The organism is Inquilinus sp. CAU 1745, assembly GCF_039839375.1.
GTDB lineage: Bacteria > Pseudomonadota > Alphaproteobacteria > DSM-16000 > Inquilinaceae > JBDOQU01.
In genome coordinates this window covers 56780-113297 of the sequence record NZ_JBDOQU010000018.1, presented here as the reverse complement: position 1 = coordinate 113297, position 56518 = coordinate 56780, and the positions used below count along the sequence as shown (strand labels likewise).

The window sequence follows — 56518 nt, the reverse complement described above, 5'->3', positions numbered from 1 at the left end:
CGGTCGCCATCCTGCGGACCCATATGGCGACCGCCGCCCGGACGATCGCCGATTTCTTCAGGGAGCGGGAGCCGCGCCCCTAGCTCCCGGCGGGACGGCCCGGGCCGGAGAAGCGGCCGCCGGCGCGGTGGATGTCCATATAGGTCGGCAGGATGACCTCCACGGCCGCCGGCCGGTCGATCCCCAGATCGGCCAGCGTCGCCGCGTCCGGCGCGACGACGTTGTCGGTCTTGAGCTGCGCGAGCTGGTCGCTGGTCAGGAGCGGCCGGGGCAGGCGGCCCAGGATGGCCGCCTGGATTTTGGCGACGCCCCAGGGCACGGGGACCAGAAGCCGGCGGCGGTTGACTTCTCTCAGCATGAGCTGGAGCAGTTCTTTGAAGCTGTAGACGCTCGGCCCGCCCAGTTCATAGATCCGGCCCTTCGTCTCCGGCTTGTCCAGGGCGGCCACCACCGCTTCGGCCACGTCGCCGACAAAGACCGGCTGGAACCGCGTCCGGCCGCCGCCGATCAGCGGCAGCACGGGAGAGTAGCGGGCCAGCCTGGCGAACAGGTTGAAGAAGCTGTCCTCCGGTCCGAAGACGATCGACGGCCGCAGGATCGTGGCGTCCGGGAACGCCTCCAGCACCGCCTTCTCGCCCGCGGCCTTGGTCCGCGCATAAAGGGAGGGCGAGCTTTCCGAGGCGCCGATCGCGGAAATCTGGATCACCCGCGACACGCCCGCCTCAGCCGCCGCGCGGGCGATCCGCGCCGCGCCCTCGCGATGGGTGGCGGCGAAGGACTGGCGGCCCCGCTCATAGAGGATGCCGACGAGGTTGACGACAATGTCCGACCCCTCGACCGCCGCCCTGACGGAGGCGTCGTCGCGGATGTTGGCGAACACCGGCACAACCTGCCCGACCGATCCGGCGGTCCTGAGGAAGGCGGCCTCGTCGGGGTGGCGGGTGGCGACGCGGACGCGCCAGCCGCGCCGGGCCAGATCCCGCACCACATACCGGCCGATGAACCCCGATCCGCCGAAAACCGTCACCACCTTATAGTCGGACGCCCGCTGGGCCATCGCTCCGCTCCGAAAAAACCTGATCGCCTTCGCCGCCCGTGTTTATAAGCCCCCGCCGGCCTTGTCCACCGAAGGGTTGGAGCCGCGTCGAGATCGCTGTTGACATGGCCTGCGGCCCATCCTAGTAAAGCGGCCCGCGCTGCCCAGGTGGCGGAATTGGTAGACGCGCAGGTTTCAGGTACCTGTGGCCGAAAGGTCGTGGAAGTTCGAGTCTTCTCCTGGGCACCAACAGCGAAGGGCTTCGTTCCGGCGAAGCCCGCTTCAGACGCCAGAACCCGCCCCCGACCGGAGCGGGTTTTCGTGTTTCTGGCTCTGGCCAAAGACCTGGACCACACAGCATCCGAGGACGAACCGATCATGACGGCGGAACCCATCCTTCATCAGGGCGACCTTCCCAAAGGACTCGATCTGGGCCCTGTCGTCGCCGTCGATACGGAGACGATGGGCCTGAACCCGATCCGCGACCGGCTGTGCCTCGTCCAGCTTTCGACGGGCGACGGGACGGTCCATCTGGTCCAGTTCGCAGAAAGGGACTACGAGGCGCCAAACCTCTTCGCGTTGCTGAACGATCCGGACGTGCTGAAGCTGTTCCATTTCGCGCGGTTCGACATCGCCGCGCTGGCCTCCTATCTGGGCGTGATCTGCACGCCGGTCTATTGCACCAAGATCGCGTCGAAGCTGGTGCGCACCTTCACCGACCGGCACGGGTTGAAGGATCTGACCCGCGACCTTCTGGGCGTGGAGATCTCCAAGCAGCAACAGTCGAGCGACTGGGGCGCGGCGACGTTGACCCCGGAGCAACTGCGCTACGCCGCCGGCGACGTCCTCCACCTCCACCGCATCAAGGCCGCGCTGGACGAGATGCTGGAGCGCGAGGAACGGACCGAACTGGCGCAGGCCTGCTTCGATTTTCTGCCCACCCGCGCGCTGCTGGACCTTGAAGGTTGGCCGGACATGGACATCTTCGCCCATTAGGGGAATTCATCTTCCGCCGGTTTGACCGCCACCCGTCCGCGCGGCCATACTTCCGCTTCCTTCGAAGGAAGCATCATGCGGGCGACAATTCATTGAGTTGCTGGCAAAGCCCATGACCGCCAAGGCTGAGATCGACATCGCGCCCTCCGCTTCCCAGGCCCGCTCCGCCGGCCGCCGCGTCCTGGAGATAGAGGCGCGGGCGCTGCTGGATTGCGCGGAGGGCCTGGACGGCCGCTTCGACGCCGCGATCGACCTGCTGGCCGAAAACCAGGGCCGGGTCATCGTCACCGGCATGGGCAAGAGCGGCCATGTCGCCCGCAAGATCGCCGCCACCCTCGCTTCCACCGGCACGCCGGCCTTCTTCGTCCATCCGGGGGAGGCGAGCCATGGCGATCTGGGCATGATCGCGCGCGACGATTTGCTGATCGCCCTGTCCAACAGCGGCGGCACGGCGGAGCTGGCGGATATGCTGGCCTACGCCAAGCGCTTCCGCGTGCCGGTCGTCGGCATGACCGCGAAGGCGGAATCCGCGCTGGCGGAGGCGTCGGACGTGCTGCTGCTTCTGCCCGCCGCGCCGGAAGCCTGCCCGATGGGGCTGGCGCCCACCACCTCGACCACCATGATGCTGGCGCTGGGCGACGCGCTGGCCGTCGCCTTGCTGGAGCGGCGGGGCTTCTCCGCCGATGATTTCAGGATATTCCATCCCGGCGGGTCGCTCGGCCGCCGGCTGCTGAAGGTCGCAGAGATCATGCATGGCGGCGACGCCATTCCGCTGGCGACCGCCGACCGGGCGATGTCGGAGGTGCTGATCGTCATGACGGCCAAGAGCTTCGGCTGCGTCGGGATCGTCGATGCGGACGGCCGGCTGGCCGGCATCATCACCGACGGCGATCTGCGCCGCCACATGGCCGGCGACCTTCTGGCCCGCCGCGCGGAGGATGTCATGACCCCCGCGCCCCGCACCATCCGCCCGACCGCGATGGTGGAGGAGGCGCTGGCGGTCATGAATCTGGACGACCGGCCGGTCACCAGCCTCTTCGTCGTCGACGGCGAGCGCCGGCCGATCGGCGTCATCCATGTCCATGACGTGCTCCGCGCGGGGGTGACGTGACCGCCGATCCGACCGGGGCGGCCAGCCCTCCGGACCCGCCGGCGACGCCCGAGAGGCGGCGCTTCCGCTTCTCTCCGCAACAGAGCGAGCGCCGGCTGAACCGCCGCTACACGCGGCTGGTCGCCTGGGCCAAGATTGTATTGCCCACGGCCGCGCTGGGGCTGATCGCGCTGGTTATCCTGTGGCCGACCCTGCGGGACGAGATCGCGCCGCTTGCCGTCGAGGTGCAGCGGAACGAGGACGGCACCGTCCAGATGACCAACCCCCGCTATTTCGGAACCACCTCCAACGACCTCCCCTTCAGCGTCAGCGGCGTTTCCGCGGTGCAGAGCGGCGCGGAGGGCGGGGTGGTGGTGCTGGAGGCCCCGGAAGGGGAGATCACCATGGAAGACGGCATGTGGTATGCGCTGAATGCCGATACCGGCACGCTGGACCGCGAGGACGGCTTCCTGGAACTGCGCGGGGACGTTAATCTCTTCCGCGACGACGGGTTCGAAATGTTCACCGAGGCGGCGAACATAAACCTGGGGACCAATGACGCCTGGGGCGACCGTCCCGTGCGGGTCCAGGGGCCGACGGCGAATCTGACCGCCGAAGGGTTCCGCATCACCGATGGCGGCGATACGGTGATCTTCACCGGCGAATCGACGCTGGTGCTGCGCCCGTCGGCGGAATACGGAGAAGAATGACCGTGCCCGACTTGCCTAGGACCATTTTCTGGATCGCGCTCGCCGCGACCCTGGGGCTTGGCCAAGCCGCCCTTGCGCAGGATGCGGCGGAAGGCCAGGGGGCGGAGGAATCGCAGGGGCTGGGCGCGCAGCTTGGCGGCGACGACGAACCCATCGCCATCGACGCCTCGGAAAGCCTGGAATGGCTGAGCGAGGAGCAGCTCTATGTCGCGCGCGGCGACGCCAGGATGCGCCAGGGCGACACGGAGATCCAAGCCGACGTGCTGACCGCCGCCTATCGCGAACTGCCCGGCGGCGGGACGGAGATCTATCGCGCGACCGCGGAAGGCAACGTCGTCATCACCACGCCGACGGAGACCGTCACGGGCGACCACGGGGTCTATGAGCTGGACGAGGACACGTTCGTCCTGACCGGCGACAATCTGAGACTGGAGACCCCGACGGAGACGATCACCGCCCGCGACAGCCTAGAATACCGGCAGGCCGACCAGCTTGCCATCGCACGGGGCGACGCCGTCGCCATCCGGCCCAACGAATCGGGCGGCCAGGACAGGATCGAGGCGGACGTGCTGACGGCCGAGTTCGTGGAAGGCGAGGATGGCAGCCTAGTCATCGATGTCGTCAACGCTGAAGGCAACGTCGTCATCACGACGGCGACCGATGTCGCGCGGGGGTCCGAGGGCGTCTATGACGTGACGGAGCAGATCGCGACGCTCTCCGGCGATGTCAGGCTGACGCGGGGCGACAACCAGTTGAACGGCGAGCGCGCCGAGGTCGATCTGGAGACGGGCGTCAGCCGCCTTCTCGCCGGGTCGGACGGCCGGGTGCGCGGCCTGCTGGTGCCTTCGGACGGCAACGGCGAGGGCGCGGGCGAGGGTCAGGAAGCGCAATGAACCGCTTGGACGACGTCCCCGCCGGAACCGACGCGGAGGCCAGCGGCCCTCGGCTGGTGGCCGAGAATGAAGGGCTGGTCGCCAACAATATCGGCAAGCAATACAAGAAGCGCCCGGTCCTGCGCGACGTGTCGATGCGCCTCCAGCGCGCCGAGGCGGTGGGGCTGCTGGGGCCGAACGGCGCCGGCAAGACCACCTCCTTCTACATCATCACCGGGCTGATCGCGCCGGACTACGGCACGATCACCCTGGACGGGGCGGACCTGACCGACCTGCCGATGTACCGCCGGGCCCGGCTGGGCATCGGCTACCTGCCTCAGGAGGCCTCGATCTTCCGGGGACTGACGGTGGAGGAGAACATCCGCGCCGTGCTGGAGGTGACGGAATCCGATCGCGACGTCCGCGACGCCACGCTGGAGGATCTGCTGGCGGAATTCTCCATCTCCCACCTTCGCCGCGCGCCCGCGCTCGCCCTCTCGGGCGGGGAACGGCGGCGGGTGGAGATCGCCCGCGCGCTGGCCAGTCATCCTCACTTCATGCTGCTGGACGAACCGCTGGCCGGCATCGACCCGATCGCGGTCGGGGACATCCGCGACCTGGTCAGCCACCTGCGGGACCGAGGCATCGGCGTCCTCATCACCGATCACAATGTGCGGGAAACGTTGGAGATCGTGGATCGGGCCTATATCTTGCATAATGGCACGGTCCTGATGGAGGGCACGCCCGAGGAGATCGTCGCGCACCAGGACGTGCGTCGTGTTTACCTGGGTGAAAGATTCAGCCTTTAGAAGTTCTTGACCATGGCGCTGACCCAACGGCTCGATCTCAGGCAATCGCAGACGCTGGTCATGACGCCGCAGTTGCAGCAGGCGATCAAGCTGCTGCAGCTGTCCAATCTGGAACTTTCCGACTATGTCGACCAGGAGCTGGAGCGCAATCCGCTGCTGGAAAGGGATGACGGCGACAGCCACGATCCCGATCCCCGTGAGACCTACGAGGATGCGCCGGAGACGGAACTTTCCACCGACCGGGTCGGCGCGGACCGACTGACCGGCTCCGATACGATGGCCGGTTCGGACGGTCCGCTGGACACCGACTACGAGAATGTCTGGACCAGCGCCGGGACGGCGGACGCCGCCGCCGAGGCGGGGCCCGACGCGGGCGTTCCCTGGACCGGAAAGGGCGGCGGGTTCGACGATGGCGACTATGATTTCCAGCAGACCCTGTCGGAGCGGCCGAACCTCCGGGACCATCTGCTGGCCCAGGCGCGGGAGGAACTGCCTGCGCCGGCAGACCGGCTGATCGCCGCCCACCTGATCGACCTGATCGACGAGACGGGCTATCTGCGCGCGGAGTTGGACGCCGTCGCGGAGCAACTCGGCTGTTCCTTCGGGAAGGTCGAAACGGTGCTGGCGGCGCTCCAGAAGCTCGATCCGCCGGGCGTCGCCGCCCGCTCCCTGCCGGAATGCCTCGCCCTTCAACTCGCGGAGAAGAACCGGCTGGACCCCGCCATGGCAGCGCTGCTCGACAATCTCGATATGCTGGCGGCGCGAGACTATGCAGCGCTGATCCGCCTGTGCGGCGTCGACCGCGAGGATCTCGCCGACATGATCGCGGAGATCCGCGCGCTCGACCCAAAGCCGGGGCAGGCGTTCGACGGGGAAGTCGCCCAGATCGTCACGCCGGACATCCTGATGCGCCCGAAGGCGGACGGCGGCTGGGTGGTGGAACTGAACGCCGACAACCTGCCCAGGGTACTGATCAACCAGCGATATTATTCGGAGATCGCGGCCGGCGCGCGGACCAAGGCCGACAAGGACTATCTCACCGATTGCTTCGCCTCGGCCAACTGGCTGGTGAAGTCGCTGCACCAGCGTGCGACCACCATCCTGAAGGTGGCGACGGAGATCGTCTCCCAGCAGGGGCTGTTCTTCGCCCGGGGCGTCCAGTACCTGAAGCCGCTGATCCTGCGCGACATAGCAGATGCGATCGGGATGCATGAAAGCACCGTCAGCCGGGTGACCACGAACAAGTTCATCGCCACGCCACGCGGCCTGTTCGAACTAAAATATTTCTTCACCTCCTCCATTCAGGGCGCCAACGGCGCGGACGCCCATTCGGCGGAGGCGGTGCGTTTCCGGATCAAGAGCCTGATCGACGCGGAGACGGCCGGAACCGTGCTGTCGGACGACCGGATCGTGGAGCTGCTGCATGGCGACGGGATCGATATCGCGCGCCGCACCGTCGCCAAATATCGCGAGGGGATGAAAATCCCCTCCTCCGTCCAGCGACGGCGCGAAAAGGGCATTCGCCTCTAGCTTCGGAGGCGGGAAAGGGCCATCTTCTAGGGAGCGGTCGACAAGGCCGCGTGAACCGAGGGAGGGTTGCTTGACTTCACGACCACCCACACCTATGGTCCCGGCCCTCTGAAAGCGGCCCGCCACGGGCGGACGTTCCGCCCGACTTCGACTACAGCGTTGACAGTTCCGGAAATCTGGCTATGCAGCTCTCCGTCAAAGGTAAGCAACTTGACGTGGGCGACGCCCTGAGAACCCACATCGCCGAGAGCCTCAACACCACCGCAGCGAAGTATTTCGGCAACCCCCTGGACGCCAGCGTCGTGCTGTCGCGGGAGGCCCATTTCTTCCGCGCGGACGTGTCCGTCCATGTCGGCCGCAATATCCTGATGCAGAGCAACGCCGAGGGCGGGGACGCCTATCAGGCGTTCGATCAGGCCGCGGAGAAGATCGGCAAGCGGCTGCGCCGCTACAAGCGCCGGCTCAAGGACCACCACAAGCCCAATGGGGCCTCGGCCCCGGAAGACGCCCTGTCGGCCCGCAGCTATGTGCTGGAGGCCGGCGGCGAGGGTGAAATGGACGGCGATGAATCGTCCCAACCCGTCGTCGTCGCAGAGATGACGACCCCCATCGAAACCCTGACGGTAAGCGACGCCGTCATGCGCCTCGACCTCGGCGACCTGCCGGCGCTGATGTTCCGCAATGTCAGCCATGGCGGCCTGAACATGATCTACCGCCGGCCGGACGGGAATGTCGGCTGGGTCGACCCGCGCGGCACCAAGGAGACCAGCGCCTGACGGGCGCCGATCCCACCCATGATAGAATTCCTGAATTCCCCTTGCGTGATCGCCCCTCTGAAGGCGACCAGCAAGAAGCAGGCTCTGCAAGAGCTGGCGCGCCAGGCCGCCGAACTGACCGGCGAGCATGAACGCGCCATCTTCGACGTGCTGCTGGAGCGTGAGCGGCTGGGCACCACCGGCGTCGGGCGCGGCATCGCGATCCCGCACGGCAAGCTGCCGGGCCTCGACCGCGTCTACGGCATCTTCGCCCGGCTGGAGCGGCCGATCGATTTCGACGCGATAGACGACCAGCCGGTCGACCTCATCTTCCTGCTGCTGGCCCCGGAGAATGCGGGGGCGGACCATCTGAAGGCGCTGGCCCGCGTCAGCCGCCTGCTGCGGGATGAGAGACTCTGCGAAAAGCTGCGCGGCTGTGAATCCCCCGACGCCATGCTGGCGCTGGTCAGCGATCGCGAAGCCGTCAACGCGGCCTGATCCCGAACCTCACTCAGCAACGAAAAAGCCCGGCAACCTTTCGGCTGCCGGGCTTTTCCTTGCGTCTGCGATGGCCGGGCCCATCAATGGGCGCTGACCGGCTCCAGATCGTTCTGCCGGACGACGGCGAAGGCGATCTCGCGGTCGGGCAGCACCGTCAGGGGCGTGCCGTCGGCCGCGTGGATGGCGAATGTGATGCCGCCCTCATCGTCGGGGATCGGCTTCACATAGGCGATCTCATGGACGCCGTAGCCGGCGAAATCGACTGCGGACATGGTGCGCGACAGGCGCACATTCTGGGTATTCTGCTGTTCGGTCATGGCTTCGACCCTCCTGGCGGGTTCGGGCGATGAGAAGGGGCGGATCAGGCCGCGCCCTTGTTGGAGTCGGTGGCGATGTCGATGGAAGGCGGCCGCGCGGATTGTGCAGGCGTCTTGATCGCGATCGTCTTCACCTTCGACACGGGCTCGGGCCGGCGGAGATCGATGGAGAGAAGCCCGTTGTCCAGGGACGCGCCCGCGACCTCTATCCCGTCCGCCAGCACGAAGGAACGCTGGAACTGACGGGCCGCGATGCCGCGGTGGATATATACCCGATCCTTCTCGTCGACCTGCTTGCCGCGCACGACAAGCTGGTTGTTCTCAAGGAAGACGGTCAATTCGTCGGTGCGGAAGCCGGCAACCGCCAGCGTGATCCTGAGACCGTCTTCGCTGGTCTGCTCGATATTGTACGGCGGATATCCGTCGGCGGATGCCTTCGCGACGCGATCGACCGTGCGCTCGAACTGTTCGAACCCCAGAAGCAGGGGGCTGTTGAAAAGCGATAACCGGGTCAAGTTTCCAGTCTCCTCCAATGAGCGAGATATCGGCCGGAACCGATGGTGGCCCGGATGACCGGCGCCGTGACGCGGCCCGCCTGGGCGCCGCGTCATCACATATGTGGGCGGCATCGCACCGCTAATCAAGAAACTCGGTCGCATCCCCTTTCGTGCCACAAGACCCGTTAAATCTTCCTTGGGATGTTGGCTGCTAGGCGATCGGTCATGACTCCGATCGCCCTTTCCGTCATCGATGACGACATCCGCACCCGCTATGCCCGCAACATGGGCAAGTTCGCCAGCTTCTTCCTCAACTGGATCAAGTTCGACGAGAATTCCGCACGGCTGTTCGCCGCCGTCGGCGGCAATGGAGAGAACTACCTGCAGTTCCGGCTCCGCCAGCATGACGTGATCGAGGCGATGGTGGTGATGGACACCGCGCGCGCCTACTGGCGCGAACAGAACCAGCCGGAGCGCATCCACGGCTTCCTCAACCATGAGGATTCCGAGGGCAACGGCATCTGGCACTATCTCGCCGACACGCTGCGCCGGAACGAGGGGCGGGAGACGCTTCGCATGGCGACGACGCTGCTCAAGCTCGATGTCAGCTTCGCCCGGCTGAACCGCAACGGCATCAGCCCGCTGGGCAAGATGCTTCTGCCGACGCCCAAATGGCAGTCGCTGAACGCGCTGATCGCGACCAAGCACCTGTCCATGGCCGACATCGAACGGGCCGTCGCCGAACAGGCGAAGGAGAAGCCGATCCTGGCCCATTTCATGACCACGATCTTCGCCAGCGACTTGGGCGACAATCGCGGGCTCCTGTCCCAGCACATGCTGAAGCAATCCGTCGCCGCCCAGACCGACGCGGATTTGCGGGCCGCTACCTGCCGGCTCTTCTTCGACTATGTCGACGCCAGCGACGGCACGACCGCCTTCTTCAAGCTGATCGCCGCGACCAATCACGGCATGTTCGACGATCTGCTGCGCCTCCTCCTCCAGAACACGGAGGAGACGCTGACCGCCATGGCCCCGCCGGACGTGGCGACGAAGAAGGCCTACCGCCAGATGATCCTCTGCCGCCGGCTGCTGCTGCGCGACAAGAAGGGCGAAGGCATCCTCTTCAAGGCTCTGGCGGCCGGCAAGCACGCCCATATGCGCAAGCTGACCTCGCTGCTGCTCAACGACGATCTTGTGGTCCGGAAGCTGGTGCGGGGCGAACCCGTACGGCAGCCGCTGACGGTGGAGAAATCCTCTCCCGCGCCCTCGAACCCGCTCCTCTCCCTGCTGCTCCAGCGCGCGGGCGACGGCGACACAGTCTTCCACCGCGCCCTCGCCTCGGGCGACCAGTCGGCTCTGGAGGGCTTCTTCTACAACATGCCGTCGAACGACGTGTTCGCCATCATGACGGCCCTGCCGAACCGCGCCGGCCTGACCCTGGCCGACCTATGCGCGCCAGAGAAGGCGAAGGCGAAGCTGGTCCGCGCCGGCCAGGCCGGCCGCATCGACGCCGCCGGCGCGAAAGCAGCGTTGCGCGCGGCGCTGGCCGTCCCTCCCGAAACAGCCACCTTCGTCATCCGAAAGATCGCGGAGATCGAGGCCCTGGCCGCCGACACCGCCCACGCCACCGCCACCCCCCTCCCGCCCAGCTTCGACCTGGCGAAGGCGGCGATGGTGTGAGCGTCAGCCGACGAGACGGAGCCGCTCCGGCTCGACCCTGAAACGCAAACCTTCGCGCCGCTCCAGCTCGCGGAGGACGGTGGAAAGGTTCATAAGCTGCGGATTGCCGCGAGGACCAAACATTCTCATCAGATTCTTGGGGTCGATCTTCACCGCCTGCCCCAGATTTTCGAATCCGACCGTCGCATTGATGTAATCGCGAATCAGGACCTTGCCGACATCGGCCTCCCCGGCGATGAACGCTTCCACGGCTTCTCCCAGCAGGGCCGCGCGGAACTCCGGATCGCGCTCCGCGCGCGCTTTCACCGTTTCCTTGAAATTCCGGGAAAGGGGCATAAGGCCTACTCCTTGATCTTCTTCCGCCGTTTGTAGTCGGCCCAACGCGCCTGGGCCGTAGCGATATTCGCCTGCTGCCGCACCTTCGATCCGCCACCCAGCAGGATGATCATCCTACGCCATCGAATCCTGCATAGATCCGGAGTCCTGGCCCCCAATCTATCCGCCACTCCAGAACCCCTTTCCCCACCGGCTTGAGGTTCGACCGGTTCCCGGCCTCCAGCCGCGCCACGACGACAACCACCTTCGCCGCATGGGCAGAAGGGAGGGCATCGAACCAATCGTCGAAAGGGCGATTTCCCGCGTCGTCTTCGTAGACTTCGACGATGGTTTCCATAAAGTATCTTTTATGATACTATAACTGGCTGCACAAGCAATCCCCTACGGCTCCAGCCGGAAGATCTCCACCGTGCCGGAGCGGCCGCGCAGGGCGTGGGGGCCTAGGGGCCTGGCCGGGCAGATGTCGCCACCGGCCGCCTTCAGCGTCTCCGCGCTGGTCAGGATCAGGCATTCCTCATCGTCGCGCTGGAGTTCGGCCGCCAGCGAATCGATGCGGGCAGCCGTGTTCACCGTGTCCCCGACGATCGTGTAGTTGATCCGGGAGGGGGAGCCGATATTGCCCACCACGGCCGGCCCGGTATGGACACTGACGCGCAGCCGGATCGGCGGGCGGTCCTCCTCTTCGGGATCGCAGACGGCGGTGGCATGGAAGATGTCCCTGGCGGCCCTGAGCGCGCGGGCGGCATGGTCCGGCTGCGCCTCGGGCGCGCCCCAGAAGGCCATCACCGCGTCGCCGATGAACTTGTCGACAGTGCCGCCTTCCTTCTCGATGCAGCCGGCGATCAGCGCGAAATGGTCGTTCAGCAGCCGCGCCGTCTCCGCCGCGCTCATGGTTTCCGACAACCGGCTGAAGCCGCGGATGTCGGTGAACATCACCGTCATAATCCGGTCCTCCGACGCCAGATCAGCGGTCGGCCCGATGCGCATCAGTCGGGCGACCAGCGTCCTGGGCACGTAGGTTTCGAACCAGCGCAGCCCCACGATCATAGAGTTGAACGCGCTGGCCGCCGCCGCCAGCTCCCGGAACCGGCTGTCAGGCAACGGCTGGGCGCGCGACAGGTCCAGCGTCGCCAGCCCCGTCGCCGCATCCGCCAGCCGCCTGATCTTCCGGCTGATCGGCATCCCGATCAGCAGGGCGAACAGGACGGCGATCACCAGGATGACCAGCCCTACCGCGCCGGTCATGCCGAAGCGGCGAAGCTCCTCCGTCACCTCCTCCGCCGGGAACAGGATGCCCACGGTCCAGGGCCGGCTGCCATAGCTCGCCATCGGCCGGGTCAGCAGGATATGGTCCCCCGGCAGTTCGGTGACGGAGAAGTCGCCGACATCCTCCCGCTGCCACTCCTCCGTGTTCCAGAGCTGCGCCAGGATCGGATCCCCGACCTCGTCATAGCGCGGCAACGGGATGTCCCGCCCGTCCGACGACATGTCGAAATCCATCTCCGTCAGCGCCGGATGGGCCAGGAGATGGGTGTCGTCGAACAGGACGAAGGCGTTGGTCCCCGTCTCCATCCGCAGTTCGGCGAGAAAGGCCGAAAGGTCGGCGAGCGACACGCCGATGATGATCAGGCCGTAGAACTCTCCGTCCCGCTCCACCGGGTGCTGGAGGGCGATCAGCGTGGTGTCCAGGTCGGGAACCCAGACCGGGTCGGTCCAGAAGGTGATCTCCCGGGCGATCGCTTCGTTCATCACCTTCTCCAGTTCGCCCGTCTCCTCCAGCCGTCGGTATTCCGTCATCATCCGACCGTCGAACCGGCCAACCCGGAGGCTGTTCAGGTCGCGGTCGATGAAGGCGATGCCGGTCACCTGCGGCGTTGCCGCCAGCGCCGCCCGGAAACTGTCGAACATGCGCGCCGAATCACCTTCCGACAGCTCCCCTTCCTCGATCAGCCGGGCGAGGAAAGCGGCCTGGTCGACGATCGGGTCGAGCTGGTGGCGGATCCGGACGGTCACATTGTCCAGCGTCAGCGTCGCCTTGTCCCGCAGCAGGGAGAGCGTGTTGACCCCGGCGCTCAACAGCCCCAGCGCCAGGACGGAGGCGACGGCGACCAGCATCAGCGTCCCGAACCCGGCGACCAGCACGGTCGCGATCGGCAGCCTCATCCGCCGTTTAGGGGCGGCCTCGGGATGGCTGGTCGCAGAGGGCGGATCGGAACGATCCATGATGGGCTGGCCTCTGAAGGTGTGGCGTTCGGCGCGCGTTCTACCATGCCTTCCCGGACGGCGGGCGCAACTAACGATTTATTTGCGAATCCGGATCAGACTCCGCTCGCCTTTGGGGAGAATGGCGCCGATCCGCGCCGGAAGGGACGTTCACGAGTGATGGAGACCGCCAGGCGGACTGCCATATGCCGCACCCTGCGCGGCGTCATGGGCCGGCCATGACCCTGAGCGAGATCGACGCGCCCGGCATGGCGTCGCCGGCCGTTCCGGCGCGGGAGCTGCCCGGCGGCCACCGCGCGCTCGACCGGGCGGCGGCGCTGGCGGCCCGGGTCACCGGCATGCCGATGGCGGCCATCGCCCTGTTCGACAGCGCGCCGCGATTCGCCGCCCATGCCGGGGTGGACCTCTCCGCCGTGCCGCTGGCGGGCAGCCTGAGCGCCCATGTCGCGGAACGGCGGACGCCCCTGGTCGTATCCGACACCCGGGCCCATCCGGACTTCGCCGGCTGGCCGACCGTCACCGGCCCGCCCTTCATCCGCTCCTATGCCGGCGCTCCGCTGATAGGGCCGGACGGACGGATTTTCGGCACGCTCTGCGTCTTCGCTCCGGACCCCGATCCGGAGCTGGGGAGCGAGGACATAGAGCTGCTGAAGACCCTGGCCGAGTTGGTAGCCGACGGGTTCGAGAGGCGTCGCGTCAACCATGCGCTGAAGGACGAGCTTGCCTCCCGCCGGCGGATCGAGCGGCAGCTCAAGCTGCAGGGCGACTGCACCGCCGCGGTGGCGGAGGAACGCAACGTCGCCGACGCGCTGGGCGCCCTGCTGCGCGTGCTGGCGGTCCATGTCGGCGCGGCCACCGGCCAGGCCTGGCTCCTGGACCCCGAAGAGGGCCGCTGCATCCTCCAGAAGGCCTGGTGCCGGCCGGAACCCGCCTTCGATTCGCTGAAGGCCGCGATGGAAGCCTATGCGGGCCCCACAGAACGCCTGACGACCGGCCAGGCGCTGCTGGCGGGCCGCACGGTGATCGTGCAGGACCTGGCGTCGCTGAACCAGGACGCATACACGCTTATCCCGATCGCCCGGACGGCGGGCCTGAAGAGCCTCATCAGCATTCCGTTCGGCATGGGCGGCCAGCGCTTCGGCCTGACCTTCATGTTCGATCGCGAGGGGCTGGACCTGAACGAGCTGGCGGGGATGATATCCCTGCCGGCCGGGCGGGTGGCGGACCTGCTGCTGCGCAAGCGGTCGGAGGAGCAGCTAGCCCTTCTCCAATCGGTGGTCCTGAACGCGACCGACGCCGTGCTGGTCACCGACGCCCGCCTGCGGATCGTCTACGCCAACCCCGCCTTCGAACGGTCCACCGGCCACGCCCTGGCCGATATCCTCAACCGCAGCCCGAACTTCCTCCATGGGCCGGAGACGGACCGCGCCGCCATCCGGGCGCTGAAAAAGGCGCTGGGCCGGTCCCGCTCCGTCAAGGCGGAGATGGCGAACTACCGCAAGGACGGAACGATCTTCTGGGTCGAGGTCGACATCTCGCCCCTGTTCGACGGCGGCGGCCGGTTGACCCATTGGATCGCCATCCGTCACGACGTGACCGCCCGCCGCGAGGCGGAGCAGGCGCGCCGGCGGAGCGAAGACCTGCTGCGGCTGGTCGTCGAACAGCGCACGGCCACGCTGGACGCCTTGCCGGCCCATGTCGCGCTGGTCGACGGCGACGGCATCATCGTCTTCGTCAACGGTCCCTGGCGACGCTTCGTCGACGCCCGGGGGAAGGGAAACGGCGACAGGCTGATCGGCGCCCACTATCTCGATCCCGACCGCCCGACCCACAGCGGCGGCAATGCCGGCATGTCCGGCCACCGCGCGGTCATCATGCGCGGGCTGGAAGAGGTGATGGAGCGGCGGCAGCCGCTGTTCGAGCATGAATATGAATGCCACGTGGACGGTCAGCGGCGGTTCTTCCGATACATGGCGGCCCCGATCTCCGCCGGGCGGAAGGACGGCGCGGTGGTCATGCATGTCGACATGACCCAGGCCCGCGAGGCGGCGGAGCATCTGATCCAGGCGAAGGAGATGGCGGAATCCGCCAACCGCGCCAAATCCGATTTCCTGGCCAATATGAGCCATGAACTGAGGACGCCGCTGAACGCCATCATCGGTCTGTCGGAGATGATCGAGGGGTCGATCCTCGGCCCCCAGGGCGCGGACAAGTATGTGGAGTATGCCGGCGACATCCATCGCAGCGGCGTCCATCTGCTGTCGATCATCAACGACATACTGGATCTGGCGAAGATCGAGGCGCGGACGCCCGACCTGAACGAGGAGAAGATATCGCCGGCCCATCTGGTGCGGGGCGCGCTGCGGATGGTGGAGCCCCGGGCCAGCGCCGCCGGCGTCGCGATCAACTGGGACAGCGCCGCGACGGTCGGCGCCAGCCTGATGGGCGACGAGCGGCTGCTGAAGCAGGTGCTGATCAACCTGCTCTCCAACGCGGTGAAGTTCTCGAGCGCCGGCGACGCCGTGACGATCAAGACGCTGCTGGATGCGGAAGGCGACCTTCGTTTCCGGGTGATCGACCGGGGAATCGGCATGGCGGCCGAGGACATCCCCCTGGCGCTGGAGCCGTTCCGCCAGCTCGGCGCCACACTGGACAAGCGCTATGAGGGCACGGGCCTGGGCCTGCCGCTCGCCAAGCGGTTCGCGGAGATCCATGGCGGGCGGCTGGAGATCCTGTCCGCCGAGGGCGAAGGCGCCACCGTCGAGCTGGTGCTGCCGGCCGCCCGGGTGATAGCCGGCTGACAGTCCCCGGTCAGCCGCCGCCGGGCCGGCCCTTCCGCCCCAGCAGCAGCAAGAGGAACGGCGCGCCGACCAGGGCGGAGAGCAGTCCCGCCGGAAGCTGGTAGGGGAAGGCGAGATTCCGGCCCAGCCAGTCGGCCAGGACCATCAGCGCCGCGCCGCCGATCGCGGCCCCGGCCAGTTGCGGCCCGCCGCGCCTCAACCCCAGTTCCCGCGCGATGTGCGGCGACATCAACCCGATGAAGCTGAGCGGCCCGACGACCAGCGTCGCCGCCGCCGTCAGCCCCGCCGCGACGAGATAGAGCGCGAGCCGAGCGCCCCCCACCGGCACGCCCAGCGCCCCCGCCGTGACCGGCCCGAGGGGCAGGAGGTCGAGCCATCGCCGGCCCAGCAGCGTCAGCGCGGTCAGGACTGTTCCCGAGGCCAGGCAGACGAACGCGGCGGTCCAGCCCGTGCCGTAGGTCGATCCGCTCATCTGGGCCAGCATCTGGAACGCGCGCGGGTCCCCGGTCGCCGCCAGCGCCCCGACCAGCGCGTCCAGCATGGCGACAAGCGCGATCCCGGCGAGCAGCACCCGTTCCGGCACCATGCCCGACCGGCCGCCCATCGCGACCACCGCCGCCAGCACCGCGACCGCTCCGACGGCGGCGAAGGTGACCTGCTGGCCGTAGCTGGGCGCGGCGACGAGGTAGAGCGCCGCCATGATGCCGAGCATCGCGCCGACGCTGACGCCCAGCATCTCCGGGCTCGCCATCTCATTGCCGGTCAGCCGCTGGATGATCAGGCCGGCGATCGCCAGCATGCCGCCGGCGGCGAGCGAGGCGACGATCCGTGGTGCGCGCCAGGGCAGGATCGCCTGCCAGTCGCCGATACCCGCCCATGCCCATCCGCCGTCCGGCGACCGGCCGAACAGCAGCGCCGAGACCAGCAGCGCTGAAAAGGCAATCAGGAGGAAGATCGGCAGCAGCGCGCCGGGCCGCTTCGTCCACGCGCGCGCACCGGTCTCCATCCCGACGCGCATCCGGCCGATCGCCCTCAGCCGGGGCAGCAGGAACAGCAGCAGCGGCGACCCGAACAGGGCGGTGACCGCGCCGGTCGGCAGGAAGGCCTGGAGCGGCCCGGCGACAAGCTGGATCAGCTCGTCCGTCAGCCACAGCAGCGCCGCCCCGATGATCGCCGACCAGAAGAGCCGGCTGCCGAACCGGCGCGCCCCCGCCAGCCGCGCGACTGTCGGCGCGATAAGCCCTATGAAGCCGATCACGCCGACGGCGCTGGCCACGACGGCGCTGAGGCCGACGGCGACGACGATGCCGGCCACCCGGATCGTCCGCGGCGACAGGCCGAGGGCGCGGGTTCCGGCTTCGCCCAGATCCATCAGCGCCAACGGCCGCAGCAGCAGAAGGGCCGCCAGGAAAAGGATTCCGAGCCGGGGCAGCAGGGAGAGCGGGATCGTCCAGTCCTGCTGTGCCAGCGATCCCGATCCCCAGATGAACAGGCTGGCCAGATACTGCTCGTTCAGCAGCACCAGCAGCGACCTCATCGCCCCGCAATAGAGGGCGACGATCAGCCCCGCCAGCACGACGGAAATGGGAGAGAAGCCGCGCCGGGACGCGAGCCCCAGCACGACCAGCGCGGACAGGCCGCTGCCGGCGAGAGCCACAATGTCGCGGCCGAAGACGAAGAGCGCCGGCATGAACAGCGTCGCCAGCGCCAGCGCCAGATTGGCCCCGGCGGAGAAGCCGAGCGTCGTCGGCGAGGCGAGCGGATTGCGCGTCGCCTGCTGGAGGATCGCGCCGGCCAGCGCCAGCGCGGCGCCGCAAAGCAGTGCGGTGGCCAGCCTCGGCAGGGTGGAATAGAGCAGCACCAGCCGGTCGACATCGAAACCGGCGGCGGGCTGGGAGAGCCGGAGCAGTTCCGGGCCGATCAGCAGCCATGTGACGAGCGCCGCCGCCGAGGCCAGCGGGACGGCGACCAGCGCCGGTCCGGCGATCTCCATCCGCCGGGTCATGTCCCCGCCTCCACAAGATGGTCGGTGATGAGGGAGGCGAAGCGGAGCGCCGCCGGGACCATGCCGAACATCAGGGTGCTGGGCAGCGTCGAGACCCGGCCCTCCCGGACGAAGGGCAGTTGCGTCCAGAGCGGACTGTGGTCGAGCGTCGGCAGCACGTCCGGCGGGATCGGCTCGAACGAGACGAGGCGCAGGTCGGGCGAGGCGGTGGCCAGCATCTCGATGCCGATGGTCTGGAACCCCCAATCGTTGGATGGCCCCGTCCAGGCGTTCTCCAGCCCCAGCCGGTCGAGCACGCCCTGATAGAGGCTGCCCCCGCCATAGATCCGCGCGTGCCGGGCATCCATGAAGTTGACGAGCGCCAGCGGCGGCGCGTCGATTCCAGAGAGCCGCGCGGCGCAGTCCGACAGGAAGCGGTCGGCTCGCCCGATATAGGCTTCGGCCGCGTCCGGCCGGCCGATCAGCGCGCCGATGTCGCGCGTCGCCGCCACGGAAAGCGCCAGCGGCCGCCGCTCGGCGGTATAGATGCCATAGATCTCCACCGGCGCGATCCGCTCCAGCAGCGGCGTCAGATGGGCGACGTAGGGGGTCGCCAGAATGAGGTCTGGGTCCAGCGCGGCCAGAACCTCGACATTGACCTCCCGGTCCAGCCCGACATCCGCCACCTCCGGCGGCAGTTCCGGTTCGACCACCCATTTGTGCCATTCGACGGCTCCGGCGACCCCGACCGGCGTGACGCCGAGCGCCAGCAGCGTCGTCGCCAGCCCGTAATCCAGCGAGACGATCCTTTCCGGAACTGGCTCCGCGGCCCGAAGGGGCCAGGGCGCGACGGCCGCGCACGCGCACCCGGCGACGAAGGCGCGCCGGCCGAATTCCTTAGAGAACATAGGTCAGCGGCGTCCCGTCCTTCGGATGGGGCATGACATCCATGGCGACGCCATAGATGTCGTGGAGCGTTTCCGGAATCATCAGCGCCTCCGGCGCGCCTCCCGCGACCAGCGCGCCATCCTTCAGCGCGTGGAGCCGGTCGCAGAACCGGGCCGCCATGTTGATGTCGTGCAGCACGATCAGGACGGTCAGTCCGCGATCGTGGCTGAGCGTCCGGATCAGCGTCAGGATCTCCACCTGATGGGCCATGTCCAGCGCCGATGTCGGCTCGTCCAGGAGCAGGCATCCGGCATCCTGCGCGACCATCATCGCGATCCAGGCCCGCTGGCGCTCGCCGCCCGAAAGCGTCGCCACCGCGCGGCCGGCCAGTGGCGCGATGCCGGTCAACTCCATGGCGTCCGCCGTCAGCCGCCGGTCGGTGTCGCTGAACCGGCCGAACGCGCCGTGCCAGGGATAGCGGCCATGGGCCACCAGTTCCCCCACCGTCAGGTCCAGCCCCTGCGGCGTCTCCTGCGGCAGATAGGCGACCTTGCGCGCGAAGTCCCGCCGGCTCCACGCCTCCAGCGGCCGGCCGTCCAGCGAGACCGAGCCCGCCGTCGGCGCCTGCTGCCGCGCCAGCAGCTTCAGCAGGGTCGACTTGCCGGACCCGTTCTGGCCGATCAGCCCGGTGACGCGGCCGGGCTCCACCGTGAGATCGAGGGGATGCAGAAGCTCCCTCCCCTCCACGGCGAAGCCGAGGCCGCGAGTCTCGAATGCGACCTCCATCCGATCAGAACCGGTAGCGCAGGCTGCCGATGACCATGCGCCCCTCGTCTATGTAGCAGTAGCCGGCGGAGCAGACCTGCTTGCGCTCGTCCAGCAGGTTGGTGACGTTGAGCTGGACCTGCGCCCCTTCCAGCCGCGGGCTGAGCGCGCCGAGGTCGTAATGGATCGCGCCGTCCAGCAGCACGCGCGCGTCATTCTCGAATGTGTTCAGATCGTCGCCATAACTTTCGCCGACATAGCGGACGCCCCCGCCGAAGCCCAGCCCCTCGGCGACTCCTGACGGAATGGTGTAGTCGGCGTAGAGAGAGGCGGTGTGATAGGGCGTGCTGCTGAGCGTGTTTCCCTCCGCGCCCGTCACACCCTCCAGGATCTCCATGTTCACATAGGAATAGGAGGCGATCAGGTTCAGCCCGTTGTCCAGCGACGTCGCGATCTCGAATTCGAAACCGCGGGATTGCAGGTCGAGCTGCACCTGCTCGTTGACGCCGGAGGAGGCGTCGAACACCACGCCGTCGGTCTGCTCGATGTCGAACAGGGCCGCCGTGGCGACCGCGTTGACATTCGGGAACTCATATTTCAGCCCGATCTCCTTCTGCTCACCCACGGTCGGCGCGGCGGGGGTGCCGTCGACCAGTTCGCCGACATTCGGGGTGAAGGAGGTGGTGTAGTTGACGTAGGGGATCAGCCCGAAATCCGTCCGGTAGGAGAGGCCGGCCCGCCAGGAGAACTGGGTGTCGTCCTGCTCCTCCACCGTGCGGCCGCCGGACCCGTCCGGCGATTCGGTGTCGCCATAGAGCCAGTCATGCCGGCCGCCCAGCGTCAGGGCCCACGGGCCCAGCCGCATCTCGTCCTGGGCATAGATTCCGAGCTGGAGGATATCCTGCGCCGCAGTGAAGGTGAGCGGCAGCGTGTCGCCACCTGTGGGTACCGGGGCGAACGCCGTCTGCTGGCTCTGATCGTAGGTGACGTAGCCTATGTCGAAGCCGGTCAGGAAGGTATGCTGCACCGGGCCTGTGTCGACCAGCGCCTGGACATGGTTGTCGGCGACGAAGGAATAGACTTCCTCGGCGTTCCGCCCCGCCATCCGGCTGACGGTGTCGCCCGAGATTCCGGTGACATAGGCATATTCCAGATCGTTGTCGACATGGGAGAAGCGGGATTTCTGGCGCACCGTGAAAACATCGTTGATGCGGTGTTCGAATTCCCAGCCGATGCGCTGCTGCTGCTGGCGGAAATCGTTGAACTCCGGATCGCCGCCATAGAGGTCGGTCACGCCGTTCGCGTCATTGACGTAGATCGCGGTGCCGCCGACGGTCGAGTCCATCACCTCGCCCAGCAGCGTCAGCGTGGTGTCGTCATTGGGCCGGAAGGTCAGCGCCGGGGCGAAATAGAGCCGGTCGTCGGGAAAACCTTCGATCTCCGTCCCGGAATCGCGCGCCACGCCGGTCAGGCGGTAAAGCACCGATCCGCTCTCCGTCGCCGGGCCGGAAATGTCGAAATTGCCCTGGTAACGGTCATGGCTGCCGATCTGGACCTCGACCTCCCGGAACGGGGCCGCCGTGGGCCGCTTGGTCATCAGATTGACCAGCCCGCCGGCGCTGCTGGCGCCGTAGAGCGTGGAGGATGGCCCCTTGAGGATCGTGATGCCTTCCAGCCCGTAGGGTTCTGTCCGGAACAGGCTGGTCGGGCCGTTGAATTCCCGTAAGCCGTCGCGGAAGACGCCGTTATAGGTCGCGGCGAAGCCGCGCACGAAGAAGGCGTTGAATCGCGGATCGAAGCCGAACGCCCCGGTGCGCACGCCCGGAACGTAGTTCAGCGCCTCCAGCAGGGTACGCGGGTTGCGGTCGTCTAGCTGGTCCTCGGTGACGACCGAGATCGATTGCGGCACCCGAAGCAGGTTGTTGTCGGTCTTCGACCCGATCTGGCCTTCCGTCGCGACATAGCCGTCCTGGACCAGTATGTCGTCGCTTTCCGCATCCCCCGTCACCTCGATCCGGTCCAGCACCATCGTTTCCCCGCCCGCGTCGGCTTCCTGGGCCAACGCCCCGGAGGAGAGGGGGAACAGGGCCGCCGTCGCCAGAAGCGCCAGGCGGCAGGAGCGGAGGGAGGATAGGGGAAGCAAAAGGAGAATCCTTCTCGTGTTCCGGGGTTGATGTTCCGGGGCCGCGATCGGCGCGGCACTCGACATTGCGCGGCGCAATTGATAATGACTTTCAAAGTCAATGCAATTGAGAATTGCTATCAGCAATGTTTGCGATGAACGCGATGGCGGAACCGTCGGCCCCGGATGAGCCGATTGCGGACGACCGGCTTCTCGAACGGGTGCTGACGGGATCGTTCGCCCACCTTGCCGGCCGGATCGCCATCGCGCCGCCGGGGCCGCGCGCGGTCGCGGCCGCGCGGCTGCTGGATGGCCCGGCGCTTGCGGAGGCGCTAGATCTGCAAGCCGCCCCGTTCGGTGACGCCGACCGCCGGGCCGTCGCCTCCCTATGGTCGCAATATTATTTCGGGGCGCTGATCGGGGCCGTCGCCGCCATCGGCATGGCCGGCGGACGGACGGCGCTGCCGATCGATCCTGACGCGGCGGGAATCGTCCTCGAAGGCGGCTTGCCGGCGGGGCTCGTCCTGCCCCATGCCGGCCGAACCGCGCGCCCGTCGGAGGCGGCGCGGGATTTCATCGCCCTCTTCCGCTCCCACCTGTCGCCCATGGTCGACCGGCTGTCGGCCCACGCGAAGGCCTCCCCCCGCCTCTTCTGGGGCAACGCCGCCGCGGTCCTGGGCTGGGCGCTGGGGGAAGCCTGCGCCATGCGGCCGGAGGCCGGCGATCCCGCCCTCCTGCGGCAATTGCTGCTGGAAGACGCGCAGTGGCCGGACGGCGGCCCCAATCCGCTCGTCGGCGCGCTCAAATCCTGCGATGACCCGGCCGTCGCCGTCCGCCGGGTCTGCTGCGTCCGCTACCTCCTCCCCGGAATCCCCGGCTGCGGCCCGATCTGCCCGCTGGGGCGGTAAGTTGTTTTTATTGGTCATTCCCGACTTGATCGGGAATCCATAGGCCGGCGCCGCGCCGCCGGCGCCGAACGACCGGGGCCTTCAACGGCCGCCGACGATCCTTTCGAAGAAATCCCGGTACTGCCGGACCACGACCTCGCGGGTGAAGCGGGCGCGATAGGCCGCCTCCCCCGCCACGGCCAGCCGGTCGCGCAATTCCCTGTCGGCGACCACGCGGTTGAGCGCGGCGGCCATCGCCTCGACATCGTCGATCGGGGTAAGAAGCCCCGTCGCCCCGTCCTCGATCAGTGATTCCGGCCCGGCCGACCGGGCGGCGACCACCGCCCGCCCGTGCGCCCAGCCTTCGATCACCACATTGCCCAGCGGTTCGTGGCGCGACGGGCAGACGAAGATGTCAGCCGCCGCGAACAGCGCCGAGACATCCTCCCGCCAGCCCAGGAAGCGCACCCGGCCGGCGACCCCTGCCTCGACCGCCAGCGCCTCCAGCATCCGCCGGTCGGGCCCGTCGCCCGCCAGCCACAGCCAGGCGCGCTCCACCTTCGCCATCGCCTTCAGCAGCGTGTCGAACGCCTTGTTCGGATGCAGCCGGCCCAGCGCCAGGATCAGCGGCGCGTCGGCCGGCGTGTCGAATTCGGCTCGCGGAACCGCCGGCAGGGGTCGCGTCTCCACGAAATTCGGCAGGTAATGCGCTCGGTCCGCCGGCCAGCCCTCCCGCACCAGATAATCGACGATGTCCCGCGTATTGCCGATCAGATGATCGCAATGGCGGTAGTATTTCAGATTGTAGTAGCCGCCCAGCCGGGCGACGCGCAGCCACGGCCCGCGCGGGGAGATCGCGGTGGCGCGGTTCATCCAGCTCAACACGATGTCGGGATCGTAGCGCCGGCAAGCGGCCGCCAGCCGCCACCTTGTCGCCAGGTCCAGCGGCCCGCCGAAGCGCAGGTCCAGCGGCGACAGCCCGGCCTCCCGAAGCGCCGTCATCCGCTCCGGCGCGCCGCGCAACGTGACCTGCTGGTCGATCCCGGCATCGGCCAGCGCCGTCACCAGCCGGGTGAAGAAGGCCTCGGCCCCGCCATGCCGGCCGCCGGCCATGACCTGCATCACTTTCATGGCCTGGATCGTCCCCCGCGTCAGCCGCTGAATGCGATCCTGATAACAGAGCGGCTCCGGAAGGGGCAACGCCGGGGGATGCAGGAAAATTCGGCAGCGATTGCTGCAATGCACAAAATCGCGCCAGTTAGGAAATTGCACAAAAATCGGTCAGCCATTTCAACTACCTGAAAGGACTGGTGAATTCGGCCCGCCTCCGTCTGGCACGCCGCTTGTAACCGGAAGGACAGCACGGAAGCACGGACCCGGAGGCTCCCCCCAATGACCGGCACACGACAAAAGCTCGTCATCATCGGCAACGGCATGGCGCCGGGGCGGATGCTGGAACATCTGTTCGAGGCCGCGCCCGATTCCTACGACGTCACCATCTTCAATGCCGAGCCGAGGGTTAATTACGACCGGATCATGCTGTCCCCCGTCCTGGCCGGGGAGAAATCGTTCGAGGAGATCATCATCCATGGCGACGGCTGGTACATCGACCATGGCGTGATGCTCTACAAGGGCCATCGGGTCGTCGGGATCGACCGCACGGCCCGCACCGTCCGGTCGGAGCACGGGCAGGTCGCGCCCTATGACAAGCTGGTGATCGCCACGGGCTCCGTCCCCTTCGTCCTGCCGGTGCCGGGCAGGGAACTGGCGGGCGTGCTGACCTATCGCGACCTGGACGATGTGAACGCCATGATGCTGGCGGCCAGGGCGCGCGGGAAAGCGGTGGTAATCGGCGGCGGTCTCCTGGGGCTGGAGGCGGCGGCCGGCCTGCTGGAGCAGGGCATGTCGGTGACGGTCCTCCACCTGATGCCGACGCTGATGGAACGGCAGCTCGATCCCGCGGCCGGCTACCTGCTGCAGCGGGAGATCGAGCGGCGGGGGATAAAGGTCGTCACCGGGGCCAGCACGACGGAAATCCTGGGCGAAGGCCGGGTCCGCGCCGTCCGGCTTTCCGACGGGACGGAGATCCCCGCCGACCTCGTGGTCATGGCCGCCGGCATCCGCCCCAACGCCGCCTTGGCCGCCGAGGCCGGGCTGGAGGTCAATCGCGGCATCGTCGTCGACGGCCATATGCGGACCAGCGATCCCGACATCCTGTCGCTGGGGGAATGCGCGGAGGTCGGGGGCGTCTGCTACGGGCTGGTCGCGCCGCTCTACCAGATGGCCAACGTCGCCGCCGCCCATCTTGCCGGGCAGGACGGCGCGCCCTTCTCCGCCGCCGCCACCGCGACCCGGCTGAAGGTGAACGGCATTGATCTCTATTCCGCCGGGGATTTCGCGGAGGGGGAGGACCGGCAGGAGATCGTGCTGCGCGACGCCGCATCCGGGCTCTACCGCCGCCTCGTCCTCAAGGACGATCGGATCGTCGGGATCGTCCTCTATGGCGATACGGGCGACGGGCCCTGGTTCTTCGACCTCATGAGGAACGGCGTCGACATCTCCGCGATGCGGGAGACGCTGATCTTCGGCCAGGCCTGGCAGGGCGACGGGAAGCCCGATCCCCTCGCCGCCGTGGCGGCCCTGCCCAACGAGGCGGAGATCTGCGGATGCAACGGCGTCTGCAAGGGCAGGATCGCCAGCGCGATCTCCGATCTGGGGCTAACCTCGCTGGAGGAGGTGCGTGCCCACACCAAGGCCTCGGCCTCCTGCGGCGCGTGTACGGGGCTGGTCGAACAGCTTCTCGGCTTTGCGCTCGGCGACGGCTACGATCCGGGAGCGGTCGCGCCGATCTGCGGTTGCACCGGCCTCGGCCATGGCGATGTGCGCCGGCTGATCCGCGCGAAGGGCCTCAAGACCATCCCGCAGGCGATGCAGGAGCTGGAGTGGAAGACCTCCTGCGGCTGCGCGAAGTGCCGGCCGGCGCTCAACTACTATCTCGTCTGCGACTGGCCGGAGGATTACGCCGACGATTACCAGTCGCGCTTCATCAACGAACGCGCCCACGCCAACATCCAGAAGGACGGCACCTATTCGGTGGTGCCGCGCATGTGGGGCGGCATGACCAGTTCCCATGAGCTGCGCGCCATCGCCGACGTGGTCGACAAGTTCGCCATCCCGGCGGTCAAGGTGACCGGCGGCCAGCGGATCGACATGCTGGGCATCCGGAAGGAGGACCTTCCGGCGGTCTGGGCCGATCTGGGGAAGGCCGGCTTCGTCTCCGGCCATGCCTACGCCAAGGGGCTGCGCACGGTGAAGACCTGCGTCGGGACCGACTGGTGCCGCTTCGGCACGCAGGATTCCACCGGCCTCGGCATCCGGATCGAGAAGTTCATGTGGGGATCCTGGACCCCGGCCAAGGTCAAGATGGCCGTCTCCGGCTGCCCCCGGAACTGCGCGGAGGCGACCTGCAAGGATGTCGGCATCGTCTGCGTCGACAGCGGGTTCGAGATCCATTTCGCCGGCGCGGCGGGGCTGGACATAAGGGGGACGGAAGTTCTGGGCCTCGTGAAGACGGAGGATGAGGCGCTGGAGCATGTCGTGGCGCTGGTCCAGATGTACCGGGAGCAGGGGCACTATCTGGAGCGGATCTACAAATGGGCCGCCCGTGTCGGCATTCCCGAAATCCGCCGCCAGATCATGGAGGATGACGACCGCCGCCGCGCCTTCTTCGGCCGCTTCGTCTTCAGCCAGAAATTCGCCCAGGCCGATCCGTGGTCGGAGCGCGCGTCCGGCAAGGACAAGCATGAATTCCGGCCGATGGCGTCCATCGGCGTTTCCCAGGCCGCGGAATAGGGCGACGCGCATGACCGGCTGGATCGAGATCGGGGCGCTGGACGATATCCCCCGGCGCGGCGCGCGCTGCGTTTCGACGCCGGGCGGGCGGATCGCCATCTTCCGCACGGCGGAGGACCGGATCTTCGCGACGGAGGATCGCTGTCCGCATCGCGGCGGGCCGCTGAGCCAGGGCATCGTCCATGGCGCGGCCGTCACCTGCCCGCTGCACAATTGGGTGATCTCGCTTGAGACCGGACAGGCGATGGGGGCCGACGAAGGATCGGTGAGGACGATCCCGGCCCGGGTCGAGGACGGCCGCATCTTCATCGCCCCCGAAGCCGCCGGCCGGGCGGCCTGAAGGCGGCGATGCCCTCGCCCCTCCCGGTCAGGACCACCTGTCCCTATTGCGGCGTCGGCTGCGGCATTCTCGCCGGCCGGGACGCCGACGGCGCCGTCTCGATCGCGGGCGATCCGGATCATCCGGCCAATCAGGGCCGTCTCTGCTCCAAGGGATCGGCGCTCGCCGACACGCTGTCGCTGGAGGAGAGGCTGCTGCGGCCGGTCGTCCATGGCCGGGAGACGGGCTGGGACGAGGCGCTTTCCGCCGTCGCTTCGGGCTTCGCGGAGACGATGGCGCGGCACGGCCCGGACAGCGTCGCCTTCTACGTCTCCGGCCAGTTGCAGACGGAGGATTACTACGTCGCCAACAAGCTGATGAAGGGCTGGTTCGGCACGGCGAACATCGACACCAACTCCCGCCTCTGCATGGCCTCATCGGTCGCGGGACACCGCCGCGCCTTCGGGTCGGACACCGTGCCCGGCTGCTATGAGGATCTGGACGAGACCGACCTGGCGGTGGTGACGGGCTCGAACCTCGCCTGGTGCCACCCGGTCCTGTTTCAGCGGCTGCTGGCCGCGCGGGAGCGGCGGGGGACGAAGATCGTCGTCATCGACCCGCGCCGCACCGTGACCGCCGAGGCCGCCGACCTGCACCTGCCGCTCGCGCCGGGAAGCGACGTCGCGCTGTTCAACGGGCTGCTGGCCCATCTGCGCGAGGCGGGCGCAATCGAGCACGGTTTCGTCCGCGACCATACTTCCGGGCTGGAGGCGGCGCTGGACTGCGCTCGGCGGACGACCCTCGCCGAAACCGTCCGCATCACGGGCCTGCCGGAGAGGCTTCTGGAGGAATTCTTCCGGCTGTTCGCCGCCACGCCGCGCACGGTCACGCTCTATTCGCAAGGGGTGAACCAGTCCTCCAGCGGCGTCGACAAGGTCAACGCCATCATCAACTGCCATCTGCTGACGGGCAGGATCGGCAAGCCGGGAACAGGCCCCTTCTCCCTCACCGGCCAGCCCAACGCCATGGGTGGACGGGAGGTCGGGGGCCTTGCCAACGCGCTGGCCGCCCACACCGATATCGAGAACCCCCGCCACCGGGCGCTGGTCCGGTCCTTCTGGGACAGCCCCGCGATCCCGCAACGCCCCGGGCTCAAGGCGGTAGACCTCTTCCGCGCCGTGGGGGACGGGCGGATCAAGGCGGTCTGGATCATGGCGACCAATCCCGTCGACAGCCTGCCGGACGCGGACAGGGTGGCGGCCGCCCTGCGCGATTGTCCGCTGGTGGTGGTCTCGGACATGGCCCGCGATACCGACACCACCCGCCACGCCGATATCCTCCTTCCCGCCGCGGGCTGGGGGGAGAAGGACGGCACGGTCACCAATTCCGAACGGCGCATATCCCGCCAGCGCCGGTTCCTCGACCCACCGGGGGAGACGCAGCCGGACTGGTGGATCATCTGCCAAATCGCCCGGCGGATGGGCTTCTCCGGCTTCGACTACGATTCCCCGGCGGAGATCTTCGACGAGCATTGCCGGCTGACCGCCTTCCTGAAGGACGGCGCGCGGGACCTCGACCTGTCCGGCCTCGCCGGGCTGGGCGCGGAAGGCTACGATTCGCTGGAACCGGTCCAGTGGCCCGTGACCGGGCGCGACCGGAAGGAATCGAAACGCTTCTTCGGGTCGGGCGGCTTCTTCACCGGCGACCGCCGCGCCCGTTTCGCGCCGGTCTCGCACCGCCCGCCAGCCTCCGCGACGGGACCGGACTATCCCCTGCTGCTCAATACCGGCCGCATCCGCGACCAGTGGCACAGCATGACCCGCACCGGAAAGGCGACGCGGTTGATGGCCCATCTGGCGGAGCCGTTCATCGAAATCCATCCCCGCGACGCCGCCCGTCACGGCCTCCCTGACGTTGCCATCGCGCGGGTGGAAAGCAGTCACGGATCGGCCCTGCTGCAGGTGACGGTGACCGACGCCGTAAGGCCGGGGGAGGCGTTCGCGCCGATCCACTGGACAGACCGGTTCGCCGCCCGCGCCCGGATCGGCGCGCTGTTCCCGCCGCATGTCGACCCGATCTCCGGCCAGCCGGAATCGAAGGCGACGCCGGTCAGGGTCTCGCCGTTCGTCGCCCGCTGGCGCGGTTACGGGCTGACGCGGGAGCGGCCGTCGCCCGATCGCGACCTCTATTGGGCGGCGTCCCCCGTGGAGGGCGGCTGGCAGATCGAATTCGCCGGGACCGACCGGCCGGAGAATTGGGAGGAGGAGGCCGCCCGGCTCCTTGGCCTCCGAATCCGCCCGGAGGATCTGCTGGTCTTCCACGACCCGACGGCAGGGCTCTACCGGCTGGCGGCGTTCGAGGGCGATCGCCTGACGGCCGCGCTCTTCATTTCCGCCGGTCCGGTCGCGATCTCCCGCTTCTGGGCGATCGCGCAGCTTGCCGCGACCTTCCGCCCCGCAATGCGCCTGCAGGCCATCGCCGGCCAGGGCGGCAGGGCGATGCCGGATAAGGGGCCGATCCTCTGCGCCTGCCTGAATGTGGGCGTGAAGGAAATCGCGGCCGCGCTCGCCGGCGGGGCCGGCACGGTCGAGGCGATCGGCGCGGCGACCCGCGCCGGCACCGGCTGCGGCGCCTGCCGCGCCGAAATCAGGGGGATGATCGATGCATATGCCAGCCAGGCCGCCGAGTGACCGCGCCCTCCCGCCCATGGCCTCCCCGGCGACGCCCGGCGGCCGGGTGATCCTGGTCGGGGCCGGGCCGGGCGATCCGGACCTGCTGACGCTGAAGGCCGTGAAGGCGATGCGGGCGGCCGACATCATCCTCCATGACGACCTCGTCTCTCCAGAAGTGCTGGACATGGCGGGCCCGACGCCCCGGCGCGTGCCGGTCGGCAAGCGCGGCGGCCGGCCGGGCTGCCCGCAGCAGGAGATCAACGCGCTGATGGTGACGCTGGCCCTGTCGGGGAAGCGAATCGTCCGGCTGAAATCCGGCGATCCCATGATCTTCGGCCGGGCGGGGGAGGAGATCGCCTGCCTCGTCGCCGCCGGCATAGCGGTGGAGATCGTTCCGGGCATCACCTCCGCCCTCGCCATGGCCTCGGCGCTCGGCCTCTCCCTCACCCATCGCGACCGCGCGCAATCGGTGCGCTTCGTCACCGGCCATGCCCGAACCGGCGGCCTTCCCGAAGACCTCGACTGGCGCTCGGTCGCCGACCCTGGCACGACCACGATCTTCTATATGGGCGGCCGGTACGCGGCGAGGATCGCCCGCCGGCTGATCGACGAAGGGCTGCCTCCCGGTACTCCCGTCGCCGCGATGGCGTCCGTGTCCCGCGCGGACGAGACGGCCTGGCGAGGCTGTCTGGTGGGGTTGGCAGCGGAAGGGCTTCCCCTGCCTGCCGGCGCGCCCGTGCTAATGGCGATCGGCGGGGCGGTGGAGAACCAACAATGCCCCTCACCCTCCCGCTTCGCGGGTCCCTCCCTCTCCCACAAGGGGCGAGGGTAAGTTGGTAGCCCTCTCCCCTTGTGGGAGAGGGTTGGGTGAGGGGGGTTAAGGTTCCTCCTTATGAATCGACAGCGGGCTGAACGCCTGCGAGACCGGCATCATCTGGATGCGGTTGATGTTGACGTGGCGGGGCAGCGTCGTCGCCCAGAAGATCGATTCCGCGATGTCCTCCGCGGAGAGCGAGACGACGCCCTCATACTTGGACCGCGCCCTGGCCTCGTCGCCCTTGAAGCGGACGGTGGAGAATTCCGTCTCCGTCATCCCCGGCTCGATGTTCGTCACCCGCACCTGCGTCCCCAGCAGGTCGGCGCGCAGACCCAGCGCGAAATGGCGAACGAAGGCCTTCGAGGCGGCATAGACGCTGCCGCCCGGATAGGGGTAGTCGCCGGCCACGGAGCCGACGGTGACGACATGCCCGCCGCCCGACTCCAGCCGGGGCAGCAGCGTCCTGACGGTGTAGAGCAGCCCCTTGACGTTGGTGTCGACCATCGTCTCCCAGTCGGCGAGGTCGACCTTCTGGGCCGGCTCCAGCCCCAGCGCCAGCCCGGCATTGGCGACGACGGTGTTGATCCCGGCGAACGGGGCGGGGATGGCGTCGATCGCCCGCTCCGTCGCGGCGCGGTCCCGCACGTCCAGTTCCACCGCAAGGCAGCGTTCCGCGCCGACCTCCGCCTGAAGCTCCGCCAGCCTGTCGCCCCGCCTGCCGGCCGCGATCACTTTCGCGCCGGCCCCGGCGAAGCGCCGGACGGCCGCCCGCCCGATGCCGGAGGTGGCGCCGGTCACGAAGACGACCAGACGGCTGGGATCGAGCATCTCATACATGGCTGGGGCTCCTTACGCCGATGTCCTCAGAGGCGTCCTCGCCGACGACGCCACGCCTTCTCAACTCGTCGATCTCCGCCGGACCATAGCCGTTCTCGCGCAGGATCTCAGCCGTGTGCTCGCCCAGCCGGGGGGCCGGCAGCCGCACCCGGCACGGCGTCTCCGCCAGCTTCACCGGGAATCCCAGCATGCGGACGGGCCCGTGCCCAGGATGGTCGACATCGATCGCCATCTCCTGCGCCACGATCTGCGGGTCGGCGAAGGTTTCCGCCAGATCCTGCACCCGGCCGCAGGGCGCGCCGGCGGCGTTGATCCGGTCGATCCAGACCTGCTGCGGCTGCGTGCGCATCTTGTCGTCGATCATCGCCTTCAGCTCCGCCCGGCGGGCGAACCGCTTCTCGTTCGTGTCGTAGCGCGGATCGTCCAGCAGATGGTCGAGGCCGATCACGGAAAGGAAGCGCCGCAGGATGACGTCGTTGCTGGGCGCGACCGCCACCTCGCCGTCCGAAGCCTGGAACAGCCCGTAGGGGGCGACCAGCGGATGGTCGTTGCCCGTCCGCTCCGGAACCCTGCCGGTCGCGAAGAATTCCGACGCCAGATAGGCCATCATGCTGAGCGCGCCGTTGACCATGGCCGATTCGACATGCTGCCCCCTTCCGCTGAGGTCGCGGGCGCGCAGCGCGCTGACGACCCCGAAGGCGGCGTAGAGGCCGGCGATCAGGTCGGTGAAGGGCTGGCCGGTGCGCATCGGCTCCCCGTCCGCCGGGCCGTTCACGCTCATCATGCCGCTCATCGCCTGGGCGATGAAGTCGAAGGCCGGGCGGTCGATATAGGGGCCGGTGCCGCCGAAGCCGGTCACGTCGCAGGTGACGAGGCGCGGGTTCAGCGCCTTCAGCCGGCTGGGGCCGAAGCCCATCTTCGCCAGCACGCCCGGCCGGAAGTTGGCGACCAGCACGTCCGCATTCTCCAGCATCCGGGCCAGCACCGCCTTCCCCTCATCGCTGTAGAGATCCAACAGGATCGATTTCTTGTTGCGGTTGAAGGACGCGTAATACCAGGAGAGGCCGTCGCGCATCGTCCCCTGCTCCCGGATCGGGTCGCCGCGTCCGGTCTCCACCTTGATGATCTCCGCGCCCATGTCGCCCAGCAGCATGGTGCAGAACGGGCCGGAGAGGACGCGCGTCAGGTCGATGACCCGGATACCGTCCAGCGGCTGCCTTCCTGCCTGTTCCATCATCCGGCCCCTCAGCCGCAGGCGGTCGCGACGGCGTCGAGGGCGTGGAGGTCGAGCCGCCGGCCCGCCTTCATCACCTGCCCCGGCAGCGGATGGCCGACCAGCTTCTCCGCGCGGCGCGACATCTCCACGACGCCCTCCAGGCTGACGCCGCTTTCGATGCCGCATTCGTCCAGCATGTAGACCAGATCCTCGGTGCAGATATTGCCCGTCGCCTTCGGCGCGAAGGGGCAGCCGCCCAGCCCGCCGAGGCTCGATTCATAACTGGTGATCCCCTCCTCCAGCCCGGCATAGGCGCAGACCAGCCCGACGCCGCGCGTGTTGTGGAAATGCAGCGCGATGTCGGCTTCCGGCACGTGGCGGGCCAGCGCCCGGCATCTTTCCCGGACGAGCGGCGGCGTCGCCATGCCCGTCGTGTCGCCCAGCGACAGCTTCGTGATGCCCATGTCGCGATAGGCAAGCGCGATATCGACCACCCGCTGCACCGGCACGTCGCCCTCGAACGGGCAGCCGAAGGAAGTGGCGATGGCGCCGAAGATCTGCATGCCGGCCCCTTCGGCGATCCGGCATATCTCCCGGAAGCCCTCCAGCGATTCGGCGATCGACCGGTTGACGTTCTTGGCGTTGTGGCTTTCCGACGCCGAGACGAACACGACCATGGCGTCCAGTTCCGCCGCAGCCGCCCGTTCCGCGCCCTTCACGTTGGGCACCAGCGCGGTCAGCACCGCGCCTTTCGACCTGTCGATCCCGGCCAGCACCTCGGCCGCGTCGCGCATCTGCGGCACGGCGCGCGGCGACACGAAGGAGGTGACCTCCAGATGGCGGATGCCTGAATCGATCAGCCCGTTGACGATCCCGATCTTCTCCTCCGTCGGCACCCAGACAGGCTCCGACTGGAGGCCGTCGCGCGGCCCCACCTCGACCACGCTGACCCGTGGCGGCAAACCGTTCGTTGCCGTCTCTCCACCGATCCCGTTCGCATCGTTGCGTTCCATCGGGCATTCCGGGTTGTTTTGGTCGACCAGATTGGTATACCGTCCACCAGACAACAATCAACGCCTAAAATCGGGCGATCCGCGGGGAGGCGGTGAATGGCGGCTTCGGAGGCCGAGGGCGAGGCCCATCAGAACAGGACGGACGGCAATCTGGGGGAGCAGGTCTTCGCGAAGGTCCGCGCGGACATCCTGTCCCTGGCGCTCGTCCCCGGTCAGGCGATCTCCGAACGCGACCTTCAGGCGACCTACGGCGCATCGCGCACGCCCATCCGGCAGGCCCTCCTCCAACTCTCCCATGAGGGGCTGGTCGTCCGCACCGACCGTTCCTACGCTGTCGCGCCGATCGATTTGCAGCAGATGGCGGAGATCTTCGAATATCGCGAGGTGGTGGAGGATGCGGCCATCCGGCTGGCCTGCGAACGCGCGAGCGCGGCCGAGTTGGACGCCATACGGGAGACGATCGATCGGGGCCTTGCCGATTTCACGCCGGAGGTCTGGTTCGAGGTCGGCTACGATGTGCATGTCCAGCTCGCCGCCCTGTCGGGCAACCGCTTCCTGCGCGATGCGGTCAAGGATGTCGTCACCCGCACCGCCCGGGCACGCTGGCTGGTCGCCAGCTCTCCCGAGGGAAGGGAGGCTTCCCACCGGGAACATTGCGACATCCTGGGTCTGGTGCGCGCCGGCCGGGCCGATGACGCCGCCGCCGCGATCCGGGAACATGGGCGCGATGTTCGCGACCAGATCATGGAGGCGATCGGGGAAAGGCGCCGCTATTTCGGCGCGCAAGGGATCGTGGTCCGCAGCGCCTGAGGGGCGGCGGGCCATGAGGCGGACGCGGAGGCGCGGAGGAAAATCCCGCCGCGGCCGGTTTCGACAATGGCGAACAATGAAGGAGAGGGAGGTCCAGATGTCAGCAATGTTCAGAACCGCCGGACGCGTCGCGGGTGCGATGGTCGTCGCCGCCGGCCTGACGGCGTTCCAGCCCGCCAGCGCGGCGGAGTGCATCGCCCCGGCCGATCCGGGCGGCGGCTGGGATTTCACTTGCCGGTCGGTGGGCAAGATCCTGACCGATCTGGGGCTGGTCGACGAGCCCGTGCAGGTGACCAACATGCCCGGCGGCGTCGGCGCCGTCGCCTATGCCCATGTCGCGTCCGAACGGGCCGACGATGAGGAACTGCTGGTCGCGACCTCCACCGTCGGCGTGACCCAGATCGCCCAGGGCCGCTATCCGGCCGATATCGATGTGATGCGCTGGGTCGCCATGCTGGGCACCGATGTCGGCGTCATCCTGGTCGATGATGAATCGCCGCTCCAGACGCTGGACGATCTGGTGACGGCGATGCAGGAGGATCCCGCCTCCGTGGTCGCCGGCGGATCGTCCGGGGCCGGCGGCTGGGACCATATCCGCCTGCTGATGCTGGCCAAGGCCGCCGGACTGACGCCTGAGGAGTTCAAACTGATCCGCTGGGTCCAGTTCGATGGCGGCGGGCCTGCCGTCACCCAGATGATGGGCGGCCATATCGCGCTCGTCTCCACCGATCTGGGAGAGATCGCGGGCTTCGTCGAATCCGGCGACATCCGGGTGCTGGCGGCGCTGTCGGACGACCGTATCCCGGCCTTCCCGGATGTGCCCACCGCGATCGAGCAGGGGCTGGAGGTCACCGGCTATAACTGGCGCGGCTTCTATACCGGGGGCGAGGTTTCCGACGAGGCCTATCAGGGCTGGGTCTCCACGCTCAACGAACTCTACGAATCCGACGAGTGGCAGGAGACGGCCGTCTCCAGCGGCCTGGTGCCGTTCTGGCGCGGCGGCGAAGAGTTCGAGGCCTATGTCGCCGACCAGACCGACCAGATGCGGCAGATTTCCCGCGATATCGGTGTGATCGAATGAGCGACCGGATCGCGGGCCTGCTCTTTCTGGCCCTGTCGATCTGGTACGGCGTGACCGCGGGGACCTATGAGGCGAGCTTCGGCGACCCTCTGGGCCCCGCGGCCTTTCCCGTCATGCTCGCCATCCCGGCCGGCCTGTTCAGCCTCTATTTGATCCTCCGCCCCGATCCCGATCCGGAATGGTCGGTCGGGGGGCCGCTGCTGCGGCAGGTCGCGACGCTGGCGGTGCTGGTCGGCTACGCGCTGCTGCTGGAGGATCTGGGCTATCTGGCGGCGACCTTCGCGGGCGTCGTTCTGATGAGCCGCCTGCTCGGCGCGGGCTGGCTGAAATCGGCGATATCGGGCGCGGCTATGAGCATCGGGCTCTACATCGTCTTCGACCGGCTGCTCGGCCTGCCGCTGCCGCTTCTTCCGGAATTCATGAGCTAGGCCCGGTCCAGTGGATATCCTCGCCTCCCTCGCCCACGGCTTCTCGGTCGCCATCACGCCGACCAATCTGGCGCTCGCGGTCTTCGGCTGCTTCATCGGCACGATCATCGGCGCGCTGCCGGGCATCGGTCCGGTCAACGGCGTCGCGATCCTGGTGCCGCTCGCCTTCGCATTGCAGCTCGACCCGACCTCCGTGCTGATCCTGATGTCCTGCATCTATTACGGCTGCACCTATGGCGGTCGCATCGCCAGCATCATGCTCAACATCCCGGGCGACGCGTCCAGCATCATGGCGACGCTGGACGGCCATCCGATGGCCAAGGCCGGCAAGGCGTCCGAAGCGCTGGCCATCTCCGCCGTCGCGTCCTTCATCGGCGCGACCGTCGCGACGGTGGGGTTGACCCTGTTCGCCCCCATCCTGGCCGGCGCGGCCATCTATTTCGGCCCCAGCGACTATTTCGCGCTCTATGTCCTGGCCTTCGCCATGATCGGCGGCGTCACCGGGGCCAACCCGTGCAAGACGCTGCTGGCCGCCTTCCTGGGCCTGATGATCGGCACGGTCGGCCTTGACCCATCGACCGGCGTCGAGCGGTTCACCTTCGGCTCCTTCAACCTCTTCGACGGGTTCGACCCGATCGTCGCGATCGTCGGCCTGTTCGCGATCAGCGAGGTGATGATCTATCTGGAGACAGCGCACAAATCCGATGGCGTGATGGTGCCGATGGGCCGGGCCATCCCCCGCTTCCGGGACATGCTGCCCGGCTGGGGCGCTGCCGTGCGCGGGTCCTTCATCGGCTTCCTCTCGGGCATCCTGCCCGGCGCGGGCGCGTCGCAGGGCGCATTCATGGCCTATGTCGCCGAAAAGCGGCTCAGCAACCGCGACGGCACTTTCGGCAAGGGCGACCCGCGCGGCCTGGCCGCGCCGGAAGCGGGCGACAACGCCGCGGCCGGCGGCGCGCTGATCCCGATGCTGACGCTGGGCATCCCCGGCAGCGGCACGACGGCGGTGATGCTGGCGCTGCTGATCTCGCTCAACGTCCAGCCGGGACCGCTGCTGTTCGAGCGCCAGCCGGACATGGTCTGGGGGCTGATCGCCTCGCTCTACATCGCCAATGTGGTGCTGCTGGCGATGAACATCCCGCTGGTGGGCATGTTCACGCGGATGCTCGCCATGCCGCAATGGATCCTGATGCCGTTCATCGTGATGGTCAGCTTCCTCGGCGTCTATTCGATCAGCCATTCGACCTTCGACCTGCTGGTCATGACCGGCTTCGGCGTTTTCGGCTTCCTCATGCGGAAGCTCGACATCTCGCTGGTGCCCATCGTGCTGGGCATGTTGCTGGGCGCGGATATGGAGAACAACCTCCGGCGCACCCTCAGCATCTCCAACGGCGATTTCGGCATCCTGATCGAAAGCCCGATTGCCCAGGGGCTCTACGCCGTCACCGCAATCGCCCTGCTCGCCTCCCTCGCCTTCGCCTTCACCGGCCGGCGGAAAGCCCGGGCCGAGCCGGATCGGGAGACTGGCGACGCCTGAGAAAGCAATCGATTGCAGTTTGATTGCGCCGTCCCAATTTAAGTGTATACTGAAAGTATATATGTTTTCACGGTGGAGGCTGAGTGATGGCCAGTATCGAAACCGCAAAACTGTTCAAGCATGGCGGGAGTCAGGCTGTCCGTCTGCCCAAGGAATTCAGAATGCCAGGAGAAGAAGTGCGAGTTCGTCGCCTGGGCCATAGCGTTCTGCTGGAGCCGATAGAGCGAAACGTCGAGGATGTCAGGGCAATCTTCGCCGAAATCGATCGTCTGGGCGGCGAAGCCTTCCTTCCCGAAGGGCGCCCTCCTCAACCGCCTATGCCACTGGATGACGATATCTCGTTCGACTGATGATCTGCCTCGATACCAATGCCGCCATCGCGGCGATCAACAGGCGGGCGCCCGAAGTTCGACGACGATTGGAGGTCACGATAGCGCAGGGTGTGGATATCGGCATTCCCGCCATCGCCTTGTTCGAACTGCACTACGGAATCGCCAAGAGCGCCCGGCCTTTCGAAAACGCCATGATACTGGACACTTTCCTTGCCCTAGGCATGTCGCTCTGGCCGTTTGAACCGGAAGATGCCGGAGAAGCCGGAGAAATTCGTGCGGCGCTTGAGCGCGCAGGCACTCCCATCGGCCCATATGACGTTCTGATTGCAGCTCAGGCGCGTCGCCGGAACGCCATCCTCGTCACCGCAAATACCGGTGAGTTCGATCGGGTTCCGGGACTGAAGATTCAGAACTGGGCCATTGTCTGACGACCAGCGGAATTTTCACCGCATATGACGAAAACGGCGGCCCTTAGGCCGCCGTTCTCTTTTGCCGATGCCGGTTCCGCTACTGGAACAGGGTCAGCGAGTTGATGAAGGTCTTGGTCACGCCCGCCAGCAGCGGGATGCCGACGAAGCCCCAGGCGAGCACGAGCTGCAGGGTCGTCGTGCCGCCTTCGTGAGTTCCGGTGCTCATTGGTCGTTCTCCCTTATGCCGTGGCAGAGGCGGCGGCGACGCCGTCGGCCTCTTCCTTCATGTGGTGGCGCTTGTCGACGGCCTTGACGAAGAAGTTGCAGATGAACCCGATCACCAGCAATCCGGCCATGATGTACATGGTGGTGTTGTAGGCCTGGGCCTTCGGCACGCCGTGGGTCACGTTGTACTCACGGATATAGTTGACCAGCACCGGGCCGAAGATGCCCGCCGCCGACCATGCCGTCAGCAGCAGCCCGTGGATCGCGCCGACATAGCGGGTCCCGTACATGTCCCGCAGATAGGCCGGCACGGTGGAGAAGCCGCCGCCATACATGCTGATGATGATCAGGAAGCAGACGACGAAGCCGACCACGCTGCCGATCGAGCCGGTATAGGGCACGGTGCAGTAGAGGACGAAGCCCAGCACCATGAACACGAAGTAGGTGTTCTTCCGCCCGATGAAGTCCGACGTGGACGCCCAGGCAAAGCGGCCGCCCATGTTGAACAGGCTCATCAGCCCGACGAGGCCCGCCGCCGCGATCGGGGTGATCTGGCTGGGGAACATCTCCTGGCTCATCGCCGAGGCCTGGCCCAGAACGCCGATGCCGGCGGTCACGTTGAGGCACAGGACCCACCAGATCAGCCAGAATTGCGGCGTCTTCAGCGCGTCATAGACATAGACGTTGTTGGTGGTGATCAGCTTCTTCGACTGCGCCGGGGCGACATAGCCCTTCGGCGCCCAGCCCGGCGCCGGGACGCGGACGATCGCCGACCCTACCAGCATGAAGGCCAGATAGACGATCCCCAGCACGATGAAGGTTTCCTTCACCCCGATATGGGTGTCGGTGGTGAACTGGTTCATCAGCCAGACCGACAGGGGGGCGGCGATGAAGGCGCCGCCGCCGAAGCCCATGATCGCCATGCCCGTCGCCATGCCGGGACGGTCGGGGAACCATTTGATGAGCGTCGAGACCGGGGAGATGTAGCCGATGCCCAGCGCGATGCCGCCCAGCACGCCGTACCCCAGATAGATCAGCCACAGATTGTGGATCTGGATGCCGATCGCGGAGATGAAGAACCCGCCGGCCCAGCAGAGCGCCGCGGTGAACATGGCGCGACGCGGCCCGCCTTCCTCCACCCAGCGGCCGAACACGGCCGAGGAGACGCCGAGGAAGAAGATGGCGATCGAGAAGATCCAGCCGAGTTGCGTCAGCTTCCAGTCTTCCGGCGCCGATTCGGTGATGCCGACCAGTTTCGTCATCGGCAGGTTGAAGACACTGAGCGCATAGGCCTGGCCGATGCACAGGTGAACGCACAACGCGGCAGGCGGCACCATCCACCGGCTGTAGCCGGGTTTGGCGACCGTATGCTCACGGTCTAGAAACGAAAACATGCTCATCTTTGGACTTTCCCCCATTCCTTATCGTTAATTGACGCTTCCTGGATTCAGTCTCTATATTCTCTTCCAACCAATAGTGAGATTGGTCGAAAACCAAGCGTCTGTCTTTGTCGCCTCAGATACTGCCATCACTTATTCTGAATGGGCAAGACAGTATGCTTGATGGAGATTTACGTTATTTGAACTATTCCAGGAACGACGACCGCAACGTACCCGCAATTCTGAGGAAGGTCGTTGATGCGCTTCCAACCTGACCTGGTCCCCGCCGACGCTCACAAGTTGCTCAACCGTTTCATCGCAATCGTTGGATGGAACGTATGGAAAAAGCGGTTCAACGAACTCGATCAACAACGCGCACAGAATATCTTTCTCGACGACTTCATATCTGACTCGTTTGTAATCGAGAAGGCGCTCCAACAGGCTGCAGCTTATCGCGAAAAGCACAATCGTTGGCTGATCAAACGACCCGATCAGATCGATTACCCAATGTATAAGTTGCTCGGGTTCGCCTCCACAACTGCGCGCGTTTATGCTCGGCTCTCACTGCACGGCCAGTCGCGCCTGAGAGGCATGCTGCGTGATGGCCTGAAGAATGATCGTGGACTTTCAGCAATAGCATTCGAGATGGAGGTTGCTGGCCATCTTCTCCGCCGTGGATTCGACGTTCAGTTCCACGACCTGGAGCATGGCAAGTTCGATTTCATCGCGTGTCTTGATGGCATCGAGATCGAAGTGGAATGCAAGAGAGCCAGTGCCGATGTTGGACGCCAGATTCACCGACGCCGGATGGCGCAGCTTGGTGGCCACTTCACCCGCTCTTGGTCCGGCCAATTGGACGATGGCGGGCACTTCCTGCGCGTCACTTTGCCTGACCGTCTGCATGGTGAGGATCAAATCATGCATGCTATCGCAGAAACAGCGATACTGGCACTCGGCATGAAATCTAACTTCCCGGGACCAACGCCTTGTACAGTTCAATATCAGTCCTTCAATCTCGCTGGAACGCCGCTAGAAGGCTCTGTCGAGAATATTAATATCGAAACTGTACATCGCTTTACGGAGGCTCGGTTCGCCGTACCAAATCCGCAACTCTTGATTATGCTTCAGCCTTCGCGGGCAGCCTTACTAATGGCGGTGGAAAGTCGTAAGCCTGACCAGATGCTCAAAGGTCTCTACCGCCAATTGAAAACAGGCGCAGACCAGCTTTCAAAAAACCGTCCGGGCATCTTATGCGTTCTTTTGGCCGACATTTCCGGACCACAACTTATCGAGTTGGCAAATGCAGAAGCGCCAACTGGTCTTCAAGTCACGACATCGGAGCTTCTCGAGGCCGAACATCGCCGGCATCTACACACCATCGCCTATATGGCGCAGAGCGATCTCGTGGCATCGAACCATATCCTCGGCAGCCATATTCAACGTGGCATGCAGGCGAGGGGTCCAACCTATACCTTCAAGAATCGGCACCACCCCGCCGTGGCAGACCCGCGGCTTGACGTCTTCGATCTGCTACGTTCGTCTACAGTCACCTAAGACCGGCGCCACTTCAGAACGAGTAGGTGCTGCATGACAATACTCACACCTATCTCGCCATGCGCCAGAATAAAAAGGGCTCAGCCATCTCTGGCCGAGCCCTTCCTTTTTGGTGGAGCCAAGTGGGATCGAGCCGCTGACATCTACATTGCCATTGTAGCTTAGCTGTGGTCCGCCAGATCAGCCCGCGCGGGCCTTCTTGACCACCTCGTTCAGGGTCTTCACGGCCTCGACCGACTTGTCGAACATCGCCTTCTCCTCTGCGCTCAGCTCGATCTCGACGATCCGCTCCACGCCGCCGGCGCCGATCACCACCGGCACGCCGATATAGAGGCCGTCGACGCCGTACTGGCCGGTGAGCTGCGCCGCGCAGGGCAGCACGCGCTTCTTGTCCTTGAGGTAGGATTCCGCCATCGCGATGGCCGACGAGGCCGGGGCATAGAAGGCCGAGCCGGTCTTCAGGAGGCCGACGATCTCCGCCCCGCCGTCGCGGGTCCGCTGGACGATCTGGTCCAGCTTCTCCTGGGTCGTCCAGCCCATCTTCACCAGGTCCGGCAGCGGGATGCCGGCGACGGTGGAATAGCGCACCGACGGCACCATGCTGTCGCCATGGCCGCCCAGCACGAAGGCCGTCACGTCCTCGACCGAGACCTGGAACTCGTCGGCCAGGAAATGGCGGAAACGGGCGGAATCCAGCACGCCAGCCATGCCGACCACCTTCGCCGCCGGGAAGCCCGTGACCTCCCGCATCACGCCGACCATGGCGTCGAGCGGGTTGGTGATGACGATGACGAAGGCGTCGGGCGCGTGCTCCCGGATGCCGGCGCCGACCGATTCCATCACCTTGGTGTTGGTGCCGACCAGGTCGTCGCGGCTCATCCCCGGCTTGCGCGGCACGCCGGCGGTCACAATCACCACGTCGGCGCCGGCGATGCCGGAATAGTCCGACGCGCCGCTATAGGCAGCGTCGAAGCCTTCGACCGGCGCAGCCTGGGCGATGTCGAGCGCCTTGCCCTGCGGGATACCGTCCATGATGTCGAACAGGACGACATCGCCCAATTCCTTGATGCCGGCCAGCAACGCCAGGGTGCCGCCGATCTGGCCGGACCCGACGAGCGCGATCTTCTTGCGTGCCATGAACGCTTCCTTTGAACCTGATGGGTCTGGGCGGCAAAGCCGCCGGATGCGCGGGATTGCTGCGTTGCGGCAATGACGCGCGAATGCGCCCGGTTCCTACCGTGAATCCGGGATCAGGGCAAGGCCGGCCGCCATGGCGCGACCCTTCCCGCGGGGGCGGGGCCGGTGGGGGCGGCCGCCGGTTTCGCGTCTTTCCCCGGGAAGTCCCCGGCATGCCGGTCGAACCGCCGCATCAGCCCCTCCAGCGCCTTCTTCACCGCCATGTTGCCATGGGTGTTGGGCGGCAGCAGCGACACCCGCGTCACCACCTCCAGCCGCAGCGGCCGGGGCAGGCGGTGGAGGTCCCGCACCAGCCGCGCGCGGACGATCGCCGGCACCCGCTGTCCTTCGATCAGCGTCACCACGATCTTCCGGAAGACCACAGGCGGCAGGTCGAGCCGGTAGTTGAACATCATCAGATCGTCCACCAGCGTCGCCGGGTCCCGCCCCGCCGCCGCCAGATCCTCCAGATAGCTGACCAGCGCGCGCCGCGTCGCCGCGCGGGCGGCCGCCATCTCCTCCACCGCCACGGCCTTCATGCCGGTGAGCGAGGCCGGCGACAGCCCCTCCCGCACCGCCATGCCAACGGATTCGCGCACCCGGGGATGGTTGGAGACCCTTCCCACATCCTCCGCCAGGGCGCGCGCATGATCGTCACCCACGGCCCTCGGCAGCAGCCGGGCCGCCGCCGCCATGGCGTTGGGCCCGAACGGATCGTGGTTCGCCATAGTGGAGAGGACCGACGCATGGTCGAACGGCCCCAGGTCCAGATCCTCGTTCAGCAGGTCCTCGGCCTTGAGGTCGCGGACCGTCCGCGCCTCGATCCGCGCCGGCAGCCCCAGCCGGAACCGGTTGCGCAGATCGGCGAGGAAACAGGCCAGCACCGTATCCGCCGGGGGCGCTGTATCGGCCTCTATGTCATGGAGGGGGGAATCCATGGGGCGGTTATTCAGGGAAAATCGTTAAGAATGTGAAACCATCTCCGTCTCGCTATTTCCGGACCTGTCATGGCCGATGCGGCGCGGCGACGTAATCCGCCGCCTGCATTTCCTGGAGACGGCTGACCGTGCGCTGGAATTCGAACCCCGCGTCGCCCGCCGGCGCCAGCTTCTCCGCCGGCGCTTCGGCGGAGACGATCAGATTGACCTTGTGCTCGTAGAGCGCGTCGATCAGCGTCATGAACCGCCTCGCCTGGTTGCGCATCGCCTCGGTGAATTTCGGCACCCCGGCCAGGATGACGGTATGGAATTCCGACGCGATGGCGAGATAGTCCGCAGCCCCCAGCGGCCGGTCGCACAGCTCCTCGAAGCCGAACCGGGCGACGCCGCGCGCCGCCAGCCCGACCTCCAGCGTCCGGCCCTTCACCGTCAGGCTGGTCGGGCCGGGAACCGCGCCCTCCGTCAGATCGTCGAAGGCTGCCTGCAGCGCCGCCTCCGCCTTCGGCCCCAGCGGCGCGTGATAGACCGGTCGGCCGCGCAGCCTTTCCAGCCGGTAATCCACCCCGCCTTCCAGGTGCAATATGTCCAGCTTCTCCTTCAGAAGGGCGATGAAGGGAAGGAAGCGCTGGCGGTTCAGCCCATCCTTGTAGAGGTCGTCCGGCGGCCAGTTGGAGGTCGCGACCACCACCACGCCCCGGTCGAAGAGCGCGGTGAACAGCCGGCCGAGGATCATGGCGTCGGCGATGTCGACGACATGGAACTCGTCGAAACAGAGCAGCCACGCCTCGCTTGCCAGCTCGTCCGCCAGCGGCGCGATCGGGTCGGCCAGGTGCCGGCCGTGCCGCCGGTCCTCCGGATCCGAATGGGCGTTGCGCCAGCTGTGCAGACGGTCGTGGACGTCCAGCATGAATTCGTGGAAATGCGCCCGGCGCTTCCTGTCGACCGGTGCGCTGCGAAAGAACATGTCCATCAGCATGGACTTGCCGCGCCCGACGCCGCCATAGAGGTAGAGTCCCTGCGGCGCGGGATCGGGCCGCCGCGTCAGCCCCAGCCGCGCCCGCCAACCGCCGCCGCCCGATCGCGGCTCGTAATGCGCCAGCGCGTGGTGGAGGCTTTCCAGCTTCTCCGCCGCCAGCGCCTGGATCGGGTCGGGCCGCAACGTCCCCTCGGCCTTCATCCGCCGATAGGTCGCGAGGGGTCCTGGTGAAGAGTCGGCGTCGGGGGGAGGGGATCGGTCCATGGCCGGTCGCTTCTAGCCGATGGCGCGCGCGGGGGAAAGGCGCGTCGGCAACCAGCCTCTACCGCCCGCCCGCCACCGGCAGGATCGCCCCGGTGACGTAGGCGGCCTTGTCGGACAGGAGCCACAGCGCCGCCTCCGCCACCTCCTCCGGCGTCGCCGAGCGGCCCATCGGCACCGTCGCGGCGATCCGTTCCGGCCGGTTGGGTTCGCCCGCTTCGGCATGCAGGTCGGTCAGGGTGGTGCCGGGCGCGACGGCGTTGACGCGGACGCCTTCGGCCGCCACCTCCCGCGCCAGCCCGCCCACGAACACGTCGACCGCGCCCTTGGAGGCCGCGTAATGGACCCATTCGCCGGGACTTCCGGCCTTGGTGGCGGTGGAGGAGATGGCGACGATTGAGCCGCCCACCCCGCCGGTCGCGGTCGACATGCGCCTGACCGCCTCCGCGCAAACCGCCATCAGGCCGAAGACGTTCACCTCGAACACCCGCCGCACCGTCTCCGCCTTAACCGTCGTGGCGCGGGCGAAGCCGCCGGTGATGGCGGCGTTGCAGACGAGGCCCCGCACCGGGCCGAACGCCGCTTCCGTCCGGTCGAACAGGGGGCCGGCATCGGTGTCGGCGGCGTCGGCCCTGACGGCCAGCGCCTGCCCGCCTTCCGCCTCGATGGCGGCGACCACTTCCTCCGCGGCGTCGGCGCGATTCTGGTAGGTCAGGCAGACGCGCCAGCCTTCCCGCGCCGCCGCCCTTGCAATCGCCGCGCCGATGCCCCGGCTGCCGCCGGTGACGATAAGGCATCCGCTCATCTTTGTTCTTTCCTGAAACCTGCTTCCATTTCCCGCCGCAGCCGGACGGCGGTGGTGTCGGAATCGATCGCGACGGCGCTCCACGGGATCGCATGGCCGCGGGCGACGGGCTTCGTCACCCTGACGCCGTGGGCGAGCCCGATCGGCAATGTCCCGGCTTCCAGACTGGCCTCCGCCGGGGCCAGCCGGCCATAGACCGTATAGCCGCCCTCGCCGTCCAACACGTCACCCGGCGCCAGATCCCGCTTCGCCACGGCCGCGACATCGCCCCGGAAGCCTGTCGGCGCGCCCGTCGGCTCTCCCCTGAGGCCGGCCGAGGCGACGGAGATTCCTAGCTCCAGTCCGATCAAATGGTAGGGCTTGTACATCGCGGCGTAGCGGCCGCTGGAATCCGTCTTCAGCCCGTATTCGGCGAAGCACCGGCGGACATAGTCGTTCGGCGCCTCCAGCACGACATAGACGCCCCAGCGAAGGTCGCGGAAGACCGGCCGACCGTCGCGCTCCACCGAGGACACCACCTCCACCGTCCCCTTGCGCGGCAGGCAGCCGCCATCGGCGGCGGGACGCAGGATATGGGGCAAATCGTCAACGCCGCAGGGCGGGAAGGCAAGCCCGTCCGCCCCCGGAACGAGATCGCAGGCATTGGCCACCGCCGCCATCTCGATCGCCGATTTGGTGCCGTCCAGGAAGGAGTTGAACATCTGCGGGTTCATGCCGCCGGCGGCCGCGGCCGCAGCATTCATCCCGTAGTGGCCCCACACCGTTTCGGGTGTGGAATGGTGATAGGCGGGCAAGTATTTGGTTCCCTTACCGGCGCAGAGCACCTCGAACCCGGCGGCGCGCGCCCAGTCCACCTGCTCCGCAATCAGGGCCGGCTGATCGCCATAGGCGAGGGAATAGACCAGCCCCGCCGCGCGGAACCGGTCGGCCAGCAGCGGGCCGACCAGCGCGTCGGCCTCCACCGTGACGTTCACCATATGCTTGCCGTTGGCGATGCAGGCCAGCGCATGGTCGATGGCGGCGGCCGGATTGCCTGTGGCCTCAACCACGACCTCGATCTCCGGCGCGGTGACGGCGGCGCTGGAATCATCGGTGACGAAGGTCCGGCGAGTCCGGGCGGCCTCTTCCAGACTCCGCGCGTCCGCGCGCCCTTCCGGCCAGCCGATCCGCTTCAGCGTCTCCCGCGCCCGGCCGACGTCGCGGTCGACGATGGCGACGACATGCAGGCCCGTCGTCCGCGCCGCCTGGGCGAGGAACATGGCGCCGAACTTGCCGGCCCCGATCACCGCCACCCCCAGCGGCCTGCCGGCATCCTCCCGCTCGGTCAGCAGGCGATTGAGATTCATGGCGACAGCTCCCTCGGTTCCTCGTTCCAACCCGCCTCGGCAGCGGCAAAACCGTAGCCCAGCGCGCGGGGTCGGCATACTTCCATATTTCCGCGCATAGCGAACTGGTTGATGGCCCGCCTTTCCACGACATTGAAATGCGACCCGCCCGTGACTACAATAGGACTACATCATCTTGAGGTTAAGACTATGGCCTTCGCTAACACCTATGTCCGCGCCAGGATCGATATGGCGACCAAGGAGCGCGCGAGCGGCGCGTTGGAAGCGATGGGCCTTTCGGTCTCCGACGCCATCCGCCTGCTGATGCTTCGCATCGCCGATGAACAGCGTCTGCCGTTCGATGTGAAGGCGCCGAACGCCGCGACCCGCGAGGCCATGGCCGAGCTGGAAGCCGGCAAGGGCGCGCGGTTCGACAACGTCGATGCGCTGATGGCGGATCTTCATGCGGACGATTGAGCGTTCGACGACGTTCAAGCGCGACTATAAACGGGAATCCAGGGGGCGGCATCGGACAACTCTCGATGCCGATCTGTTGCCGGTCCTGGCGGCGCTGGCGGCCGACACGCCGCTCGACCCGCGCTACCGCGACCATGATCTGAGCGGAGATTGGGCCGGCTACCGCGACTGTCACGTAAGCCCGATCTCGTGCTGATCTACCGCAAGCCCGACGCCACCACACTGCGCCTGGCCCGGCTCGGGTCGCATAGCGAAGTTTTCGGCTGACGCCGCCCGCCGGGCTGGAGCAGGAACGATGCGGACGGTGGCGCATGTAATGCTCCATGCCGTCGCGCCGGGCGGGCCGAAATCCGGACAGATCACGCGTTACCGACAATGGCGCACCTTCGCGGTTGCTCCCGGCGGCGCAGGTGCTATGGTGCGGCGCATTTTCGGCGGGAAGGACGGTCCTGCTCCTTCCCCTCTCCGGCCTATAGCGGCCGCCCGGTTCCGGCGCGGCCGATCGCCATCGGATGGTAGGAAACGCGGATGAACATCCACGAATATCAGGCCAAGGGCCTGTTGAAGCGCTACGGGGTGTCCGTGCCTCGCGGCGGCGTCGCGTACACGGCGGAAGAAGCCGTCGACGTGGCGCGGGATCTGGGCGGCCCGGTCTGGGTCGTGAAGTCCCAGATCCATGCCGGCGGCCGGGGGGCCGGACGGTTCAAGGACGATCCCGACGGCAAGGGCGGCGTCCGCGTCGTGAAGTCGCTGGACGACGTCAAGGAAGCGGCCGGCATGCTGGGCCGCACGCTGGTCACCAAGCAGACCGGGCCCGGCGGCCGCGAGGTCAACCGGCTCTATGTCGAGGAAGGCTGCGACATCGCGCGGGAGCTGTACCTCTCGCTGCTGGTCGATCGCGCCCGCTCCCGCGTCACCATCATCGCCTCCACCGAAGGCGGCATGGAGATCGAGGAAGTCGCCCACAACACGCCGGAGAAGATCGTCACCGTGGCGATCGACCCCGCGACCGGGATGAGCGGCTTCCACGCCCGCAAGGTCGCCTTCGCCCTGGGGCTGGAAGGCAAGCAGGTCGGCGCGGCGGTGAAGTTCCTGACCGGCATGTACAAGGCGTTCCGGGAACTGGACGCCTCCACGGTCGAGATCAACCCGCTGGTCGTCACCGGCGCGGGCGAGGTCCTGGCGCTGGACGCCAAGATGTCGTTCGACGAGAGCGCCATGTTCCGCCACAAGGAACTGGAGGAGCTTCGCGACGAGAGCGAGGAGGACCCCGCCGAGCTTGAGGCCGCCAGGCACAGCCTCAACTACATCAAGCTGGACGGGAACATCGGCTGCATGGTCAACGGCGCCGGGCTGGCGATGGCGACCATGGACATCATCAAGCTGCATGGCGGCGAGCCGGCGAACTTCCTGGACGTTGGCGGCGGGGCGACGAAGGAACGGGTGACCGCGGCCTTCAAGCTGATCCTGTCGGACGCCAATGTGGAAGGCATCCTGGTCAACATCTTCGGCGGCATCATGCGCTGCGACGTGATCGCCGAAGGCGTGGTCGCGGCGGCGCGCGAGGTCAGCCTGCATGTGCCGCTGGTGGTGCGGCTGGAAGGGACGAACGTGGAACTGGGCAAGAAGATCCTTGCGGAAAGCGGCCTGCCGATCCGGTCGGCGGACGATCTGGCCGACGCCGCGGAGAAGATCGTGTCCGCGGTGAAGGAGGCCGGCTGATCATGGCTGTTCTGGTCGACAGGAATACCAAGGTCATCTGCCAGGGCTTCACCGGAGCCCAGGGCACCTTCCATTCCGAACAGGCGATCGCCTACGGCACCAAGATGGTCGGCGGCGTCACGCCCGGGAAGGGCGGCTCCACCCATCTGGACCTGCCGGTCTATGACACGGTGGCCGAGGCGCGGGACAAGACCGGCGCCAACGCCAGCGTGATCTACGTGCCGCCGCCTTTCGCGGCCGACGCGATTCTGGAGGCGATCGACGCCGGGATCGAGCTGGTGGTGTGCATCACCGAAGGCATCCCGGTGCTGGACATGGTGAACGTCAAGCGCGCGCTGGCCGGCTCCGGCACGCGGCTGATCGGGCCGAACTGCCCCGGCGTGATCACACCGGACGAATGCAAGATCGGCATCATGCCGGGCCACATCCACCAGCGCGGCAAGATCGGCATCGTCAGCCGGTCGGGCACGCTGACCTATGAGGCGGTGGCGCAGACGACGGCCGCCGGGCTGGGCCAGACGACCTGCATCGGCATCGGCGGCGACCCGGTCAACGGCACCAACTTCGTCGATTGCCTGGAACTGTTCGTGGCCGATGACGAGACCCAGGGCATCATCATGATCGGTGAGATCGGCGGCGACGCCGAGGTCCAGGGCGCGGAGTTCATCCGGCAGTCGAAGACGAAGAAGCCGGTCGTCGGTTTCATCGCCGGACGCACCGCCCCGCCGGGCCGCCGCATGGGCCATGCCGGCGCGGTGATCTCCGGCGGCAACGACACCGCCGACTTCAAGATCGACGCGCTCAAGCAGGCCGGCATCAACGTCGCCGACAGCCCCGCCGCCCTCGGGTCGGCGATGCTTGCGGCGATGAAGGGCTGAAGTGACCCCCGTTCGGGGTTATATGGAGAAGGCCGGGCGCCGATGCGGGCGCCCGTTTAAATCATCGGTGCGCCAAGGCCGGACGCGCGAAGGCGTCCGGCTTCGCGACCTTTAGGGGAAGCGGGCCCGGAAAGGGGGCTCGCTCGAAATGGGACATGGGTAACCAATCCGAGCAGTCGTCTTTTCTCTTCGCCCAGAACGCCGCCTTCATAGCGGACCTCTACGCCCGATATTCCGACGATCCCGGATCCGTCGACCCGTCCTGGGCCGCCTTCTTCCGCGGCCTCGGCGAGGATGAGCGGGCGCTCCTGGACGAGAATTCGGGGCCAAGCTGGAGGAAGGCGAACGGCCATGTCGCCGATGCCGGCGGGCTGGCCGAGGCTCTGGGGCTCGACGGCGCCGCCCCGGCGCCGGCGCCGGCGAAGGCTGAACGGCCGAAGCCCGGCCCGGCCGCCATCCCGCCGGTCGCCGAAGGAAGGCAGGCGACGCTGGATTCCATCCAGGCGCTGATGCTGATCCGGGCCCACCGCATCAGGGGGCACCTGAAGGCGAACCTGGACCCGCTGGGCCTGGTGCCCGAATTCCCGCATCCGGAACTGGACCCTCGCACCTACGGCTTCACCGAGGGCGACTGGGACCGGCCGATCTTCATCAACAACGTGCTGGGCTACGAGACCGCCACGCTGCGCCAGATCATGGAGCGGCTGAAGGAGACCTATTGCGGCACGATCGGCGTGGAGTACATGCACATCCAGGACGCCGACCAGAAGGCATGGATCCAGGAGCGCATCGAGAACATCCACAACAAGACCGACTTCACCCCGCGCGGCCGGCGTGCGATCTATGAGCGGCTGACGGCGGCGGAGAGCTTCGAGAAGTTCCTCCAGGTCAAGTACACCGGCACCAAGCGGTTCGGCCTGGATGGCGGCGAAAGCCTCGTCCCGGCGATCGAGCAGGTGATGAAGCGCGGCGGTCAACTCGGCCTTGAGGAGATCGTTCTGGGCATGGCCCATCGCGGCCGTCTCAACGTGCTGGCCAACGTCATGGGCAAGCCGTTCGCGGCGATCTTCTCCGAATTCCAGGGCAACGCCGCGAAGCCGGACGAAGTCCAGGGCTCGGGCGACGTGAAGTACCACCTGGGCACCTCCGACGACCGGGATTTCGACGGCAACACCATCCATCTGTCGCTGACCGCCAACCCGTCGCACCTTGAATGCGTGAACCCGGTGGTGATCGGCAAGGTCCGGGCCAAGCAGATGCAGCGCGACGACACGGAACGGGAGAAGGTGCTGCCCGTCCTGCTGCATGGCGACGCCGCCTTCGCCGGCCAGGGCGTGGTGGGCGAGACGCTGATGCTGTCGGAGCTGAAGGGCTACCGCGTCGGCGGCACCATCCATTTCGTCATCAACAACCAGATCGGCTTCACCACCTCGCCGAACTTCAGCCGGTCGGGTCCCTACCCGACCGACGTGGCGAAGATGATCCAGGCGCCGATCTTCCACGTGAACGGCGACGATCCGGAAGCCGTCGTCCACGTCTCCCGCATCGCCATCGAATTCCGCCAGCAGTTCAAGAAGGACGTGGTGGTGGACATGTTCTGCTACCGCCGCTACGGCCACAATGAAGGCGACGAGCCGGGCTTCACTCAGCCCCTGATGTACAAGACCATCGCCAGCCAGCCGACGACGCGGGAAATTTACGCCAGACGGCTGGTGGAGGACGGCGTGCTGGAGGAGGGCGAGCCCGAGGCGATCGCCGATGGCTTCCACAAGCGGCTGGAGGAGGAGTTCGACGCCGCCACCAGCTATAAGCCGAACAAGGCCGACTGGCTGGCCGGCGCGTGGTCCGGCATGAAGATCGCCGAGGGCGACGAGCGCCGCGGCACGACCGGCGCCACGGACGAGGCGCTGAAGCGTGTCGGCGAGGCGCTGGTCCGGGTGCCCGACGGCTTCAACGTCAATTCCAAGATCGTCCGCCAGTTGAAGGCCAAGCAGAAGGCGCTGACCGAAGGCAACGGCATCGACTGGGCGACCGCCGAGGCGATGGCCTTCGGCACGCTGCTGGACGAAGGCTACCCGGTCCGCCTGTCCGGCCAGGATTCCGGCCGCGGCACCTTCTCCCAGCGCCATTCCGTGCTGATCGACCAGGAGAACGAGGACCGGTACATCCCTCTCAACAACATCCGCAACGGGCAGGCGGCCTTCGAGGTCCATGACAGCCCGCTGTCGGAATTCGCCGTGCTGGGCTTCGAGTACGGCTTCTCCATGGCCGAGCCCAAGGCGCTGACCCTGTGGGAGGCGCAGTTCGGCGACTTCGTCAACGGCGCGCAGGTCATCATCGACCAGTTCATCTCATCGGGCGAATCCAAATGGCTGCGCATGTCGGGGCTGGTGATGCTGCTGCCCCACGGCTATGAGGGCCAGGGGCCGGAGCATTCGTCGGCAAGGCTGGAGCGGTTCCTCACGATGTCGGGCGAGGACAACTGGCAGGTCATCTACCCGACCACGCCGGCCAACTACTTCCATGCGCTGAGGCGGCAGATCCATCGCGACTTCCGCAAGCCGCTGATCGTGATGACGCCCAAATCGCTGCTGCGCCTGAGGGACGCGCAGAGCGAGATCTCCATGTTCGCCGAGGGATCGACCTTCCACCGCGTCCTCTACGAGGATGGCTGGGAGAAGAAGAACGAGAAGGTCCGCCGCGTCGTGCTGTGTACCGGCAAGGTCTATTACGACCTGAAGAAGGAGCGGGACGAGCGCGGCATCGAGGACATCGCGCTGCTGAGGCTGGAGCAGCTCTACCCCTTCCCGCGCAAGGCGCTGACGGAGGAGCTGGCGAAATATCCCAACGCCGACCTGGTGTGGTGCCAGGAGGAGCCGGAGAACATGGGCGCCTGGTACTTCGTCGACCGCAAGATCGAGGCGATGCTGTCGGACATGCGCCATGACGCGCGCCGGCCGATCTATGCCGGGCGGCCGGAGGCCGCCTCTCCGGCGACAGGGCAGCTGCGCCGCCACAACAAGGAACAGGCGCAGTTGATCGATCAGGCGCTGACGCTGCCGTGACCGGCATCGAACAATGATTTGAGAACGAGAAGGTAGCGGCATGAGTGCAGACATCGTGGTCCCCGCCCTGGGCGAATCGGTTACCGAGGCGACCGTCGCCCAATGGCTGAAGAAGGTCGGCGACAGCGTCGCCCGCGACGAGCCCCTGGTCGAGCTTGAGACCGACAAGGTGACGCTGGAGGTCAACGCGGCCGAGGACGGCGTGCTGGAGGAGATCGTGGCCGATTCCGGCGCGACCGTGGAGGTCGGGGCCAGGCTGGGAGTCCTCGGCTCCGGCTCCGGCGCGAAGAAAGCGGCACCCAAGGCGGAGGCCAAGCCGGCCGCGCCCGCGAAGGAGGAGCCCGCTCCCAAGTCGGCGGCAAAGGACGAAGAGACGGAGGATTCCTCCGCCGACGGGATTTTCATGCCGGCGGCGCGCAAGCTGGCCGAGGAGCACGGGTTGGACGCCGGCGCGCTGAAGGGCACCGGCAAGGGCGGCCGGATCACCAAGGAGGACGTCCAGAAGGCGATCGAGGGCGGCGCGAAGCCCGCCGCCGCGCCGTCCCCCACCCCGGCCGCCGGCGGCACGAGCATCGACATCCCCGCCTTCTCCCGCCCCGACAGCGCACCTCGTCCCAAGAAGGACCGCGAGGAACGGGTGCGCATGACCAAGCTGCGCAAGACCATCGCGACCCGGCTGAAGCAGGCCCAGAACACCGCCGCAATGCTGACCACCTTCAACGAGGTGGACATGTCGGCGCTGATGGCGACCCGCGCGGAGTACAAGGAGGGCTTCGAGAAGAAGCACGGCGTGAAGCTGGGCTTCATGTCCTTCTTCGTGAAGGCCTGCGTCACCGCGCTGAAGGAACTGCCGGCGGTGAACGCCGAGGTCGACGGCGACGACCTGGTCTACAAGAACTATTACGACATCGGCGTCGCGGTCGGCACGCCGCAGGGGCTGGTCGTGCCGGTGCTGCGCGACGCCGACACGCTGAGCTTCGCGGAGGTCGAGAAGAATATCGGCGATCTGGGCCGCAAGGCGCGGGACGGCAAGCTCTCCATGGCCGACCTGACCGGCGGCACCTTCACCATCTCCAATGGCGGCGTCTACGGCTCGCTGATGTCGATGCCGATCCTCAACCCGCCCCAGTCGGCCATCCTGGGCATGCACAAGATCCAGGAGCGGCCGGTCGTCGTGGACGGCAAGATCGAGGTGCGGCCGATGATGTACCTGGCCGTCAGCTACGACCACCGCATCATCGACGGCCGCGAGGCCGTGACCTTCCTCGTCCGCGTCAAGGAATGCCTGGAAGACCCCAGACGCGTCCTCCTGGACATCTGACAACCCCCACCCCAACCCTCCCCCGCTCCGCAGGGGAGGGAGCCATTTAGCCCCCTCTCCTGCCCCGCGGGAGAGGGGGTTGGGGGTGAGGGTGGTTAACTGATTCTTCCTTCGCCCTTGGACCATCGCGCCCGCCCTTCTATGATCCCGGCCGATGGATGACGGACCGATGACCGAAGAGACAGCCCCGGAAGAGACGGCTCCGGCCGCCGCGACGCCGGAAGGCGCGCCCTATCGCGTGCTGGCGCGCAAGTACCGGCCGACCACCTTCGCCGATCTGGTCGGTCAGGACGCGCTGGTCCGCACGCTGACCAACGCCATCAATTCCGGCCGGCTGGCCCACGCCTTCATCCTCACGGGCGTCCGCGGCGTCGGCAAGACGACGACGGCGCGAATCATCGCCCGGGCGCTCAACTGCACCGGTCCCGACGGGACGGGCGGGCCGACCCCGCAGCCCTGCGGCGTCTGCGATTCCTGCCGATCGATCCTGGCGGAGCGCAATGTCGACGTGATGGAGATGGACGCCGCCAGCCGCACCGGCATCGGCGACATAAGGGAGATCATCGACAGCGTCCGCTACGGGCCGGTGTCGACCCGCTACAAGATTTACATCATCGACGAGGTCCACATGCTGTCGACGGCGGCCTTCAACGGGCTGCTGAAGACGCTGGAGGAGCCGCCGCCCCACACCAAGTTCATCTTCGCGACGACGGAGATCCGCAAGGTGCCGGTCACCGTCCTCTCCCGCTGCCAGCGCTTCGATCTGCGCCGGCTGGACGGGGAGGAACTGTCGGGCCTGTTCTCCGCCATCGCCGGGAAGGAGGGGATCGAAGTCGAGCCGGAAGCGATCTCCCTGATCGCCCGCGCCGCCGACGGATCGGCCCGCGACGGGCTCAGCCTCATGGACCAGGCGATCGCGCTGGGCGCGGGCCAGGTCGAGGGGGAGGCGGTGCGCCGGATGCTGGGGCTGGCCGACCGGACCCGCATCTTCGACCTCTACGAATCGCTCATGGCCGGCCGCGCCAGGGAGGCGCTGGACCAGCTTGCCGATTTCCACCGCGCCGGGGCCGATCCGCTGGTCGTGCTCCAGGATCTGCTGGAGGTGACGCATTTCCTGACCCGCGTCCGGCTGCTGCCGGAGATCGCCGAATCGCCCTCGATCCCCGAGGCCGAGCGCACGCGCGGCGCGGCGCTGGCGGGCTCCCTGCCCATGCCGGTCCTCACCCGCGCGTGGCAGATGCTGCTCAAGGGCGTGGGCGAGGTCCAGACCGCGCCCTCCCCCGCCATGGCGCTGGAGATGGTGCTGATCCGGCTGATGCACGCCGCCTCCCTGCCGACGCCGGGCGACGTGCTGCGGCGGATCGAGAAGGGGGATTTCGGCGCGCCAGATGGGGGCGAGGCCGCGCCGCCGCAGCCCCGGCCGAACGGCGGCGCTGCCGACGCCCCACCGCCGCCCGGCGCGCCGATCGCCCGCGCCGCCGGCGACGGCCTCCAGATTGTGGCCCAGGCCGCCGCGCCAGCCCCGATCGCGGAAGCCCCGCCGGCCCCGTCGAACCAGCCGCGGAGCTTCCGCGAACTGGTGGCTCTGCTGGAGGACGATGTGGTCCTTCACGGCCAGCTCTATTCCATGGTTCATCCGGTCCGGCTGGAGCCGGGACGGCTGGAGTTCCGGCCGGAGGAAGGGACGCCCCCGAATCTCGCCAGCCGGCTGACGACGCTGCTGAAGGACCGCACCGGCATCCGCTGGATGGTCTCCGTCAGCGGAGAGCCGGGCGCGCCAACCTTGAGCGAGCAGGACCGCCGGACCCAGGCGCGCGAAATCGAGGACGCGAAGCTTCACCCTACGGTGAAGGCGATCATGGACGCCTTCCCCGGCGCGAAGGTCGAGGCGGTGCATGATCTGACGAAGCTGGCGGAGGCGGAGATGACGCCCCCGCCCGGCGACCCCGACGATGCGATCGGTCCGGACGACGTTCCGGACCCCGACCCAGACGATTTTGGAGAATTCGACCGATGAAAAACCTGAGCCAGATGATGAAGCAGGCGCAGGAGATGCAGACCAAGATGGCCCAGATGCAGGAGAAGCTGGGCGAGATCGAGGTCTCAGGCCAGTCGGGCGCCGGCATGGTCACCGCCACCCTCAACGGCAAGGGGGAGATGCGCGGTCTCAAGATCGACAAGTCCCTGGTCGACCCCGAGGATGTCGAGGTGCTGGAGGATCTGGTCGTCGCCGCCGTCAACGACGCCAAGGGCAAGGTCGAGGCGCAGGTGCAGGAGGAGACCCAGCGGGTGA

51 protein-coding genes, 1 tRNA gene and 1 pseudogene (2 of these 53 cut by a window edge) are annotated in these 56518 nt (G+C 67.4%); 32 read left to right on the top strand and 21 right to left on the bottom strand.

Annotated elements, in window-relative coordinates:
- Positions 1–83: the 3' portion of a GntR family transcriptional regulator gene (locus AAFN89_RS18415; protein ID WP_347540678.1), read on the top strand. It extends 607 nt beyond the left edge of the window; the window shows 83 of its 690 coding nt (coding positions 608–690); the start codon falls outside the window, past its left edge; its stop codon occupies positions 81–83.
- Here AAFN89_RS18415 and AAFN89_RS18410 read toward each other — a convergent pair.
- Positions 80–1057 carry a complex I NDUFA9 subunit family protein gene (locus AAFN89_RS18410; RefSeq protein WP_347540677.1) on the bottom strand — a complete coding sequence of 326 codons (978 nt, stop codon included), beginning with the start codon at positions 1055–1057 and terminating at the stop codon, positions 80–82. The genes AAFN89_RS18415 and AAFN89_RS18410 overlap by 4 nt on opposite strands.
- A gap of 141 nt (positions 1058–1198) precedes the next feature.
- On the opposite strand from AAFN89_RS18410, the gene AAFN89_RS18405 reads away from it, so the two are divergent.
- The 9 genes from AAFN89_RS18405 (at position 1199) to ptsN (ending at position 8296) form a co-directional block, all read left to right on the top strand.
- A tRNA-Leu gene (locus AAFN89_RS18405) sits at positions 1199–1285 on the top strand.
- 129 nt (positions 1286–1414) lie between these two features.
- Positions 1415–2032, top strand: a complete 618-nt coding sequence (locus AAFN89_RS18400) for a ribonuclease H-like domain-containing protein (RefSeq protein WP_347540676.1) — start codon at positions 1415–1417, stop codon at positions 2030–2032.
- 112 nt (positions 2033–2144) lie between these two features.
- On the top strand, positions 2145–3143 hold the full coding sequence (locus tag AAFN89_RS18395; RefSeq protein ID WP_347540675.1) for a KpsF/GutQ family sugar-phosphate isomerase: 999 nt from the start codon (positions 2145–2147) through the stop codon (positions 3141–3143).
- Positions 3140–3832, top strand: a complete 693-nt coding sequence (gene lptC / locus AAFN89_RS18390) for an LPS export ABC transporter periplasmic protein LptC (RefSeq protein WP_347540674.1) — start codon at positions 3140–3142, stop codon at positions 3830–3832. Before AAFN89_RS18395 ends, lptC begins: the two co-directional genes overlap by 4 nt.
- The gene (locus AAFN89_RS18385; RefSeq protein ID WP_347540673.1) at positions 3829–4725 is read left to right on the top strand and encodes an LptA/OstA family protein; all 897 of its coding nucleotides are present in this window, start codon (positions 3829–3831) and stop codon (positions 4723–4725) included. The genes lptC and AAFN89_RS18385 overlap by 4 nt, the downstream gene beginning before the upstream one ends.
- The gene (gene lptB / locus AAFN89_RS18380) at positions 4722–5513 is read left to right on the top strand and encodes an LPS export ABC transporter ATP-binding protein (protein WP_347540672.1); all 792 of its coding nucleotides are present in this window, start codon (positions 4722–4724) and stop codon (positions 5511–5513) included. Before AAFN89_RS18385 ends, lptB begins: the two co-directional genes overlap by 4 nt.
- 12 nt (positions 5514–5525) lie before the next feature.
- Positions 5526–7043: an RNA polymerase factor sigma-54 gene (rpoN, locus tag AAFN89_RS18375; protein ID WP_347540671.1), complete on the top strand. Its 1518-nt coding sequence runs from the start codon at positions 5526–5528 to the stop codon at positions 7041–7043.
- A gap of 182 nt (positions 7044–7225) precedes the next feature.
- Positions 7226–7819, top strand: coding sequence for a ribosome-associated translation inhibitor RaiA (gene raiA / locus AAFN89_RS18370; protein ID WP_347540670.1), 594 nt, complete (start codon positions 7226–7228; stop codon positions 7817–7819).
- An 18-nt stretch (positions 7820–7837) separates the two neighbouring features.
- Positions 7838–8296 (top strand): PTS IIA-like nitrogen regulatory protein PtsN, encoded by a 459-nt coding sequence (gene ptsN / locus AAFN89_RS18365; protein ID WP_347540669.1) that lies wholly within the window; start codon positions 7838–7840, stop codon positions 8294–8296.
- Positions 8297–8379: 83 nt separating this feature from the next.
- Here the strand turns inward: ptsN and AAFN89_RS18360 are convergent, their stop codons facing one another.
- Both AAFN89_RS18360 and AAFN89_RS18355 read right to left on the bottom strand, forming a co-directional pair.
- Complete coding sequence (locus tag AAFN89_RS18360) at positions 8380–8616, bottom strand: DUF1150 family protein (RefSeq protein ID WP_347540668.1); 237 nt, start codon at positions 8614–8616, stop codon at positions 8380–8382.
- A gap of 44 nt (positions 8617–8660) precedes the next feature.
- Positions 8661–9131, bottom strand: coding sequence for an Hsp20 family protein (locus AAFN89_RS18355; protein WP_347540667.1), 471 nt, complete (start codon positions 9129–9131; stop codon positions 8661–8663).
- Positions 9132–9338: 207 nt separating this feature from the next.
- Between AAFN89_RS18355 and AAFN89_RS18350 the strand changes: the two genes are divergently transcribed.
- A complete protein-coding gene (locus AAFN89_RS18350; RefSeq protein WP_347540666.1) occupies positions 9339–10793 on the top strand; it encodes a hypothetical protein in 1455 nt (484 codons plus the stop codon).
- A 3-nt stretch (positions 10794–10796) separates the two neighbouring features.
- Here the strand turns inward: AAFN89_RS18350 and AAFN89_RS18345 are convergent, their stop codons facing one another.
- The 3 genes from AAFN89_RS18345 to AAFN89_RS18335 form a co-directional block, all read right to left on the bottom strand.
- Entirely contained in the window at positions 10797–11129 is a 333-nt protein-coding gene (locus tag AAFN89_RS18345; RefSeq protein ID WP_347540665.1) for a transcriptional regulator, read from the bottom strand.
- Positions 11130–11238: 109 nt separating this feature from the next.
- Positions 11239–11466: a hypothetical protein gene (locus AAFN89_RS18340; protein ID WP_347540664.1), complete on the bottom strand. Its 228-nt coding sequence runs from the start codon at positions 11464–11466 to the stop codon at positions 11239–11241.
- Positions 11467–11510: 44 nt separating this feature from the next.
- The gene (locus tag AAFN89_RS18335) at positions 11511–13352 is read right to left on the bottom strand and encodes an adenylate/guanylate cyclase domain-containing protein (protein ID WP_347540663.1); all 1842 of its coding nucleotides are present in this window, start codon (positions 13350–13352) and stop codon (positions 11511–11513) included.
- 218 nt (positions 13353–13570) lie between these two features.
- Between AAFN89_RS18335 and AAFN89_RS18330 the strand changes: the two genes are divergently transcribed.
- Positions 13571–16153, top strand: coding sequence for a PAS domain S-box protein (locus AAFN89_RS18330; RefSeq protein ID WP_347540662.1), 2583 nt, complete (start codon positions 13571–13573; stop codon positions 16151–16153).
- Between the two features lie 10 nt (positions 16154–16163).
- On the opposite strand, the gene fhuB is transcribed toward AAFN89_RS18330, so the two are convergent.
- The 4 genes from fhuB to AAFN89_RS18310 are packed head-to-tail and all read right to left on the bottom strand — an operon-like array spanning position 16164 to position 21933.
- Positions 16164–18158 (bottom strand): Fe(3+)-hydroxamate ABC transporter permease FhuB, encoded by a 1995-nt coding sequence (fhuB, locus tag AAFN89_RS18325; RefSeq protein ID WP_347540661.1) that lies wholly within the window; start codon positions 18156–18158, stop codon positions 16164–16166.
- Positions 18155–19045, bottom strand: a complete 891-nt coding sequence (locus tag AAFN89_RS18320; protein WP_347540660.1) for an iron-siderophore ABC transporter substrate-binding protein — start codon at positions 19043–19045, stop codon at positions 18155–18157. The genes fhuB and AAFN89_RS18320 overlap by 4 nt, the downstream gene beginning before the upstream one ends.
- A complete protein-coding gene (locus AAFN89_RS18315; protein WP_347540659.1) occupies positions 19035–19811 on the bottom strand; it encodes an ATP-binding cassette domain-containing protein in 777 nt (258 codons plus the stop codon). The genes AAFN89_RS18320 and AAFN89_RS18315 overlap by 11 nt, the downstream gene beginning before the upstream one ends.
- A gap of 4 nt (positions 19812–19815) precedes the next feature.
- Positions 19816–21933 carry a TonB-dependent siderophore receptor gene (locus AAFN89_RS18310; protein ID WP_347540658.1) on the bottom strand — a complete coding sequence of 706 codons (2118 nt, stop codon included), beginning with the start codon at positions 21931–21933 and terminating at the stop codon, positions 19816–19818.
- Between the two features lie 125 nt (positions 21934–22058).
- On the opposite strand from AAFN89_RS18310, the gene fhuF reads away from it, so the two are divergent.
- Positions 22059–22820: a siderophore-iron reductase FhuF gene (gene fhuF / locus AAFN89_RS18305; protein ID WP_347540657.1), complete on the top strand. Its 762-nt coding sequence runs from the start codon at positions 22059–22061 to the stop codon at positions 22818–22820.
- 81 nt (positions 22821–22901) lie between these two features.
- Here fhuF and AAFN89_RS18300 read toward each other — a convergent pair whose 3' ends face one another.
- Positions 22902–23930 (bottom strand): glycosyltransferase, encoded by a 1029-nt coding sequence (locus AAFN89_RS18300; RefSeq protein ID WP_347540656.1) that lies wholly within the window; start codon positions 23928–23930, stop codon positions 22902–22904.
- A 261-nt stretch (positions 23931–24191) separates the two neighbouring features.
- Between AAFN89_RS18300 and nirB the strand changes: the two genes are divergently transcribed.
- Genes nirB through cobA form a run of 4 tightly spaced genes read left to right on the top strand, consistent with a single transcriptional unit; the run spans position 24192 to position 30474 of the window.
- Complete coding sequence (gene nirB, locus AAFN89_RS18295) at positions 24192–26651, top strand: nitrite reductase large subunit NirB (protein ID WP_347540655.1); 2460 nt, start codon at positions 24192–24194, stop codon at positions 26649–26651.
- 10 nt (positions 26652–26661) lie between these two features.
- Positions 26662–26991 carry a nitrite reductase small subunit NirD gene (nirD, locus tag AAFN89_RS18290; RefSeq protein ID WP_347540654.1) on the top strand — a complete coding sequence of 110 codons (330 nt, stop codon included), beginning with the start codon at positions 26662–26664 and terminating at the stop codon, positions 26989–26991.
- 8 nt (positions 26992–26999) lie between these two features.
- The gene (locus tag AAFN89_RS18285) at positions 27000–29660 is read left to right on the top strand and encodes a molybdopterin-dependent oxidoreductase (RefSeq protein ID WP_347540653.1); all 2661 of its coding nucleotides are present in this window, start codon (positions 27000–27002) and stop codon (positions 29658–29660) included.
- Between the two features lie 16 nt (positions 29661–29676).
- Positions 29677–30474, top strand: a complete 798-nt coding sequence (cobA, locus tag AAFN89_RS18280) for a uroporphyrinogen-III C-methyltransferase (RefSeq protein ID WP_347540652.1) — start codon at positions 29677–29679, stop codon at positions 30472–30474.
- A gap of 45 nt (positions 30475–30519) precedes the next feature.
- On the opposite strand, the gene AAFN89_RS18275 is transcribed toward cobA, so the two are convergent.
- Genes AAFN89_RS18275 through AAFN89_RS18265 form a run of 3 tightly spaced genes read right to left on the bottom strand, consistent with a single transcriptional unit; the run spans position 30520 to position 33525 of the window.
- Positions 30520–31296 (bottom strand): SDR family NAD(P)-dependent oxidoreductase, encoded by a 777-nt coding sequence (locus AAFN89_RS18275; protein ID WP_347540651.1) that lies wholly within the window; start codon positions 31294–31296, stop codon positions 30520–30522.
- Positions 31289–32533, bottom strand: a complete 1245-nt coding sequence (locus AAFN89_RS18270; protein WP_347540650.1) for a CoA transferase — start codon at positions 32531–32533, stop codon at positions 31289–31291. Before AAFN89_RS18270 ends, AAFN89_RS18275 begins: the two co-directional genes overlap by 8 nt.
- Positions 32534–32541: 8 nt before the next feature.
- The gene (locus tag AAFN89_RS18265) at positions 32542–33525 is read right to left on the bottom strand and encodes a hydroxymethylglutaryl-CoA lyase (protein ID WP_347540649.1); all 984 of its coding nucleotides are present in this window, start codon (positions 33523–33525) and stop codon (positions 32542–32544) included.
- Positions 33526–33621: 96 nt separating this feature from the next.
- Between AAFN89_RS18265 and AAFN89_RS18260 the strand changes: the two genes are divergently transcribed.
- The 6 genes from AAFN89_RS18260 to AAFN89_RS18235 all read left to right on the top strand — a co-directional run bounded on the left by AAFN89_RS18260 (position 33622) and on the right by AAFN89_RS18235 (position 38141).
- The gene (locus AAFN89_RS18260; RefSeq protein ID WP_347540648.1) at positions 33622–34335 is read left to right on the top strand and encodes a GntR family transcriptional regulator; all 714 of its coding nucleotides are present in this window, start codon (positions 33622–33624) and stop codon (positions 34333–34335) included.
- Positions 34336–34432: 97 nt separating this feature from the next.
- Positions 34433–35416 (top strand): tripartite tricarboxylate transporter substrate-binding protein, encoded by a 984-nt coding sequence (locus AAFN89_RS18255; protein WP_347540647.1) that lies wholly within the window; start codon positions 34433–34435, stop codon positions 35414–35416.
- Positions 35413–35844 carry a tripartite tricarboxylate transporter TctB family protein gene (locus tag AAFN89_RS18250; RefSeq protein WP_347540646.1) on the top strand — a complete coding sequence of 144 codons (432 nt, stop codon included), beginning with the start codon at positions 35413–35415 and terminating at the stop codon, positions 35842–35844. Before AAFN89_RS18255 ends, AAFN89_RS18250 begins: the two co-directional genes overlap by 4 nt.
- Before the next feature lie 10 nt (positions 35845–35854).
- Positions 35855–37381 (top strand): tripartite tricarboxylate transporter permease, encoded by a 1527-nt coding sequence (locus AAFN89_RS18245; protein ID WP_347540645.1) that lies wholly within the window; start codon positions 35855–35857, stop codon positions 37379–37381.
- 86 nt (positions 37382–37467) lie between these two features.
- A complete protein-coding gene (locus AAFN89_RS18240) occupies positions 37468–37731 on the top strand; it encodes an AbrB/MazE/SpoVT family DNA-binding domain-containing protein (RefSeq protein WP_347540644.1) in 264 nt (87 codons plus the stop codon).
- The gene (locus AAFN89_RS18235; RefSeq protein WP_347540643.1) at positions 37731–38141 is read left to right on the top strand and encodes a type II toxin-antitoxin system VapC family toxin; all 411 of its coding nucleotides are present in this window, start codon (positions 37731–37733) and stop codon (positions 38139–38141) included. The genes AAFN89_RS18240 and AAFN89_RS18235 overlap by 1 nt, the downstream gene beginning before the upstream one ends.
- A 79-nt stretch (positions 38142–38220) precedes the next feature.
- Here AAFN89_RS18235 and AAFN89_RS18230 read toward each other — a convergent pair whose 3' ends face one another.
- Positions 38221–38349: a hypothetical protein gene (locus AAFN89_RS18230; protein ID WP_347540642.1), complete on the bottom strand. Its 129-nt coding sequence runs from the start codon at positions 38347–38349 to the stop codon at positions 38221–38223.
- A 13-nt stretch (positions 38350–38362) separates the two neighbouring features.
- Positions 38363–39748 carry an OFA family MFS transporter gene (locus tag AAFN89_RS18225; RefSeq protein WP_347540641.1) on the bottom strand — a complete coding sequence of 462 codons (1386 nt, stop codon included), beginning with the start codon at positions 39746–39748 and terminating at the stop codon, positions 38363–38365.
- A 237-nt stretch (positions 39749–39985) separates the two neighbouring features.
- On the opposite strand from AAFN89_RS18225, the gene AAFN89_RS18220 reads away from it, so the two are divergent.
- The gene (locus tag AAFN89_RS18220) at positions 39986–41281 is read left to right on the top strand and encodes a hypothetical protein (protein ID WP_347540640.1); all 1296 of its coding nucleotides are present in this window, start codon (positions 39986–39988) and stop codon (positions 41279–41281) included.
- A 180-nt stretch (positions 41282–41461) separates the two neighbouring features.
- Here AAFN89_RS18220 and mdh read toward each other — a convergent pair whose 3' ends face one another.
- From mdh to AAFN89_RS18195, 5 genes are all read right to left on the bottom strand, one after another.
- Positions 41462–42418, bottom strand: coding sequence for a malate dehydrogenase (gene mdh, locus AAFN89_RS18215; protein ID WP_347540639.1), 957 nt, complete (start codon positions 42416–42418; stop codon positions 41462–41464).
- Between the two features lie 113 nt (positions 42419–42531).
- Positions 42532–43395: a hypothetical protein gene (locus AAFN89_RS18210; protein WP_347540638.1), complete on the bottom strand. Its 864-nt coding sequence runs from the start codon at positions 43393–43395 to the stop codon at positions 42532–42534.
- Positions 43396–43462: 67 nt separating this feature from the next.
- Positions 43463–44635, bottom strand: coding sequence for a cell division protein ZapE (gene zapE, locus AAFN89_RS18205; RefSeq protein ID WP_347540637.1), 1173 nt, complete (start codon positions 44633–44635; stop codon positions 43463–43465).
- A 58-nt stretch (positions 44636–44693) separates the two neighbouring features.
- Positions 44694–45437, bottom strand: coding sequence for an SDR family oxidoreductase (locus tag AAFN89_RS18200; RefSeq protein ID WP_347540636.1), 744 nt, complete (start codon positions 45435–45437; stop codon positions 44694–44696).
- Entirely contained in the window at positions 45434–46783 is a 1350-nt protein-coding gene (locus AAFN89_RS18195; RefSeq protein ID WP_347540635.1) for a Gfo/Idh/MocA family oxidoreductase, read from the bottom strand. The genes AAFN89_RS18200 and AAFN89_RS18195 overlap by 4 nt, the downstream gene beginning before the upstream one ends.
- Positions 46784–46972: 189 nt before the next feature.
- Between AAFN89_RS18195 and AAFN89_RS18190 the strand changes: the two genes are divergently transcribed.
- From AAFN89_RS18190 to AAFN89_RS18155, 8 genes and pseudogenes are all read left to right on the top strand, one after another.
- Positions 46973–47239, top strand: a complete 267-nt coding sequence (locus AAFN89_RS18190; protein WP_347540634.1) for a type II toxin-antitoxin system RelB/DinJ family antitoxin — start codon at positions 46973–46975, stop codon at positions 47237–47239.
- Positions 47226–47506: pseudogene (locus AAFN89_RS18185) on the top strand (type II toxin-antitoxin system YafQ family toxin). Before AAFN89_RS18190 ends, AAFN89_RS18185 begins: the two are co-directional and overlap by 14 nt.
- 261 nt (positions 47507–47767) lie before the next feature.
- Positions 47768–48961 (top strand): ADP-forming succinate--CoA ligase subunit beta, encoded by a 1194-nt coding sequence (gene sucC / locus AAFN89_RS18180; protein WP_347540633.1) that lies wholly within the window; start codon positions 47768–47770, stop codon positions 48959–48961.
- A 2-nt stretch (positions 48962–48963) separates the two neighbouring features.
- Entirely contained in the window at positions 48964–49839 is an 876-nt protein-coding gene (sucD, locus tag AAFN89_RS18175) for a succinate--CoA ligase subunit alpha (protein WP_347540632.1), read from the top strand.
- A gap of 155 nt (positions 49840–49994) precedes the next feature.
- Positions 49995–52904 (top strand): 2-oxoglutarate dehydrogenase E1 component, encoded by a 2910-nt coding sequence (locus tag AAFN89_RS18170; protein WP_347540631.1) that lies wholly within the window; start codon positions 49995–49997, stop codon positions 52902–52904.
- A gap of 40 nt (positions 52905–52944) precedes the next feature.
- On the top strand, positions 52945–54225 hold the full coding sequence (gene odhB / locus AAFN89_RS18165; RefSeq protein WP_347540630.1) for a 2-oxoglutarate dehydrogenase complex dihydrolipoyllysine-residue succinyltransferase: 1281 nt from the start codon (positions 52945–52947) through the stop codon (positions 54223–54225).
- Positions 54226–54394: 169 nt separating this feature from the next.
- On the top strand, positions 54395–56242 hold the full coding sequence (locus AAFN89_RS18160) for a DNA polymerase III subunit gamma/tau (protein ID WP_347540629.1): 1848 nt from the start codon (positions 54395–54397) through the stop codon (positions 56240–56242).
- Positions 56239–56518 carry the 5' portion of a YbaB/EbfC family nucleoid-associated protein gene (locus tag AAFN89_RS18155; RefSeq protein WP_347540628.1) on the top strand. Its footprint extends 44 nt past the window's final position, so the window shows 280 of its 324 coding nt (coding positions 1–280); its start codon is at positions 56239–56241; its stop codon lies beyond the right edge, outside the window. The genes AAFN89_RS18160 and AAFN89_RS18155 overlap by 4 nt, the downstream gene beginning before the upstream one ends.

Bases quoted from the DNA above. Each gene is read 5' to 3' on its own strand.
- AAFN89_RS18410 (WP_347540677.1), bottom strand. From the start codon at position 1,057: ATGGCCCAGCGGGCGTCCGACTATAAGGTGGTGACGGTTTTCGGCGGA.
- AAFN89_RS18400 (WP_347540676.1), top strand. From the start codon at position 1,415: ATGACGGCGGAACCCATCCTTCATCAGGGCGACCTTCCCAAAGGACTC.
- AAFN89_RS18395 (WP_347540675.1), top strand. From the start codon at position 2,145: ATGACCGCCAAGGCTGAGATCGACATCGCGCCCTCCGCTTCCCAGGCC.
- AAFN89_RS18385 (WP_347540673.1), top strand. From the start codon at position 3,829: ATGACCGTGCCCGACTTGCCTAGGACCATTTTCTGGATCGCGCTCGCC.
- lptB (WP_347540672.1), top strand. From the start codon at position 4,722: ATGAACCGCTTGGACGACGTCCCCGCCGGAACCGACGCGGAGGCCAGC.
- rpoN (WP_347540671.1), top strand. From the start codon at position 5,526: ATGGCGCTGACCCAACGGCTCGATCTCAGGCAATCGCAGACGCTGGTC.
- raiA (WP_347540670.1), top strand. From the start codon at position 7,226: ATGCAGCTCTCCGTCAAAGGTAAGCAACTTGACGTGGGCGACGCCCTG.
- ptsN (WP_347540669.1), top strand. From the start codon at position 7,838: ATGATAGAATTCCTGAATTCCCCTTGCGTGATCGCCCCTCTGAAGGCG.
- AAFN89_RS18360 (WP_347540668.1), bottom strand. From the start codon at position 8,616: ATGACCGAACAGCAGAATACCCAGAATGTGCGCCTGTCGCGCACCATG.
- AAFN89_RS18350 (WP_347540666.1), top strand. From the start codon at position 9,339: ATGACTCCGATCGCCCTTTCCGTCATCGATGACGACATCCGCACCCGC.
- AAFN89_RS18345 (WP_347540665.1), bottom strand. From the start codon at position 11,129: ATGCCCCTTTCCCGGAATTTCAAGGAAACGGTGAAAGCGCGCGCGGAG.
- AAFN89_RS18340 (WP_347540664.1), bottom strand. From the start codon at position 11,466: ATGGAAACCATCGTCGAAGTCTACGAAGACGACGCGGGAAATCGCCCT.
- AAFN89_RS18335 (WP_347540663.1), bottom strand. From the start codon at position 13,352: ATGGATCGTTCCGATCCGCCCTCTGCGACCAGCCATCCCGAGGCCGCC.
- AAFN89_RS18330 (WP_347540662.1), top strand. From the start codon at position 13,571: ATGACCCTGAGCGAGATCGACGCGCCCGGCATGGCGTCGCCGGCCGTT.
- fhuB (WP_347540661.1), bottom strand. From the start codon at position 18,158: ATGACCCGGCGGATGGAGATCGCCGGACCGGCGCTGGTCGCCGTCCCG.
- AAFN89_RS18320 (WP_347540660.1), bottom strand. From the start codon at position 19,045: ATGTTCTCTAAGGAATTCGGCCGGCGCGCCTTCGTCGCCGGGTGCGCG.
- AAFN89_RS18315 (WP_347540659.1), bottom strand. From the start codon at position 19,811: ATGGAGGTCGCATTCGAGACTCGCGGCCTCGGCTTCGCCGTGGAGGGG.
- fhuF (WP_347540657.1), top strand. From the start codon at position 22,059: ATGTTTGCGATGAACGCGATGGCGGAACCGTCGGCCCCGGATGAGCCG.
- AAFN89_RS18300 (WP_347540656.1), bottom strand. From the start codon at position 23,930: ATGAAAGTGATGCAGGTCATGGCCGGCGGCCGGCATGGCGGGGCCGAG.
- nirB (WP_347540655.1), top strand. From the start codon at position 24,192: ATGACCGGCACACGACAAAAGCTCGTCATCATCGGCAACGGCATGGCG.
- nirD (WP_347540654.1), top strand. From the start codon at position 26,662: ATGACCGGCTGGATCGAGATCGGGGCGCTGGACGATATCCCCCGGCGC.
- AAFN89_RS18285 (WP_347540653.1), top strand. From the start codon at position 27,000: ATGCCCTCGCCCCTCCCGGTCAGGACCACCTGTCCCTATTGCGGCGTC.
- cobA (WP_347540652.1), top strand. From the start codon at position 29,677: ATGGCCTCCCCGGCGACGCCCGGCGGCCGGGTGATCCTGGTCGGGGCC.
- AAFN89_RS18275 (WP_347540651.1), bottom strand. From the start codon at position 31,296: ATGTATGAGATGCTCGATCCCAGCCGTCTGGTCGTCTTCGTGACCGGC.
- AAFN89_RS18270 (WP_347540650.1), bottom strand. From the start codon at position 32,533: ATGATGGAACAGGCAGGAAGGCAGCCGCTGGACGGTATCCGGGTCATC.
- AAFN89_RS18265 (WP_347540649.1), bottom strand. From the start codon at position 33,525: ATGGAACGCAACGATGCGAACGGGATCGGTGGAGAGACGGCAACGAAC.
- AAFN89_RS18260 (WP_347540648.1), top strand. From the start codon at position 33,622: ATGGCGGCTTCGGAGGCCGAGGGCGAGGCCCATCAGAACAGGACGGAC.
- AAFN89_RS18255 (WP_347540647.1), top strand. From the start codon at position 34,433: ATGTCAGCAATGTTCAGAACCGCCGGACGCGTCGCGGGTGCGATGGTC.
- AAFN89_RS18250 (WP_347540646.1), top strand. From the start codon at position 35,413: ATGAGCGACCGGATCGCGGGCCTGCTCTTTCTGGCCCTGTCGATCTGG.
- AAFN89_RS18240 (WP_347540644.1), top strand. From the start codon at position 37,468: ATGGCCAGTATCGAAACCGCAAAACTGTTCAAGCATGGCGGGAGTCAG.
- AAFN89_RS18235 (WP_347540643.1), top strand. From the start codon at position 37,731: ATGATCTGCCTCGATACCAATGCCGCCATCGCGGCGATCAACAGGCGG.
- AAFN89_RS18230 (WP_347540642.1), bottom strand. From the start codon at position 38,349: ATGAGCACCGGAACTCACGAAGGCGGCACGACGACCCTGCAGCTCGTG.
- AAFN89_RS18225 (WP_347540641.1), bottom strand. From the start codon at position 39,748: ATGAGCATGTTTTCGTTTCTAGACCGTGAGCATACGGTCGCCAAACCC.
- AAFN89_RS18220 (WP_347540640.1), top strand. From the start codon at position 39,986: ATGCGCTTCCAACCTGACCTGGTCCCCGCCGACGCTCACAAGTTGCTC.
- mdh (WP_347540639.1), bottom strand. From the start codon at position 42,418: ATGGCACGCAAGAAGATCGCGCTCGTCGGGTCCGGCCAGATCGGCGGC.
- AAFN89_RS18210 (WP_347540638.1), bottom strand. From the start codon at position 43,395: ATGGATTCCCCCCTCCATGACATAGAGGCCGATACAGCGCCCCCGGCG.
- zapE (WP_347540637.1), bottom strand. From the start codon at position 44,635: ATGGACCGATCCCCTCCCCCCGACGCCGACTCTTCACCAGGACCCCTC.
- AAFN89_RS18200 (WP_347540636.1), bottom strand. From the start codon at position 45,437: ATGAGCGGATGCCTTATCGTCACCGGCGGCAGCCGGGGCATCGGCGCG.
- AAFN89_RS18195 (WP_347540635.1), bottom strand. From the start codon at position 46,783: ATGAATCTCAATCGCCTGCTGACCGAGCGGGAGGATGCCGGCAGGCCG.
- AAFN89_RS18190 (WP_347540634.1), top strand. From the start codon at position 46,973: ATGGCCTTCGCTAACACCTATGTCCGCGCCAGGATCGATATGGCGACC.
- sucC (WP_347540633.1), top strand. From the start codon at position 47,768: ATGAACATCCACGAATATCAGGCCAAGGGCCTGTTGAAGCGCTACGGG.
- sucD (WP_347540632.1), top strand. From the start codon at position 48,964: ATGGCTGTTCTGGTCGACAGGAATACCAAGGTCATCTGCCAGGGCTTC.
- AAFN89_RS18170 (WP_347540631.1), top strand. From the start codon at position 49,995: ATGGGTAACCAATCCGAGCAGTCGTCTTTTCTCTTCGCCCAGAACGCC.
- odhB (WP_347540630.1), top strand. From the start codon at position 52,945: ATGAGTGCAGACATCGTGGTCCCCGCCCTGGGCGAATCGGTTACCGAG.
- AAFN89_RS18160 (WP_347540629.1), top strand. From the start codon at position 54,395: ATGACCGAAGAGACAGCCCCGGAAGAGACGGCTCCGGCCGCCGCGACG.